63 protein-coding genes, 1 tRNA gene, 1 rRNA gene and 2 pseudogenes (1 of these 67 only partly in view) are annotated in these 56145 nt (G+C 48.3%); 37 read left to right on the top strand and 30 right to left on the bottom strand.

The window, feature by feature from the left end:
* A pseudogene (locus tag AAX04_RS01600) lies at nt 1-287 on the bottom strand (hypothetical protein); the annotation flags it as partial.
* A gap of 132 nt (nt 288-419) precedes the next feature.
* A complete protein-coding gene (locus AAX04_RS01605) occupies nt 420-854 on the bottom strand; it encodes a 50S ribosomal protein L14 (protein WP_066793111.1) in 435 nt (144 codons plus the stop codon).
* An 88-nt stretch (nt 855-942) separates the two neighbouring features.
* Between AAX04_RS01605 and AAX04_RS11780 the strand changes: the two genes are divergently transcribed.
* Both AAX04_RS11780 and AAX04_RS11595 read left to right on the top strand, forming a co-directional pair.
* Nucleotides 943-1086, top strand: a complete 144-nt coding sequence (locus AAX04_RS11780) for a hypothetical protein (protein ID WP_156519641.1) — start codon at nt 943-945, stop codon at nt 1084-1086.
* 228 nt (nt 1087-1314) lie between these two features.
* Nucleotides 1315-1580 (top strand): annotated as a pseudogene (locus tag AAX04_RS11595) (PaREP1 family protein).
* Between the two features lie 89 nt (nt 1581-1669).
* Here AAX04_RS11595 and AAX04_RS01615 read toward each other — a convergent pair.
* A complete protein-coding gene (locus tag AAX04_RS01615) occupies nt 1670-3148 on the bottom strand; it encodes an aromatic amino acid ammonia-lyase (protein ID WP_066793281.1) in 1479 nt (492 codons plus the stop codon).
* Nucleotides 3149-3229: 81 nt separating this feature from the next.
* Between AAX04_RS01615 and hutI the strand changes: the two genes are divergently transcribed.
* Nucleotides 3230-4438, top strand: a complete 1209-nt coding sequence (gene hutI, locus AAX04_RS01620) for an imidazolonepropionase (RefSeq protein WP_066793283.1) — start codon at nt 3230-3232, stop codon at nt 4436-4438.
* Between the two features lie 50 nt (nt 4439-4488).
* On the opposite strand, the gene AAX04_RS01625 is transcribed toward hutI, so the two are convergent.
* Together AAX04_RS01625 and AAX04_RS01630 are read right to left on the bottom strand one after the other, a co-directional pair.
* Entirely contained in the window at nt 4489-4851 is a 363-nt protein-coding gene (locus AAX04_RS01625) for a DUF6114 domain-containing protein (protein WP_066793119.1), read from the bottom strand.
* Between the two features lie 112 nt (nt 4852-4963).
* Nucleotides 4964-5296: a hypothetical protein gene (locus tag AAX04_RS01630; protein ID WP_066793121.1), complete on the bottom strand. Its 333-nt coding sequence runs from the start codon at nt 5294-5296 to the stop codon at nt 4964-4966.
* A gap of 109 nt (nt 5297-5405) precedes the next feature.
* Here AAX04_RS01630 and AAX04_RS01635 point away from each other — a divergent pair, with 109 nt between their 5' ends.
* The 6 genes from AAX04_RS01635 (at nt 5406) to AAX04_RS01660 (ending at nt 12028) form a co-directional block, all read left to right on the top strand.
* On the top strand, nt 5406-7259 hold the full coding sequence (locus AAX04_RS01635) for a hypothetical protein (RefSeq protein WP_066793123.1): 1854 nt from the start codon (nt 5406-5408) through the stop codon (nt 7257-7259).
* A 117-nt stretch (nt 7260-7376) separates the two neighbouring features.
* Nucleotides 7377-8573, top strand: a complete 1197-nt coding sequence (pstS, locus tag AAX04_RS01640; protein ID WP_066793128.1) for a phosphate ABC transporter substrate-binding protein PstS — start codon at nt 7377-7379, stop codon at nt 8571-8573.
* A gap of 4 nt (nt 8574-8577) precedes the next feature.
* Entirely contained in the window at nt 8578-9483 is a 906-nt protein-coding gene (pstC, locus tag AAX04_RS01645) for a phosphate ABC transporter permease subunit PstC (protein WP_066793130.1), read from the top strand.
* Complete coding sequence (locus AAX04_RS01650) at nt 9480-10319, top strand: PstA family ABC transporter permease (RefSeq protein ID WP_066793132.1); 840 nt, start codon at nt 9480-9482, stop codon at nt 10317-10319. Before pstC ends, AAX04_RS01650 begins: the two co-directional genes overlap by 4 nt.
* Nucleotides 10312-11079: a phosphate ABC transporter ATP-binding protein gene (locus tag AAX04_RS01655; RefSeq protein ID WP_238377759.1), complete on the top strand. Its 768-nt coding sequence runs from the start codon at nt 10312-10314 to the stop codon at nt 11077-11079. Before AAX04_RS01650 ends, AAX04_RS01655 begins: the two co-directional genes overlap by 8 nt.
* 730 nt (nt 11080-11809) lie before the next feature.
* Nucleotides 11810-12028 (top strand): AbrB/MazE/SpoVT family DNA-binding domain-containing protein, encoded by a 219-nt coding sequence (locus AAX04_RS01660; protein ID WP_066793134.1) that lies wholly within the window; start codon nt 11810-11812, stop codon nt 12026-12028.
* A 162-nt stretch (nt 12029-12190) separates the two neighbouring features.
* Here AAX04_RS01660 and AAX04_RS01665 read toward each other — a convergent pair whose 3' ends face one another.
* On the bottom strand, nt 12191-13174 hold the full coding sequence (locus AAX04_RS01665) for a transposase (RefSeq protein ID WP_202904406.1): 984 nt from the start codon (nt 13172-13174) through the stop codon (nt 12191-12193).
* A 126-nt stretch (nt 13175-13300) separates the two neighbouring features.
* Between AAX04_RS01665 and AAX04_RS01670 the strand changes: the two genes are divergently transcribed.
* The 7 genes from AAX04_RS01670 to AAX04_RS01700 all read left to right on the top strand — a co-directional run bounded on the left by AAX04_RS01670 (nt 13301) and on the right by AAX04_RS01700 (nt 18478).
* The gene (locus AAX04_RS01670) at nt 13301-13708 is read left to right on the top strand and encodes a PIN domain-containing protein (RefSeq protein WP_066793136.1); all 408 of its coding nucleotides are present in this window, start codon (nt 13301-13303) and stop codon (nt 13706-13708) included.
* A 50-nt stretch (nt 13709-13758) separates the two neighbouring features.
* Nucleotides 13759-14649, top strand: a complete 891-nt coding sequence (locus tag AAX04_RS01675) for an arginase family protein (RefSeq protein WP_066793138.1) — start codon at nt 13759-13761, stop codon at nt 14647-14649.
* Between the two features lie 595 nt (nt 14650-15244).
* The gene (locus AAX04_RS01680; protein WP_066793141.1) at nt 15245-15631 is read left to right on the top strand and encodes a HEPN domain-containing protein; all 387 of its coding nucleotides are present in this window, start codon (nt 15245-15247) and stop codon (nt 15629-15631) included.
* Nucleotides 15607-15963, top strand: a complete 357-nt coding sequence (locus tag AAX04_RS01685) for a nucleotidyltransferase domain-containing protein (RefSeq protein WP_066793143.1) — start codon at nt 15607-15609, stop codon at nt 15961-15963. The genes AAX04_RS01680 and AAX04_RS01685 overlap by 25 nt, the downstream gene beginning before the upstream one ends.
* A gap of 166 nt (nt 15964-16129) precedes the next feature.
* A complete protein-coding gene (locus tag AAX04_RS01690; protein WP_066793145.1) occupies nt 16130-16930 on the top strand; it encodes a carbon-nitrogen hydrolase family protein in 801 nt (266 codons plus the stop codon).
* An 87-nt stretch (nt 16931-17017) separates the two neighbouring features.
* A complete protein-coding gene (locus AAX04_RS12330) occupies nt 17018-17443 on the top strand; it encodes a transposase (protein ID WP_066793148.1) in 426 nt (141 codons plus the stop codon).
* 9 nt (nt 17444-17452) lie between these two features.
* Nucleotides 17453-18478, top strand: coding sequence for a zinc ribbon domain-containing protein (locus tag AAX04_RS01700; protein ID WP_066793150.1), 1026 nt, complete (start codon nt 17453-17455; stop codon nt 18476-18478).
* Between the two features lie 21 nt (nt 18479-18499).
* On the opposite strand, the gene AAX04_RS01705 is transcribed toward AAX04_RS01700, so the two are convergent.
* From AAX04_RS01705 to AAX04_RS01725, 6 genes are all read right to left on the bottom strand, one after another.
* Nucleotides 18500-19132 (bottom strand): hypothetical protein, encoded by a 633-nt coding sequence (locus tag AAX04_RS01705; protein ID WP_066793152.1) that lies wholly within the window; start codon nt 19130-19132, stop codon nt 18500-18502.
* Nucleotides 19133-19687, bottom strand: coding sequence for an AAA family ATPase (locus AAX04_RS01710; protein ID WP_066793154.1), 555 nt, complete (start codon nt 19685-19687; stop codon nt 19133-19135). It abuts the gene before it with no gap.
* 74 nt (nt 19688-19761) lie between these two features.
* Nucleotides 19762-20991, bottom strand: coding sequence for an acyl-CoA dehydrogenase family protein (locus AAX04_RS01715; RefSeq protein WP_066793287.1), 1230 nt, complete (start codon nt 20989-20991; stop codon nt 19762-19764).
* 166 nt (nt 20992-21157) lie between these two features.
* Nucleotides 21158-21505, bottom strand: a complete 348-nt coding sequence (locus AAX04_RS01720; protein WP_066793156.1) for a hypothetical protein — start codon at nt 21503-21505, stop codon at nt 21158-21160.
* 27 nt (nt 21506-21532) lie between these two features.
* Nucleotides 21533-21694 carry a hypothetical protein gene (locus AAX04_RS12270; RefSeq protein ID WP_202904407.1) on the bottom strand — a complete coding sequence of 54 codons (162 nt, stop codon included), beginning with the start codon at nt 21692-21694 and terminating at the stop codon, nt 21533-21535.
* Nucleotides 21695-21759: 65 nt separating this feature from the next.
* Nucleotides 21760-23619, bottom strand: a complete 1860-nt coding sequence (locus AAX04_RS01725) for a urocanate hydratase (protein WP_066793157.1) — start codon at nt 23617-23619, stop codon at nt 21760-21762.
* 127 nt (nt 23620-23746) lie between these two features.
* Here AAX04_RS01725 and AAX04_RS01730 point away from each other — a divergent pair, with 127 nt between their 5' ends.
* Both AAX04_RS01730 and speB read left to right on the top strand, forming a co-directional pair.
* Entirely contained in the window at nt 23747-25024 is a 1278-nt protein-coding gene (locus AAX04_RS01730; protein WP_238377760.1) for an MFS transporter, read from the top strand.
* 225 nt (nt 25025-25249) lie between these two features.
* Nucleotides 25250-26236, top strand: a complete 987-nt coding sequence (gene speB, locus AAX04_RS01735) for an agmatinase (protein ID WP_066793158.1) — start codon at nt 25250-25252, stop codon at nt 26234-26236.
* A gap of 7 nt (nt 26237-26243) precedes the next feature.
* Here speB and AAX04_RS11785 read toward each other — a convergent pair whose 3' ends face one another.
* Together AAX04_RS11785 and AAX04_RS01740 are read right to left on the bottom strand one after the other, a co-directional pair.
* The gene (locus AAX04_RS11785) at nt 26244-26414 is read right to left on the bottom strand and encodes a hypothetical protein (RefSeq protein ID WP_156519642.1); all 171 of its coding nucleotides are present in this window, start codon (nt 26412-26414) and stop codon (nt 26244-26246) included.
* A gap of 67 nt (nt 26415-26481) precedes the next feature.
* Nucleotides 26482-27894 (bottom strand): aspartate aminotransferase family protein, encoded by a 1413-nt coding sequence (locus AAX04_RS01740; protein WP_066793159.1) that lies wholly within the window; start codon nt 27892-27894, stop codon nt 26482-26484.
* Between the two features lie 144 nt (nt 27895-28038).
* On the opposite strand from AAX04_RS01740, the gene AAX04_RS01745 reads away from it, so the two are divergent.
* Nucleotides 28039-29046, top strand: coding sequence for a sodium:calcium antiporter (locus tag AAX04_RS01745; RefSeq protein WP_066793161.1), 1008 nt, complete (start codon nt 28039-28041; stop codon nt 29044-29046).
* On the opposite strand, the gene AAX04_RS01750 is transcribed toward AAX04_RS01745, so the two are convergent.
* Nucleotides 29033-29329: an acylphosphatase gene (locus AAX04_RS01750; protein ID WP_066793163.1), complete on the bottom strand. Its 297-nt coding sequence runs from the start codon at nt 29327-29329 to the stop codon at nt 29033-29035. The genes AAX04_RS01745 and AAX04_RS01750 overlap by 14 nt on opposite strands.
* Nucleotides 29330-29404: 75 nt before the next feature.
* Here AAX04_RS01750 and AAX04_RS01755 point away from each other — a divergent pair, with 75 nt between their 5' ends.
* Nucleotides 29405-29701, top strand: coding sequence for a hypothetical protein (locus tag AAX04_RS01755; protein ID WP_084761139.1), 297 nt, complete (start codon nt 29405-29407; stop codon nt 29699-29701).
* An 8-nt stretch (nt 29702-29709) separates the two neighbouring features.
* On the opposite strand, the gene AAX04_RS01760 is transcribed toward AAX04_RS01755, so the two are convergent.
* Nucleotides 29710-30000, bottom strand: coding sequence for a transcriptional regulator (locus AAX04_RS01760; protein WP_066793165.1), 291 nt, complete (start codon nt 29998-30000; stop codon nt 29710-29712).
* Nucleotides 30001-30085: 85 nt separating this feature from the next.
* Here AAX04_RS01760 and AAX04_RS01765 point away from each other — a divergent pair, with 85 nt between their 5' ends.
* Nucleotides 30086-30655 (top strand): XTP/dITP diphosphatase, encoded by a 570-nt coding sequence (locus tag AAX04_RS01765; RefSeq protein WP_066793167.1) that lies wholly within the window; start codon nt 30086-30088, stop codon nt 30653-30655.
* Here AAX04_RS01765 and AAX04_RS01770 read toward each other — a convergent pair.
* Both AAX04_RS01770 and AAX04_RS01775 read right to left on the bottom strand, forming a co-directional pair.
* A complete protein-coding gene (locus tag AAX04_RS01770; protein WP_066793169.1) occupies nt 30630-32057 on the bottom strand; it encodes a TldD/PmbA family protein in 1428 nt (475 codons plus the stop codon). The two genes, AAX04_RS01765 and AAX04_RS01770, sit on opposite strands and share 26 nt — an antisense overlap.
* A 183-nt stretch (nt 32058-32240) precedes the next feature.
* The gene (locus AAX04_RS01775) at nt 32241-33302 is read right to left on the bottom strand and encodes a sn-glycerol-1-phosphate dehydrogenase (RefSeq protein WP_238377761.1); all 1062 of its coding nucleotides are present in this window, start codon (nt 33300-33302) and stop codon (nt 32241-32243) included.
* Between the two features lie 102 nt (nt 33303-33404).
* Here AAX04_RS01775 and AAX04_RS01780 point away from each other — a divergent pair, with 102 nt between their 5' ends.
* On the top strand, nt 33405-34343 hold the full coding sequence (locus tag AAX04_RS01780) for a glycosyltransferase (RefSeq protein ID WP_066793175.1): 939 nt from the start codon (nt 33405-33407) through the stop codon (nt 34341-34343).
* 497 nt (nt 34344-34840) lie between these two features.
* Complete coding sequence (locus AAX04_RS01785) at nt 34841-35998, top strand: radical SAM protein (RefSeq protein ID WP_066793177.1); 1158 nt, start codon at nt 34841-34843, stop codon at nt 35996-35998.
* Here AAX04_RS01785 and AAX04_RS01790 read toward each other — a convergent pair.
* The 3 genes from AAX04_RS01790 to AAX04_RS01800 form a co-directional block, all read right to left on the bottom strand.
* A complete protein-coding gene (locus tag AAX04_RS01790; protein ID WP_066793179.1) occupies nt 35995-36255 on the bottom strand; it encodes a MazG nucleotide pyrophosphohydrolase domain-containing protein in 261 nt (86 codons plus the stop codon). The two genes, AAX04_RS01785 and AAX04_RS01790, sit on opposite strands and share 4 nt — an antisense overlap.
* An 89-nt stretch (nt 36256-36344) precedes the next feature.
* Nucleotides 36345-37433 carry a glycosyltransferase gene (locus AAX04_RS01795; protein ID WP_066793181.1) on the bottom strand — a complete coding sequence of 363 codons (1089 nt, stop codon included), beginning with the start codon at nt 37431-37433 and terminating at the stop codon, nt 36345-36347.
* Complete coding sequence (locus AAX04_RS01800) at nt 37427-37759, bottom strand: hypothetical protein (RefSeq protein ID WP_066793182.1); 333 nt, start codon at nt 37757-37759, stop codon at nt 37427-37429. Before AAX04_RS01800 ends, AAX04_RS01795 begins: the two co-directional genes overlap by 7 nt.
* Nucleotides 37760-37876: 117 nt before the next feature.
* Here AAX04_RS01800 and AAX04_RS01805 point away from each other — a divergent pair.
* Nucleotides 37877-37965: transfer RNA gene (locus AAX04_RS01805), tRNA-Ser, on the top strand.
* 149 nt (nt 37966-38114) lie between these two features.
* Here AAX04_RS01805 and AAX04_RS01810 read toward each other — a convergent pair.
* The 3 genes from AAX04_RS01810 to AAX04_RS01820 all read right to left on the bottom strand — a co-directional run bounded on the left by AAX04_RS01810 (nt 38115) and on the right by AAX04_RS01820 (nt 41931).
* Nucleotides 38115-39887, bottom strand: coding sequence for a hypothetical protein (locus tag AAX04_RS01810; protein WP_066793184.1), 1773 nt, complete (start codon nt 39885-39887; stop codon nt 38115-38117).
* 287 nt (nt 39888-40174) lie between these two features.
* Nucleotides 40175-41209 (bottom strand): MFS transporter, encoded by a 1035-nt coding sequence (locus AAX04_RS01815; protein ID WP_066793185.1) that lies wholly within the window; start codon nt 41207-41209, stop codon nt 40175-40177.
* 359 nt (nt 41210-41568) lie between these two features.
* A complete protein-coding gene (locus AAX04_RS01820) occupies nt 41569-41931 on the bottom strand; it encodes a DUF1874 domain-containing protein (RefSeq protein WP_066793187.1) in 363 nt (120 codons plus the stop codon).
* A 310-nt stretch (nt 41932-42241) separates the two neighbouring features.
* Between AAX04_RS01820 and AAX04_RS01825 the strand changes: the two genes are divergently transcribed.
* The 4 genes from AAX04_RS01825 to AAX04_RS11790 are packed head-to-tail and all read left to right on the top strand — an operon-like array spanning nt 42242 to nt 44050.
* Nucleotides 42242-43006: a succinate dehydrogenase iron-sulfur subunit gene (locus AAX04_RS01825; RefSeq protein WP_066793189.1), complete on the top strand. Its 765-nt coding sequence runs from the start codon at nt 42242-42244 to the stop codon at nt 43004-43006.
* Between the two features lie 5 nt (nt 43007-43011).
* Nucleotides 43012-43479, top strand: coding sequence for a succinate dehydrogenase (locus AAX04_RS01830; RefSeq protein WP_066793293.1), 468 nt, complete (start codon nt 43012-43014; stop codon nt 43477-43479).
* 5 nt (nt 43480-43484) lie between these two features.
* Nucleotides 43485-43835: a hypothetical protein gene (locus tag AAX04_RS01835; protein WP_066793295.1), complete on the top strand. Its 351-nt coding sequence runs from the start codon at nt 43485-43487 to the stop codon at nt 43833-43835.
* A gap of 56 nt (nt 43836-43891) precedes the next feature.
* The gene (locus AAX04_RS11790; protein WP_156519644.1) at nt 43892-44050 is read left to right on the top strand and encodes a hypothetical protein; all 159 of its coding nucleotides are present in this window, start codon (nt 43892-43894) and stop codon (nt 44048-44050) included.
* A gap of 12 nt (nt 44051-44062) precedes the next feature.
* On the opposite strand, the gene AAX04_RS01840 is transcribed toward AAX04_RS11790, so the two are convergent.
* Genes AAX04_RS01840 through AAX04_RS01850 form a run of 3 tightly spaced genes read right to left on the bottom strand, consistent with a single transcriptional unit; the run spans nt 44063 to nt 46869 of the window.
* Entirely contained in the window at nt 44063-44887 is an 825-nt protein-coding gene (locus AAX04_RS01840) for a hypothetical protein (RefSeq protein ID WP_066793191.1), read from the bottom strand.
* Nucleotides 44878-45825, bottom strand: a complete 948-nt coding sequence (locus AAX04_RS01845; RefSeq protein ID WP_066793193.1) for an isoaspartyl peptidase/L-asparaginase — start codon at nt 45823-45825, stop codon at nt 44878-44880. Before AAX04_RS01845 ends, AAX04_RS01840 begins: the two co-directional genes overlap by 10 nt.
* Nucleotides 45826-45855: 30 nt before the next feature.
* The gene (locus AAX04_RS01850) at nt 45856-46869 is read right to left on the bottom strand and encodes a hypothetical protein (RefSeq protein ID WP_066793195.1); all 1014 of its coding nucleotides are present in this window, start codon (nt 46867-46869) and stop codon (nt 45856-45858) included.
* A gap of 215 nt (nt 46870-47084) precedes the next feature.
* On the opposite strand from AAX04_RS01850, the gene AAX04_RS01855 reads away from it, so the two are divergent.
* Complete coding sequence (locus tag AAX04_RS01855; RefSeq protein WP_066793197.1) at nt 47085-47759, top strand: hypothetical protein; 675 nt, start codon at nt 47085-47087, stop codon at nt 47757-47759.
* Here AAX04_RS01855 and AAX04_RS11600 read toward each other — a convergent pair whose 3' ends face one another.
* Nucleotides 47760-47918: a 30S ribosomal protein S14 gene (locus AAX04_RS11600; RefSeq protein ID WP_084761140.1), complete on the bottom strand. Its 159-nt coding sequence runs from the start codon at nt 47916-47918 to the stop codon at nt 47760-47762.
* 164 nt (nt 47919-48082) lie between these two features.
* On the opposite strand from AAX04_RS11600, the gene rrf reads away from it, so the two are divergent.
* The 7 genes from rrf (at nt 48083) to AAX04_RS01890 (ending at nt 54357) form a co-directional block, all read left to right on the top strand.
* A 5S ribosomal RNA gene (gene rrf / locus AAX04_RS01860) occupies nt 48083-48203 on the top strand.
* A gap of 167 nt (nt 48204-48370) precedes the next feature.
* Complete coding sequence (gene sufC / locus AAX04_RS01865; protein WP_066793200.1) at nt 48371-49120, top strand: Fe-S cluster assembly ATPase SufC; 750 nt, start codon at nt 48371-48373, stop codon at nt 49118-49120.
* A gap of 5 nt (nt 49121-49125) precedes the next feature.
* Entirely contained in the window at nt 49126-50553 is a 1428-nt protein-coding gene (gene sufB / locus AAX04_RS01870) for a Fe-S cluster assembly protein SufB (protein WP_066793297.1), read from the top strand.
* 2 nt (nt 50554-50555) lie between these two features.
* Nucleotides 50556-51689 carry a SufD family Fe-S cluster assembly protein gene (locus AAX04_RS01875; protein WP_066793201.1) on the top strand — a complete coding sequence of 378 codons (1134 nt, stop codon included), beginning with the start codon at nt 50556-50558 and terminating at the stop codon, nt 51687-51689.
* A 61-nt stretch (nt 51690-51750) separates the two neighbouring features.
* On the top strand, nt 51751-52659 hold the full coding sequence (locus AAX04_RS01880) for a carbamate kinase (protein WP_066793202.1): 909 nt from the start codon (nt 51751-51753) through the stop codon (nt 52657-52659).
* 55 nt (nt 52660-52714) lie between these two features.
* Nucleotides 52715-53299 (top strand): 50S ribosomal protein L6, encoded by a 585-nt coding sequence (locus AAX04_RS01885; protein ID WP_066793204.1) that lies wholly within the window; start codon nt 52715-52717, stop codon nt 53297-53299.
* A gap of 44 nt (nt 53300-53343) precedes the next feature.
* Nucleotides 53344-54357, top strand: a complete 1014-nt coding sequence (locus AAX04_RS01890) for a PRC-barrel domain-containing protein (RefSeq protein WP_066793205.1) — start codon at nt 53344-53346, stop codon at nt 54355-54357.
* Nucleotides 54358-54383: 26 nt separating this feature from the next.
* On the opposite strand, the gene AAX04_RS01895 is transcribed toward AAX04_RS01890, so the two are convergent.
* The gene (locus AAX04_RS01895; RefSeq protein ID WP_156519646.1) at nt 54384-55094 is read right to left on the bottom strand and encodes a hypothetical protein; all 711 of its coding nucleotides are present in this window, start codon (nt 55092-55094) and stop codon (nt 54384-54386) included.
* Nucleotides 55095-55118: 24 nt separating this feature from the next.
* On the bottom strand, nt 55119-55493 hold the full coding sequence (locus AAX04_RS01900) for a hypothetical protein (protein WP_066793213.1): 375 nt from the start codon (nt 55491-55493) through the stop codon (nt 55119-55121).
* Between the two features lie 216 nt (nt 55494-55709).
* Here AAX04_RS01900 and AAX04_RS01905 point away from each other — a divergent pair, with 216 nt between their 5' ends.
* Nucleotides 55710-56145, top strand: the 5' portion of a protein-coding gene (locus AAX04_RS01905) for a hypothetical protein (RefSeq protein WP_066793215.1). 272 nt of this gene lie beyond the right edge of the window; 436 of the gene's 708 nt are visible here — the first part of the coding sequence; the start codon lies at nt 55710-55712; its stop codon lies beyond the right edge, outside the window.

Genomic DNA, 56145 nt, shown 5'->3' on the forward strand with positions numbered 1-56145 from the left:
TAGGGCTTGCTCACCAAGCTCCTCATTCCCCTTTTAACGAATGATTCCGCAACCTCAGAGGCTTGCCTAATCGCCTGGATTACTAAGTGAGCATGCAAGCCCGGATACTCCTGCCTATACTTACGGTAAAAAAGCCTTTGAAGCCGTGTTGCGCTCGTAACATTGTGCTTAACGGCATAAGCAACAACCTCACGAATAATGTTAAGGTACATGGTTTCAACTGAATAGAGCAACCTATTAAGCTCCTTAGCAACCTCCAACTCAACAGCCACAGACCTACGCAACAACAAAAGAAAGAAAAACACCCATCTTAAAAACCTTCACCCCAGAAGGGCGAGACTTGACAAGCCAAGGGAGGTCAGCGTTCAAATCCCTCACTCACCGAGTCAGGTCTCTGGCACTCATCACGGTTCATGAATTTAAATGATCATGGTTGCTATTGAGGCCACCTGGGGCCACCTCTGGGCAGCCTCCATGGCCACTGGGCCATGTATTTCAGTGCCCTTAACCTGCCCCTCCTCAGTGACTATGACCACTGCGTTATCCTCAAATGCAATCCACGTACCGTCCGGTCTCCTGAAGGGTCTCCTCTGCCTAACCACAATTGCCCTAAGTATCTGCTTCCTCATCTCAGGCTTACCCTCCTGAACACTGACAACGACCATATCACCCACGCTGGCCCCTGGTATCCTCCTATGCACACTCTTGGAGTAGTGCCCAACTATACCAATGACCCTAACCAACTTAGCCCCACTGTTATCTGCAACAGGAACCAGGCTATTCATGAATATGCCAGGCGTTAAGTGAAACCTCCACGGAACACCCACTGTACGTGGTCCACCCCTCTTAGCCATAATAGCCACGTGGCAAAGCCCTATTTAACCTTTACCCAACATCGATACCCACCCAGGCGCTTAAATTCTAGGCCAACCTAAATGAAATGTGCCAAGCGATATGAAGAATGTTGTGGAATTGGCCAGGAGGCTGATGGAAAGGGGCATTGACGTAGTGGATGTGCTACTCACCGCCTTAAGCAGGGAAGACCCAGAGGTTTTCATAATCATTTGTAGTGTTTATTTCTGTTAATGGTTAATCCTCAGATAAGTTTATAAAACTTAACCTTAGCGCCTTTATTAGTGCCCCTGGGTTTCCGAGATCCGTAGTGGCTGGGAACCCCCGGCGACGGGTGGGGAGCCGCTGCGGTGAGGGGGCCTGGGGCGACCGTCGAGAAGGAGACGGCGGGTAAACGAATACAACCCGCCGCCTCCAGAGAGACGGTGATTAGGGAGAGGATTAATATTTGCTGAAACTTACATGGCGGAGTGCCGTGAATACCTGGATAGGGGTGACCCAGTTCATGCATCGGAAAGGGCATACAAGGCCACTGAGGAGGTTATTAAGGCGCTGGCGGAGAAATTCAAGACAGTTGAGTACCAGGAGGCATTAAGGGAGGGTAGGTGGTATACTTACTTGCTGAGCAGGGCCACAAAACCTTGGCCTCTCAATTAGGTGATTGGGTATTGGATGGGTGGAATTCCGCATACGGCCTTCACGTTTGGGCCTTCATGAGGGTGAGTTAACCGTGGATTACGTTAAGGTGGGTGTTAGGAAAGTGGAAACGATGATTAATGAGGCAAGGGAGATAATCATTAATCAGTGATTAATTTTGTCATTGAGCTAATGATGCAAGTTCACTTAACCTACCCATGATGGAGCCTACGGCATCGTTGATGGTAGGCTTACCGGCAACTGCCTCATCAATTAACTTATACACTACCTTGGTTAACCCGCCGCATCCCCCACACTCACCCTTAACCTTAAGTACAGCGTGCGATACATAGGCCAGTAGCGCCACCAGCATTGATAGGGCTTGGTTAGCCTCATGAAGCTTGATGGCTGAGTTGGCGCTCATTGAGTTCACGTCCTCCTGCAGCCCGCTCGTGGGTATGTTGTGTACCGTTGATGGTGAGGCCAGTTCCCTCAACCTACCCGCAAGTGATGCGGCGGTGTACTGCGTGAGCATTAACCCAACCCTCCATGGCCCATCGGCCAGGTAGTTGCCTACATTGTTTATCTCCCTCCTCATTAACTGCATGATTAACCTCTCAATTAGGTTACCCAATACCGATAGGGCCACCCTGGCTAGGTCCACTGGTAGGGCTATGTACTGCCCGTGGAAGAAGCAGGTTGATGATGCACCACCCCCTAGGATAATTGGGTTATCACTCACGGAGTTCGCCTCATCGGTAACAGTCTCAACAGCCCAGTTAACTGAGTCAAGTACTGAACCAACCACCTGGGGTATGCACCTAATGGAGTACGGGTCCTGTAGCCTACCAGACAGGTTGACCAGGGAACTACCCTTAACCATGTTAACCACAGCACCAGCAACCCATCGTTCACCTGGGTGTAGCCTAGTCCTGTCAGTAACGGCGTTGAAGGGTGCCGTGGATGCCCCAGATGCCTCAAGGGCCAGTGCCATCGAGGCTATTGCCGCCTTAACCAGGGTTAGGGAATCCCACAACCCAAGTAGGGCCACCGCCGTACTGTAGCTGTTACCGTTTATCAGCGCCAGAGCCTCCTTGTAACTTAACCTTAATTCAGGTATTCCAGCCTCCCTCAAAGCCTCATGTGCCTCAACCGCCACACCCCTAAACCTAACCATCCCCCTACCAAGCATTGCCAGCGCTATGTGGGCTAGCGGCGCAAGGTCACCACTAGCCCCCACTGAACCAAACCTAGGCACAATGGGCACCACCCCCCTGTTCAACAGCTGGATGAGCGTATCCACCACCACTTCCCTAACACCACTGAACCCCCTTGATAGTTGGTGAGCCCTAACCGCCATGGTGCCCCTAACCCAGTCATCGGGAGCATAGTCCCCAACACCGGCGGCGTGGTCCATGAGGAGCTCTATTGATTTACTGGCAACTTCATCAGCCCCCACGGTCACGTTGTAAAGCTCCCCAAGCCCAGTGTTAACGCCATACATGCTGATACCCTTGGCAACAAGCCCCTCCAACACTGCCCTGGAATCCATCATTAATCCGAGGGCCTCCTCGCTTAGGGCAACCTCCTCGTTAAGCCTAGCCACCCTCACAACGTCGCTAATGCTCAGTTTCACCTCCCCACCCAGCCTAACAACCATACGCCTAGGTACCCTTGGGTTATTAATGCATTGCCACAACACCTTTAAACACCTGCGCATTAACATGACGTGAAGGCGCAGTTGGTAATAGGGCCGATTGGCCAATTGGTTACCGCGAAGTCAATGCCCTGGAGGCCAGGTGATGAGGCACTGGTTCTTGAGGACGCCGGGCTAGTGATCAACAATGGCGTAATTACTGACCTTGGGCCCTGGGAAGTGGTGAGGAGTAGGTACAATGCCAGCCAGGTGATGAATGCGGATGGCCTACTAGTCACGGCCGGGTTAATAGACCCGCACACCCACCTCCTATTCGCCGGCTCCCGTGAGGATGAATTTGAGTTGAAGGTTATGGGCGCAACCTATGAGGATATACTTAAGGGTGGTGGCGGCATATACAGGACCATTAACGACACGATTAGGGCCGGTGACAGTGAATTAATCAGCATTGGCCTAGGTAGGCTTAACAGGGCGTTGAGCCACGGGACCACTACCATTGAGGTTAAGAGCGGTTACGGCTTAACCATGGAGCAGGAGGTTAGGCTACTTAGGTTGATTAATGAATTAGGGAGACTAAGCAAAGTCGACGTCATACCCACGTTCCTAGCCCACGTACCACCGAGAAGTGGGCGGAGGGATGAATACGTTAGAGGTGTGGCCAACTCAATCAACGGCCTTAGGGGCTTGGCCAAGTTCGTGGATGTATTCTGTGATGAGGGGGCGTTCACCGTGGATGAAACCAGGGTAGTGCTGAAATCAGCCGTTGAGACTGGATTTGGGGTTAGGATCCACGCAGATGAGTTAGCCTACATTGGGTGTAGTGACTTAGTCAGGGACTTCAACTTCTCATCAATGGACCACCTGCTAAACACCCCTGAGAGCAACATTAAGGCTATGGCTAATAAGGGTGTTACGGCAACCCTACTACCCATAACCATACTAACCAATAGGACCAGTAAAAGGCCGCCCATCAATGCGCTCAGGGGTAACCGGGTGCCAATCGCCATAGGCACTGACTTCAGCCCCAACACCTGGTCGTTAAGCCTGCAATTAGCCATGGAACTGTCAACGCATATGCTTGGCCTAACACCCATGGAGGCCTTAATGGCGGCGACCGTTAATGCAGCCTATAGCCTAGGCCTAAGGGATAGGGGCTTGTTAATGCCGGGTTACCTAGCTGACGTGGTTATTTGGAATATACCCAACTACAGGTGGTTAACCTACGAGTTGGGTATGAATAAGGCTAAGGCCGTTATTAAAAGAGGTGAGGTCGTTGTACAGTATGGTGACTAGGTAGACGTTAGCCGTGCCTCCACATCATTCAGCTGAGGGGTGGATTTTGATTAGGGTCTCCAGGTTAACGATAGTATGGAGCCGACCAGGAGCAGTAGGAAACCCACAATGAAACCTCCTAGGATGGCTGTGAAGAAGCTGACTATCGCCAGAATTAGCAACAACGCCCCTATTACGTGGGCCTCACCCTCGCTTACCGTTGAACCCAGCCTTATTGATAATGCCACTGATAAGACGCCCACTATGAGGCCAATTATGGATAACACAACGAAGGGTATGCCCAATAGGCCGATGAACGGTATTAGGCTGAAGACTGATGTGAATATGAACTCGACTATGGCGCTAATTAGAATAATTATACTACCTATTAGCGAAAACACATAAGCCGCCCTGGGTGTTTTAATTTGAGCCATGGATACTTACCTAAGTTCCGTTTTAAATATTTTTCAGCCCCACGATCCACCAATTAAGGCAATTGATCCATTACAACGTACCTAAAGTCTCGCCCTTAAAGGCGGGGAGGGGTCATTTTATGCTTACCGCTGACTGTAGGTATAGGACGTTGTAGAGGTTCTTCCGCCTAACCACGGCGAATGTAAATATGTGGTCCACCTGGCCATCATTGGCCACAGCCCTGACGTACTTTACATCATCTGGGTTACTGGTTTCAACACCATCAAGGTTTAGGAGCCTAACCTCAACCACGTTTAGGCCAAGCCCACTTAACTGACCCCTAACACAGTCACCTATAGCCTCGAAGGTTAATCCCTCACAGGACCCACTCATGAATGTCTCCATTACCTTACCGTGGAGCTGCTGAACCCTCCTCCTAAAGCCTTCATCAATATCCACGCCCATTAATAATCCCCAGATTAACAGGCTTAAATAACTTAACTTAATAATATTGGTAGTTTAAGGTTAAGTGAACGTTAAGACTTTAAAAATAAAGATTACGTGGCAACGGGGGATGTTTATGGGTAAGCTTGAGGATGCGATTAACTCAGCGTCACCCTGGCTAATCATAGTTACATCACCTATCCTAACCTCAATTCAGTTAAGTAGGGGGTATTGGCCGGTTGACTTAACCCTCTGGTTAATGATGATTGGGATAACCGTTCAATTCCTAAGGATGCTAAGTAGCAAGTGGGGCATTGGGGCATTAACGGCAACCATCGGGTTAGCCTTAACGTGGCTGGGTAGGGTTGGCTTAGTGTTCAACTACTTTATAATAACTAACGGCCTATATCAGCTAATAGGCGCCGGGAGCTGGGGTCCAGCCCCAGGTTCACTGATCCTCGCTTCCATAATGACTACCGGCTTTGAGCTTTATGGAGTGGGGCTAGTGGCCATGGCTTACATTGACCATGGCGGCGTAGCCATAGGGGACGTACTGATGGGCTTTATTGACGCCGCAGGGGCCTTCATGGTTAAGTACAGTTACCTGTTCGCTTTCCTAATACCATTCATAGTCCGCATGATTCCAGAGCTGGTTTCGTGGCCGTGGTTCGTTGGCTATGATACACCTGAATACACCGCAACCCTAATGGATTATTTGATTAAGCCAACCTTCTTCACCTACACTAGGTGGTACGGGGGGCCTAATGCACTTCCACCACTCCTCTTCCTCCTGCTTTACCCAGTAGCCCACCTGGTTAACCCCTGGCTGATATTCAAGTTCAATAATGCAGTCCTCTTGGGCTTACTGGGGGTTTCCATGAACTTCATGCTTAGGAGGATGAGGGTTAACCAGGGTGATGCCTTAATCGCCTCCTTAATCTTCACCCTATACCCAACAATGTTCACCCTATCCTGGGAGTTCGCAATGCTGATGCTTGGCCTCGTGATGCTGCTCTTAACCATGGCCATCATGCACCTGCACATTGAATCCCACAAGAGGTATTGGCTACCCTTACTAGCCTTAACAGTCCTATCGGCGTTAGCCCACCAGGTCTCGGCAACCTTAACGGCATTAATCTTCATATCCTACTTCGCAGTTAAGGATAGGGACCCCAGGTGGCTTGGATTAGCACTAATAGGGGTTGCTGCAGATGCCTTCTACACAAACTTCACCATGCTCACGGTAACCCACACCCAAGTTGGCTTATCGGTATCCAGTAGCCTAGTCTACTCAAGTGGTATCCCACCATACCAGGCCATTGAGGGTTACCTGATTCAACTTGTGGTCGCCTACTGGCCACTCCTAATACTGGTCAGCCACAATTGGAGGAGGGGTAACTTCATACTGTATACCCTACTCCTCTGGCTCCTAGTAATACTACTCCCCTCAGGCCTAATGCCATCAAGCAGTTTCATTTCCTGGTGGATCTGGGCCTTAACCTTACCAATAGCCCTAGCCCCATTGGCAACTAGGCCTAGGGCGCTTTCAGCGGCTTTGTTAGCTGTGTTGGTTCTCCTCGACATAGCCTGGTCATGGTCATCAATAGTGAATTACGTAATACCCTCAATAGGGCCCGAGGTCATTACGGTCCAGGGCCCATTCTCAAGGGCTTGCGTAACACCACTCGAGGAGGGGTTCGCCTATGAGGCTGGGGTTTACGTTGCACACCATTTGAATGGTACGTACGTAACCGATTACTGCCTATACACATTCATACACCTAGCCGATAGGTTCGGTAGAGGCGTGGTGGTTAGCGATAACCCATTGGACACGGCTCTAAGCCTAAACGGCACAGTCTACCTAGTCACCACCCAGTACCTAAGCAACTACACCATGGTGGCCAGGTTCGGTGAGGGCGTAGTCATACTACCCTACAATAGGGGTGTAGCTTACCCAGTCTACATATTCAAGGTTAAGGGTTAAGACGAAGTAGAATGATGTATTATATGCAATTGAGTATACTTTCTCTATATATCAATATATAATGTTCCTATTTTACTAACATAACGCACTTATAGGGTAAGGTTGAATGCCTAAGCGATGGGTAGCCTAACCAGTAAACCGGTAATACTAGGGGTAGTGATAGTAATAGTGATTGCAGTAGCAGTAGTAGCATCATACTCATTGATGTTTAAGAACTCTGGCCAAAGTAAAGCCACCACTACCACTAGTAAAGTCGTCACCACTACTAGTCTTATGGTGAGTGCTACCATTAGGGCTGGTGGCTCTACATGGATATATCCTCAGATGGAGGTATGGATACGTAACTTCACATCGATTTACCCCAGCATTTCAATTACCTATGATAGTGTTGGTAGTGGGACAGGTGTAACTAGGCTGCTGCAGGGTGTTTACGATATAGGGGCCTCTGATGTACCTATGCCAACGCAGCTTTATGAAAATGCCACGAAGATTTACGGCAAGGTGGTTACTATACCTGACTCTATAGGTGCCGAGGCATTCATATACAATATACCCGGCTTTAAGGGCACTTTAAACCTCACAGCGGATATAATAGCCGGTATTTACACGGGGAAGATACAGTATTGGGATGATCCAAACATAACGGCGATAAACCCCGGTTTCCATTTCCCGCACGAGAGGATAATAGCTGTCCACAGGAGTGATGGGAGTGGAACCACCTTCACGTTAACCTTATGGCTCCAGAAATCCTCAGAGGTTTGGAGGAGTAGTGGTGTGGGTTATGGTTACGTGGTTAACTGGCCAGTGGACCAGTTAGGTACTGGGCTTGGTGGTAAGGGTAACGAAGGCGTTACTGCTTATGTTAAGCAGAACCCGTGGTCTATAGGTTACGTGGAGCTTAACTACGCCATAGTTAATAATCTAAGTGTTGCTGCTGTTCGGAACCCAGCCACGGGGGAGTTCGTGATCCCAAGTCCCAGCAGTACGCTCAACGCGCTCAACGCAGTGAACTTAGCTCAGTTACCCAGTGTGCTCGATAATTGGTACCCGTATGCCGGCATATTCATGAATATAAAGGCACAAGGCGCATACCCGATAGTCGGCGGTTCCTACCTGCATGCGCCAGCTAATTACACTGACTGCAATAAGGCTATTGCCGTATATCTATTCCTTAAATATATACTAACCCAGGGGCAGCATGAGCTGCTTACGGGTTACGTACCATTACCTAGCGCAGTGGCGCAGAAGCTAGTTGATGAACTTGGCAATGACATGACGTGTAACGGTAAGCCGGTGGCTAACTTAATTGGGTGAGAGTATGAAGACAGAGTTTGTGGTTAAAATCAGGGGCTGGCCTTTTTCATCACTAGGTGTCATTATTGTGGTTGCATTGGTAGGTGCCATGCTAGGGGCCCTAGTGTACTATTCACTACCTGCACTCACCAAGGAGGGCTTATTAATCTACACGACGAATAGGTGGGATCCAAATGCAGGCTCCTTCGGCGGCCTAGCGGCCATCTATGGGACATTCGTGGTTTCCCTAGTTGCCGTGACCATGTCCATGCCACTTGCAGTGGGCTCAGCAATATTCATAAATGAATTTACTCCAGGTAGGTTAAGGGGGCTTTTAATAGCCATTAACGATATGATGGCTGGCTTCCCAACAGTAATCTACGGCTTCTGGGGGCTTTATGTGCTTGGACCTACGCTTAACCCAACGTTGTTCACATGGCTTCACAGTAACCTAGGCTTCATACCACTCTTCTCCACAAGACCCATTGGCGGCTCTTATCTGCTCGCAGCCACAGTCCTAGCCGTGATGATAACCCCCTTCGCCTCATCACTGGTTAGGGAGGTTTATGCCCAAGTGCCCAGCGTCATGGTTGAGGGTATTTACGCCCTGGGGCTTACGAAGCTGGATGCTGTCAAGATAAAGCTATCCTACATAGCTAAGTCCCTACTTGGCGCATTAAGCCTAGCCCTTGGTAGGGGGATTGGTGAAACCGTGGCTGTAGCATTAACCGTGGGTGGAGTTCTTAAAGTGTCCCAAAGCCTACTGTCACCCGGCATAACAATACCATCCCTGATAGCTAACCAGTTTGGAAGCGCCTATACCCAGATTGAGCAATCCGCCATGCTATCCCTGGCGCTGCTGCTCTTCGCAATAGGGCTTACCTTCATCATTGCGTCTAAGTTAGTCTTGCTGAGGGGTGGTGCCAGGTGAAGGGCCAAGAAGCATTAATCTTATCCTTGACACTGGCAGCAACCGCGCTGGTTTTTGCACCATTCTTCTGGATACTAGGGGCCGTAGCCTATAATGGCGCATTAGTGCTAGCTAAGGCTGGGTTAGGTTTCCTTCTCAAGAGGCCGCCACTACCGGGCACTAATAGCCTAGGTGGCATAGGCACAGTCATAGAGGGTAGCCTACTAATAGTTGGTATGGCAATGGCCATCGCCACACCCCTCTCCCTACTGACAGCCCTCCACATAACTCTGCATGAGGATTCACCTATCGCTAAGTTGGGTAGGGCGCTGATGGATATTATGGTTGAGTTCCCGACGATAGTGATTGGAATATCTGTATTCCTAATCTTTGGGCTGGCACTGGGCCTTGGATTAAGCGCCCTCACGGCCTCAATAGCCTTAGCCGTGATAATGATACCGTACACCACGATACAGGCTGTGGAGGCTATGAAAATACCCAAGGAGGTGGTCTATGAGGCTGCAGTGGCCCTTGGCTTAAGGGAGGGCCATGTGGCTAAGATCATACTTACGGAAGGTAAGGGTGGGGTAATTACAGGTGTCTTAATTGGAATGGCTAAGATCTTTGGGGAGACCGCCCCACTTCTCTTCACCACCGCCACATCCTTCGACATACTCGCCAACAGCCCACTATCCCCAGTCTCCGCCGTGCCGGTGCTCATATTTGTCTACGCCTTCAGCCCCTATACCAATTGGCAGGAGGTTGCATGGGGAGCATCGCTAGTTCTCTCCTTAATCGTACTCGGCATTTACATTGCCGTTAGGTTATCGTTAAGCAAGGGTGGTTTACGTGAGTGACTCCAAGCCCATCGTAATCAGGGTGGAGAGACTTAATGTATGGCTTGGGAGGGTGCATGTACTTAAGGATGTTAGTGGATTAGCCATACCTAGGAACAGTGTCTTCGCTATAATGGGCCCCTCCGGCTCTGGGAAGACAACACTACTTAAGACGTTTAATAGGATAATAGAGCTGAACAGGGATGCCAGGGTTGAGGGTAAGGTGACACTTGATGGTGAAGACATATTCTCAATGGACCCTGTGGTGCTTAGGAGGAGGGTTGGTATGGTTTTTCAGCAGCCTAACCCATTCCCACACATGAGCATTTACGATAACATAGCCTACGCATTGAGGGCAAACGGCATCGTTAAGGATAAGGCAAGGCTAAGGGAGATTGTTAGGTCTGTGCTTGAGCAGGTGCACCTATGGGATGAGGTGAACAGTAGGTTAAATTCACCAGCCGGTAAACTATCTGGTGGTCAACAGCAGAGGTTAGTCATAGCCAGGGCATTGGCGTTAAAACCAGAGGTCCTCCTAATGGATGAACCAACATCAATGGTGGACGTCGTTAATGCGAGAAAGATAGAGCAGTTAATTACTGAGCTACGTAGAAGCATAACAATAGTACTGGTCACTCATAACCCACAGCAGGCCATGAGGATCTCAGACTACGTGGCTTTCCTCTACGACGGCAGGTTAATTGAGTGGGGGCCTACTAAGATCGTGTTCTCAACACCGTCCAATAAGCTAACGGAGATGTACGTAATGGGCAGAGTTTAGGATGATTACAAATTAAATGAACTAGCTAGAGAATAAGAGCCGATCCTGCTAATTACAGAAGGTTTTTATACCATATGGTGAGAGAACATGCATAAGTAGGATTGTGTAGACTATACGTACTTAAGGAGCCTGTTAAAGTAAACGGGAGGATTAGTAGGCTATTACCCCTGGGTGGTTAACCTTGGCGGTGAGGGTAAGGTTAAGGCTAAAGACGAGGAAGGGGAAGGAAGAGCTAACGGTGGCGTTAGTAAATAGCGTCTTCGAGAGCGATAGGCTTCTTGAGTTTTTCTTGAGTTTGTCGTTACTTTTCGGTAGTTTTGATTACTTCTCGTTATTTGTTAATTATATGGTTTTTCAACTGCAATGGAGGCTTGGTCTCTGGGGAAGCACTCATTGGGATAGTTCTTATTTTTAGTACTCCAGTACTCCCTAACACACTCTAGGTCTCAGCGACCGAGGATGATGCTGAAGCGGAGCCCTTGTCCTCAAACGCAATAATCTCTGGGCCGAAAGGGAGACTTTAACCAACGATTACCTGGCTGGCCTACTGGGAATAGCCGTTAAGGGGATTTCAGGGAAGGATTATAGCTGCTACGTTCAGATAGGAACAGTAAGATTAAGAGAGGAGTTATATGCCACAGTATTGGTGAACATAATTCGCAGTGGTAATGACTAGGAAACTATAGATTACGAGTGAAGACTTATTAAGGAACCAAGCATACCACAGTTTATGAAGAATTTAATTAAGGTTACCAGAAATTACCGAATTACGATACCTGCCTATGTTAGGGAGAAGCTAGGGATTAAGATTGGCGATTTAGTTAGTATTGAAGTTAGGGGCGACGAGATCGTTATCAGGAAGGTCGTTCAGGAGATACCAAAGATTAAGTTAGGCAGGGAATTAAACATTGATGATATTAATAAACTGATTGAAGAGAGCTGTTTTTGATTTTCGTGGTTATTTGTGGTGTTTATTTTTGTTGGTGGGTGAGTCCTTTTAGGGCTATTGAGTAGGCTGATGCTGTGTGTTTGTCTAGCCTGTACTTTCTCATTAGTTCGTCGTGTTCTGTTGAGTTTGTTGTACCTTTTGGATTCACGTAACCGAGCCTAATTATAGTGGTGCCTTCATGGTTATTTTCTCGATGATTGTGCTTCTAAATATTGAGACCTTGTGATTGTAATTCTCATGCCTCCTATCGCCACCCCTAACCCACATTAGCCTCAGCCTACCGAGAACATCCGGGTTTTCTAGGAATAATGTTTTAACGCCGTGGTGGTAGGCGTAATTAAGCATCTCGTGAACCCTCATGCCAATTATGCTCCAAGCCCTGTGCTTGGGAAAGCCTCGTGCAGTCACCTCACTGAACCAGAATGTTTTGTTATCAATGAGTTCGCTGTCTTCATCAATGATTGCTAGGTTAATCCTATCGGTGTTAACATCGACGCCACCAAATAGTTTACCACCATTGCGTTTATGCCTAGCCATGCGCTCATGATAAACATCCATCGGTATTGTTACTTGAACCTCACCGTGAACCCACAGTTGACTACCCCTAACACCGTAGTCCCTAACCACAACCCTACCCATGTACCCAACACGCTTGGTGGTGATTGCACCTAGGAGCTTCTCATAATTCTTGGGTATTGTGGGCTTTATAACAACCCTACCAACCGACCCATCAAACCTAACCGTAGTCACGTGAAACTCATAATTGGGCTTTAGGGTGATGCTTTTGGCAGGGTACTCCAATTCGCTTTGTTGAAACATGAGCCAATCACCCAATTCAACACCCCTAAAGTCAACGCCCAACGTCCTGCAAGACTCGTAGATGCCCATTACGAGAGTCACGGCACCGTCAGCATACCTACGATTCGGGATAATTCCATAGGCCACTTCCCTAAACATGTTCTTCCAACCAATCTTGCTCCCAGGCAGTAGATTTTGCTGCCTCGCTAAGGATAAGACCCTATGTGTAGCTATTTTGAACAACCAAGCAGTTGATAATAACTCCTTAGCCGTATCCCCATTAACATCAAACGGCAACCTAATAGTTATGAAACCCACAAGGGGAATCCCAATTAAGTTTAAACCCATCCCCAACACCCTAACCGTACCCCTGGCGACCGTTGGGGAGCCACTGCGGTGAGCGGCCCCAGGGAGACCGTCGAGAAGGAGACGGTGGGAATAACCCACCGCCTCCAGAGAGACGGCTAATGAACAATGCAAGAGTTGGTAATTGACACAAATGTATTGATATTTTACGTGATTGAGGACTCAAAGGAGCATGCTAAGGCCGATAAGGTGTTGAATAGCCTCAGTAAATGGTACGTTCCCACCATTGTTATTTATGAGTTAGCGTGGTTCTTTAGATCAATTAACATACCAGCTGAGAAGGTTGCAGAAATAATTACTAGCATTGTTAAATATGGGAAGACCACAATTGTTTGCGAAGGTGATGCCATTGAATGGGCGCTACATACTATGTTAAGGATGAATTTAGGGCTTGGGAGCTTTAATGATATGGTTATCCTGGGTATCGCCCATAGGTTAGGTAAACCTCTGCTCACTTTCGATGAGAGACTAAGGAGGAGGGCAGGGAGACTTGGCATTAAGGTGCTTGATGTTTAGTTGTTAAGTAAATTAATAACTTTTTAATAACACAGTGGTAATGCCTAGTCATGCCCTTCGTGAGGGAGTCCATGTATAAGTTCATTAAGGATCCTGGGGATGTTAGGGTTGGTGAGGTGATTAGGAGGGGCTGGGTTAGAGGTGATGTGGGTATCCTCGGTGTCCCCTGGGATGGGGCAGTGGGCACTAGGCCGGGTTCCAGGTTGGCTCCAACCAGGGTTAGGTCATGGCTGTACACCTCACCCATGATACATGATGGGTTGAGTATTGTTGACCTTGGTGATGTTGATGTGGTTGTCGGTGATCATAGGGAGACTTGGCGTAGGGTTGAGGAGACTGTGGCTGAGGCCCTGGGCCTGGTTAGGGAGCTTCTTGTTATTGGTGGTGACAGTACCACCTCATATGCTGCCTTTAGGGGCTTGAGGAGGACTGTTAACGGTGGGTTAGCCTACATACTACTTGACGCGCACCCAGACGTTAGGGTGGTTAGTGAGGGCTTGACGAGTGGGCAGGTGGTTAGGTGGATTAGGGAGGTTGACCCAGGGGTGTTCATAGCCATCGTGGGTGTTAGGCCGCATTCAAATGCACCATACCTACTTGATGAAGCTAAGAAGCTGGGTATTCAAGTATACACAATGGACTACATTGATTTGCATGGAGTGGAGAACGTGATCAATGAGTTGGTGGAGGGTGCCAGGGATAGGGTCACTCACGTTAGCGTTAACCTGGATGCCGTTGACCCAGCCTTCGCCCCAGGCGTCAACAGCCCATCCCCAGGTGGATTCACGTCCAGGGAGGTGATTAGGCTAGTCCGTGAAATGACTAAGAGGCTTAGGCCAAGGGTCTTCGATGTGGTTGAGGTAACGCCACCCTTCGACATCAACGACATGACAAGCATGCTAGCGTCAACACTACTGCTAAGCGCAATGTGGCATGGTTAAATAACCTACAATCTCATCCTTAATCTTGTCCCTCACCTTCTCCACATCCCAACTTAAAACATCATGTACGTGAATGCCCTCTCTCACCAGCATCCTCATACCGACCTTCTCTAAGACTCTTAAAGACCTCACATACCTTTAATGTAGGTTACGGTATTAGCATTGATGCGCTATACTCATTGAAGGATATGTTCAAGGATATCCACTCTTAAGCGCGTACAGCCAATTAACGTTGTTGAATGGTATGGTTAAGGTTGCTGAGCGGCTCATGGCAACATAGGCAAAATGTCATTTGGCGTTAGCGTAAACATCGATGAAAGTACCCATGATTTTATGCTAGTGCTGTTGACTAAGTAAACCTTAACCAAAAGACCAGGAGTCATACTAGGCAATGGCCAAGATGCATAGTGATTAACCTTACTAGGAAAATCAACATGACTAGTAAACAATAAACAATATTGCCACAGTTAATTAATTCCCTTACCCTGTAAATGATCATTAAAACTTCATTAACTCAACTAGGTGTTAAAGTGGATATAAACACTGGTTGGCTGTGGGTGGGTATTTAAGCTGGGTGGTTTAGGATTTAGAGAAGATGACTGAGCGCGATAAGTGGCTCATGCAGGCGGTTAGGGATCTGGAGACGGCTAGGAATTCCCTGAACTCAGGTGATTATTACGCCAGTGCATTTTGGGCTCAGCAGGCCGTCGAGAAGGCATTGAAAGCATTACTATTATCCTGGGGTAGGTCGTACAGGGGGCATGATCTGGTGGAGATGGGTTACCTGGTTAGGGATGAACTTGGCCTTGATGTATCGCCAATAATTGATGATTTAAGGGCATTAACAGCGCATTACACTACAAGTAGGTATCCTGATGCAGCCAATGCAGTACCGTACGAAATCTACACTAGGGCTGATGCCGAGGAGGCCCTTGAGAGGGCTAGTAGGGTGATTGAATGGGTAAGGCGAAATCTGCGTTAGAGAGCCAGGTGAGGATGCTGAGGAGGGCTTTAGAATTCGTAGGTAAGGTTAAGAGCAGGATTAACTTAATTGATGTGTACGTGGTTGGTTCAAGGGCTAGGGGTGATTACAGGGACGATAGCGATATAGACCTCGTAATCATAAGCAATGACGTAGAGGGGCTAAACCACCTAAGGAGGAGGGAGCTACTGACAGACCTCCTTGAACCAGGCATCGAGTTCTTCATATACACAGAGAGGGAGTGGAACGAAGCACCAACAACCTGGATCAAACAGCTAAAGAAAGAGGCGAGGAGGCTAGACGACCTACTTACTGAATACGGCATACATTAATCTAGGTGTTTTGTGTACTTCTTAACCATTGTTTTACTGATCAACCCATGGCAAAATTTTGCCCTGATCAACCCCGAATAAAGTATTGATACTTCATTCATCCACATCAATCACGCTGGATTTTAATTACAGTATTTAACTGGATGTTCTTTAGGGCGGGGTTGGCATGCTTGGCGTGGGTGAGGTGTTTAGGGTTGGTGTTGCCCAGGTCAGGAGGTTTAGTGGCTATGTTGAGGGCATTGATTGGTTAAGGGGTTTGGTTAGGGGTTTGTCTGTTGATTTGGTCGTTCTCCCTGAGAATTGGGTGGGTACTAGGGTTTTGAGTCGTGTGGAGTTTGACGAGTATATCGGCTTACTTAGGGAGGTATCTAGTGAGGTTAGTGCCCTAATTATTGGTGGTAGTGTGTATGTTGATTTTGGTAATAGGGTAGTCAGTGTGTGCCCGATTGTTGGTGGTGATGGTTTGGTTAATTACTCGGAGAAGATAATGCCATCTAAGGCCACTCACGAAAGGGGGCGAGTAGGTAATGGTAAAAGACTTGGGGTTGTCGAACTTGGTGGTTGGAGGGTTGGGTGCGTGATATGCGTTGACGCTATGTACCCGGAGATTACCAGGGTCCTTGCGTTGAATTACGTAGACATCATAGCGAACCCAGGCAGTATAAGTGTTGATAGGGTACAGCTGTGGAGGAGCCTCGGCCTGGTTAGGGCGTTTGAGAACTCCGCCTATTTCGTAGCGTCCCTAGGGACTGGGTATAAGTACCCAGACGGTCGCGATGTCCTCGGCGGCAGCTTTATTGCGTCACCTAATGGTGAATACGTACTCACTGTAGACCTGGGTGTTGAGGGGTTATTCAACGCGGTCTTGAATCGCCAGGATATTGACTATGCAAGGGCCAGGAGGGGTTACCTGGATGATTTAGCGAGTAATTACTTCAGGAATGTTAGGATCGTAGTGACTAAATGAACTACAAGCCTCGCCCTTTAGGGTGGGTTGCCCTGCTGTGTGGGGCTCAGTATCAGGTTTATAAAACCCTGCCTTGCTGGGGACCTGGTGCCTGGGTTGGTGCCTTTTTCCTCCTTGGATGAGCCGGTGGGTCGATTACCCACCCTTTTCGCCAACCCAGGCACTCCCTCTTCTCGTAAGAAGGAGGATGGAGGCAAGAGGACTGTTAGGCTGAGGCTACTGCCTAATGGTGCCCAAGAAAGGAGGTTGCGGAGAATAGCTGATGCCACTGCTAAGTTATGGAATGAGTTGAACTACGCTAGGTTGGTGCAGTTTAGGGAAACGGGTAGGGTGGACTTCAGGGACACGAAGCACGAGTTCTACCACAGGTATAAGGGTGTGTTGGGTGTGAATGCTGGTCAGGTGGTTAACCTAAACAACAATGCTTGGAAATCATACTTCGAGTTGCTTAAGTTATATAGGCAGGGCAGACTACCGAAGTTTTACAGAAAGCCATCACCACCAGGCTTCTGAAAGGACAAGGTGCTTGGGAAGAGGGAGCTAAGGATTCTGGTTAGGAACGATAGGTATTACATTAAGCCAATCAACAATGGCGAGGGCTATTTGGTGCTTAAGGATTGGGGTTTAAGAGTAAAGTACGCTGGGAGAATCAAGTGGAGTGGTAAACAAGGCACGTTGGTGATTAAGCTTGAGGATGGTAGGTGGTTCGCCTATGTGCCGATTACCGTTGGCGAGAAGCCAGCGAGGAGTAACCCAAAAGGTTACGTGATGGGTGCCTACGAGAAGATACGGATAGAGAATCCTAAGGGCAATAACAAGGCTTTCATAGACATTGGTTTGAATAATTTATTCGCAGTGGCGTTTAACCACAGTGACACTGCGATTTTAATCAAAGGCTCAACAATAAAGGCTGAGTACTACTGGTGGAAGAGGGAAATAGGCACCTACCAGGCGATTAGGGATTGGTTGAGGAACCACGGATTCGAGTCATGGCGTAAATACCACGCATTCTACCTACATGCGGTTTACAAGCAACACGAGAGGCTAAGGCACTACTACAGGACGGCGATTAGGTTCCTGGCGAAGACCTTGTGGCAGATGGGCATTGACGAGGTATTCATTGGCTACCCATACATGGTCAGTCAGAACGACGGTAATGAGTATAACACCAATGTTTGGTGGTATGCGAAAATCATTAAGTGGCTGGGTGAAGTTCTTGAGGAGTACGGCATTAAGCTCAATGTGGTCAATGAGTATGGGACGAGCAAACAATGCTCAATATGTAACATGGAGCATGAAAACGGGAGAGTCAAGAGAGGACTCTATGTATGTGAAACCACGGGCATAAAAATCAACGCAGACATAAACGCAGCAAGAAATATAGCAAAGAAAGCAGGCTATGAAGCACCAATACCAAGGAAAATACTCAGCTACATCGTAACAACGAATGGTGCGAAACCAATAACCCCCAAGGAGGGGGCAACACCCGAGACCCCCAAGGTTAAACCCGCCCAAAAAGGGCGGGAAGGGGTCATTAAATATAAATAATAATAACTAATAATGTTTTATTCACTCCTTAACGTGGTTGATTATATCGAGAGCCTCCTCAGGCGTCACATTAATCTTGCCTGATTTAACCATGGCCTTTATCACCCAGTAATATGCCGGGATTTGGTAGGCGAAGTACTTGCCGATCCAGGGCTCACTGGGCATCTCGGACAAGGCCTCAAGTCCAGGTAGCCCTAGGTAGATCATGGTGTTCTCCCTAAGGGGGTTGAAGAACCCCTCCACTGCGTCGGGTTGACCGGTGAATTCGCCGAGACCGTAACTACTGGCCGCGGCTTTTCCCTTCTCGATCAATCTTGCTAGCACATCATTGATACCGCTAAGCCCCTGTTCCTCCTGGTATGTCCTAAACGTGTCTATGACCCTTATTATAGCCTGCCTTTCAATCCATCGCCTATAGTCCCAGCCATACCCTACCAGGGTTTCGAACTCCCTCATATTACCGCCAAGCAGGTTCCATAATAACTCAGAATTCACGTCCTTGGCCCCTGTCAATTCGGCGACCTCGTTAATAACCTCCACGAATGCTTGCCTAGGCAGGTTCCAGAGGAGGTAAACCCTCATTCCACCCTTACCACCTAACCTCCTTACCACGTTTACAGCCGCCTGATCACTGACGGTGAATAAGGCCTTCACTCAAACGTCGTGCTCCCTTATTATGTCTGGAATCTTGTTTGCCACTGCCTCAAGCATTTCGTATCCTCCGTACTTCCTCAAAAACCTGTCTATATCGTCATAAACAACGATAACCCTCTTATCCCTAAGGCTATGGTTCCTTAACGCCCTAGCAAGTACTGTGACTGGCTTTATTAATTTGATACCTAGGGTGATGGGGTCCATACTAACATTAACGTTGGCTGCATCCTCCAGTTCACGTAATATATCAATACCTAAACCTGGTACCCTTACCTGGGTCTCCCTTATGGTTTCCTCCTCAAAGGTGTAACGCACAAACACGAGGTCATTAAAGCCCTCAACCTCCTTCACCTCTTCCTCGAGAACCTTTGCAAGTGTTGACTTACCTGCACCACGTGGCCCGTAAATAAGCGAGACTCCGCGATACTTTATCACATTGGTGAAAAACCCCTCAATTTCGCGATTTCTATCCCTGAAGTGAATCATGAGCCCTATGGCCTCCAGCGGCACCTTGACCTTGTGAATGCTCTCAATGAGTTTATTAATATTATACATTGTGATGTAATAAGCTGTGACGAGGCATTTAAGATTTTTCTTAAATGGCTATGGTGGATTTGCGATGGTTGGGGTTAAGTAATTGCCTTAGCCGCCTCAGGGTTGACTAAGCCCTTCTTAGATAGGACCCTTAACAATTGCCTAAAAGCCGTTAGTCTCTGGATGTTGTTTGCACCCTCGTAGATCTCCGTTATCTTAACATCCCTAAGGAACCTCTCTATCCCTGTTTCATGGATTACGCCAATTCCCCCGTGTACATCTATGGCCTTTGATACCACCCTCTCCGCAACCTCGGTGGAGTAGAACTTAGCCAGGCTGGCCACGTACTTAAACTCCTCCCTACCCTGATCAGCCAGGTAAGCAGCTAGGTACGTCAAATACCTGGCTGTGATTAAGTCAGCCATCATTTCAACCAGGGTGAATTGAATTGCCTCGAAGTTGGCTATGTACTGCCCGAAGGCAGTCCTTTGGAGTGAGTACTGGAAGGCCCTTTCAAAGGCCGCCTGGGCCATGCCGAGGGCCTGGGCTGCTATGCCAACCCTAGTCCTGTCGTAGGTCTCCATGGCCACCACGAAGCCCATGTTCAATTCACCCACCCTATTCTCATCAGGGACCTCAACGTTGTCTAGAATGACCTCCATTGCGTGGCTGCCCCTAAGCCCCCTCTTCTCAAACCTTGCCCCAATCCTCAACCCGGGTGTATCCCTCTCAACTATGAAGGCTGTTAACCCATACCATCGCCTACCCGTAGGTGGCTCAGCCGTCCTGGCGAAGACGATCATGTATTTGGCGATGTCGGCATTGCTTATGAGTATCTTCCTACCACTGATGATCCACCTATCACCCCTCTTAACGGCCCTAGTCTGTATACCGGCCACATCAGAGCCGCAACATGGCTCAGTCATGGCATGCGCCCCAAAGGCCTCACCCTTAGCTATGGGTGGTAGGTACCTCCTCCTCTGCTCATCCGTGCCGAAGAGCATTACCGGTATTGAGAAGGCGTCGTTGGTAGTCCTAATGACGGCTATGGATGGTGCCACCCTGCCAAGCTCCTCCATGAGTATCACCGTTGAAACCACATCACCACCCTGCCCACCATAAGCCTCCGGGATCCCAATCCCCCAAAGCCCCTGCTCACCAATCCTCCTCAGTAGGTCCATGGGCACCTCATCCTTATCATCAATCTCAAGGACGTGTGGTGCAACCTCCCTCTCAAGGAACTCCCTAATCACCCTCCTAAGCATTTCATGCTCAGACTTGAATATCAATTGGTAATCCTGCAGGCTATCCAACGGGAACACCATGCATAACCCCACTGCACGTGCAATGAACCCCCTTTTAAATTTTAAACAAGTAGCATAGAAATACTCGTAATTAGTATTGGCGCAATAAGGTAATGACATTAGGTATTTTTAGGATTATAAAGACTAAACGTATTAAGTCCATTAACTAAAGACCCACTAACTATACTTAAGGTGGATTACAGGAATCCCTAACCAACCTACCCAACTCATCCCTCAGGCACCAAAGACCCTCATCAGCACTTATTATCACAACACCCAACGCCGTTAAGGCTTTATTGCTAAGTAGTACGTACTCCATTGCATCGGATATTATGGGCATTAACTTCACGGGCACTATACTTCTATCATTAACCATAACCTCCGCTTCAATGTAACCCCTTAACCTATATATTGGTGCCACGCCAGATGCCGTCCTCACGGCGTATATGTTGGCATTTTTAGGTAGCCATAATTCAAGGCGTTTAGCTAGGTCCATGGGTAGCATTATATCTGCGCCAAGTCCCTCAAAGCCCATGTTCGCCATGGCGCAGGTATCTACTTACTACTTCCGCTCCTTATCCTTATTTTTAACCAAACCGTCATTTTGCAAACCCCTATTTATTTGCCTCATGTACTCCTCATAAGTTCCTAGGTATGCTATGTATTTTATGTACCCCACGAAGCCCTTAACCTCCAGTTTCGGTAACTCCCTTTCCCCACTCATTTGCCGGTTCAAAAATATGTACTGTTACTTAACTTATAAACCTGTTGCCCTCTACCTTCACCCCACTACGTATTGAAGGGGGTTCTGTAGTTCCTCTTCCTCTCCACATACTCCTGCAGATCCCTCTTAACCCTGTCGTACGTGAACCTGCTAATCCTACCCTCCTTATACGCCTCCTCAATAACCCTCGCACTCTTCTCCTCAAGCCTATCAATTATCGGTATCCTAATGCCCTTCTCCCTAGCCACCATTAGGGACTTGGGGTAACCGGCGTGGGCATGCCTAACAACACCACTACCTGGATCCACCGTAAACACCCTAAGCGCCTTCTCCTCAGCCAACTCCGTGCCATCGACAACCATGCCGAAGCCGGCGTGTATTGCATACCCAATGCCCACGCCACCACCGTGGTGGAAGCAGGTCCAGGTTGCCCCAGCCGCCGTGTTCAGTGCGTAGTTGAGTATTGGCCAGTCGCCCACTGCATCTGAGCCGTCCAGCATGCCCTCAGTCTCCCTGAATGGTGAGGCCACTGAGCCGCTGTCCAGGTGATCCCTGCCAAACCATATTGGCCCACTTAAGTCACCCCTCCTAACCATTTCACTAACCACCTTGCCGAACAAGGCCCTCTCACCATAACCCAGGTAGACAACCCTAGCTGGCAACCCCTGGAATTTGACGTACTGGTGGGCATTCTTAATCCACCTAACCAACCTGGCGTTCCTCTCGAACAGCGTCAGCAGGACTTCGTCAAGCTTATATATGTCGTTGGGATCCCCAACTAGGCTGGTCCACCTGAAGGGCCCACGCCCCTCCTCGAACAGCGGCCTCATGTACTCCATCTGCCCAGGTATCTTGAAGGCATCCTCCACGCCGGCATCATAGGCCTGCTTCCTTAGGTTATTCCCGTACTCGAAGGTCACTGCACCATGCCTCTGTAGCTCAAGCATTAACTGGACGTGCTTCTTCATACTCTCCCTAGCCATGGCAATGTACTTATTCGGGTCACTCCTCCTCAACTGCTCAGCCTGCTCCACCGTTAACCCCTGGGGCACGTAGGACAATGGATCGTGGGCTGGGGTTTGGTCAGTGAGAACGTCCGGCACTATGTTATCCCTAACCAGCCTCTCCAGCAGATCCACAGCATTAGCCAGCACGCCAATGCTTGTGGCTTGCCTCCTCTCCTTGGCGTCGAGGGCCATGTCAATGGCCTTATCAATGCTGTCAGTCCAAGTGTCCAGGTAACCGGTGTCAATCATCCTCTGTATCATCCTCCTATCAACATCCGCAATCAGGGCAACCCCACCAAGCATCTTAATGGCCAGGGGCTGGGCACCACCCATGTTACCGAGCCCGGCGCTAACAACCAACCTACCCTCCAGGGAACCGCTGAAGTGCCTATCAGCAGCCGCCCCAATGGTCTCGTAGGTGCCTTGGAGAATGCCCTGGGTCCCAATATAGGCCCAGCAGCCAGCAGTCATCTGGTGGAAGCTTATTAGGCCCTTGGCCTCAAGCTCCCAGAAAACCTTCCAGTCAGCCCACTTGGGGACGAGCATGGCGTTGCTCATCAGCACCCTCGGTGCATGCCTACCAAGCCTCCAAATGGCCACAGGCTCGCCGCTCTGTATAATTAATGTATCCTCACTATCCATTGTTAATAAGGCATCGACAATAGCCTCGAAGTCATCCCAGTTTCGGGCGGCCTTACCTGTACCACCGTACACTATCAGGTTCTTCGGGTCCTTAGCCACCATGGGGTCCAGGACATGGAAAAGCATCCTAAGGGGCCCCTCCAACTGCCAATCCCTACTATGGACATGGAGCTCAGGGCCCTTAATGGCCTTAACAGTCCTCGTCTCAGGGTCATAGTAGCCCGCCGATATTAACTCCTCAATGGGCCTACCCCTATACCTCTGTGGAACAGACATGCGGCACTAGCTAGCACTTGGTTTAAAAAGCATTACCATATATCACATTTAATAAATTAAGCAGATGCTTAACGGTGCATATTTATAAAACGGTAAAACTTATAAATAATTCATGTGAAACTATATAGTGGGTAATGAAACTGAGGTTGTGGGCGTGTTCAACTGGCGCAATGTGATAGGTTCAATGCTCGGCTGGGGTATGGATGCATATGACTTTGTAGCCTACGACTTCACGGCCCCCATAATTAAGGACATATTCTTCGCTCAACTTGGTTCATTGGGGTCTATGCTGGCTACGTTAGCGGCCTTCAGCTTATCACTGGTGGTTAGGCCAATTGGCGGCATATACTTCGGTAATTTATCTGATAAAATCGGTAGGCGTTATGTACTTTACATAACAATGCTTGGGGCTGGCATATCAAGCTTCCTAATGGGTTTCCTACCAACCTACGCACAGGCCGGGTTAGCGGCTATAGTACTACTACTCCTGCTGAGGTTTGCAGTGGGCTTCTTCCTGGGTGGTGAGTACTCGTCGAGCGGTGTCATGAGCGTGGAGAGCGTGACAAAGTGGAGAGGGTTAGCCAGTGGCATTATGCAGGCTGGGTTCGACATAGGGATATTCGGCGTCACCTTCACGTACACGGTGGTTGCCACTTACCTACCTAATGCCATGTACACAATTGGCTGGAGGATCGTCTTCTGGAGTGGCATAGTGACCACAATACTTGCCTTCGTGTTCAGGAGGAGATTCCTCACGGAATCCCCTGAGTGGGAGGCTTCAGAGAAGGTTAAGAGCCCATATAGGGTCTTGTTTGCAAGGTATTGGCTACCGATGTTAACTATACTGTTGGCCACAATGGGATTCCTGTACGAGTACTACGTAATGCTTGAACTATCCCCATTCGTACTGCAGAATATCCTAGGCTACTCAGCAGCCCTAGCAGGCCTAATATTAACAGTCCTATCAGCCAGTGACGCGATTGGTAGTGTGTTTGGTGGTGTTTTGGTGGATTGGTTGAGGAGCTCTAGGAATGCGCTACTCACGGTTTCAATAATACTACTGGCCTTAATATACCCAACCATGTACTGGATCCTAATCGGCGGCAATGGTTGGGCAGTCCTGCTATGGGACTTCCTAGCCGTACTGCCAGTTGGAGTTATGCAGGTCTACATAAGGGACCTACTACCTGCGAGTGTTAGGTCCACGGGGGCTGGGTTAGGTTATAACGGTGGGACTTGGTTAGCAGCCTGGGCCGCCATAATAGCCACCTTAATGGCTGGGGCGGCTACAAAGCCTCAACCATGGTTACCGTCAATAACCATAAATACGGCAATAGGAGCAATACTGATGATTATAAGCTTTGCATTATCTACAATAGCCGCTAAGCAATCCAAGGACCAATAACGGCGCATTTTTCAAGGTCACATTAAATTCAAAAACATCGATAGTTTTTCAAGTACGAGGAAGCAGCCCTATTCCCTGGCACCACTAGGAAAATGAGAATTTCATCATTAACTAGGATACTAATGGGAGGAAATAAAGAGGAAATAAAACGGACATTTCTCAGCACTTAAACACCCCCGTGAACTGGGTGGTAAAACTTAATTTAACGAAACCTAAGTAAGGTCCATGAGTTGGACTCTCAGTAGTGGCCCTGGTACCCCTGTGGATGCGCTTAAGTCCCCCAGGTTCTCGCAGCTGATCACGTTTGCGAGGTTACCGTTTATTAGGGATTTAAGGAGCGGTAATGTATTAGGCGCCTTCATTGGTGTACCATTTGATGGGGGTGCAACATTCTACACCGGTGCCAGGCTTGGCCCACAATTCATTAGGGCTGAGTCTAGGTTGCTGAGGCCTTATAACATGGACCTGGATGTTTATCCATTCAAGGTACTTAGGGCTGTGGATTACGGGGATGTTGATGTTGTGCCAACCAGCATCATTAAAACCCTCGACAGGATTGAGGAAGTGGTTAGAGGTGTTGTTGAGCAGGGTGCAACCCCATTCATAGCTGGTGGGGACCATAGTATAACCCTTGGCATCTTGAGGGCTATTGGAAAGAGGATTAAGCCACTTGTGCTTCACTTCGACAGCCACTTTGACTATTGGGATGAGTACTGGGGGGAGAAGTATACCCACGGTACCTGGGTTAGGAGGTCCATTGAGGAAGGTTTGATCAGCGGTATTGTGCAGGTTGGCATTAGGGGCCCTCAATACGATAAGTCTGACCTTGACTACGCAAAGGAATCCCCAGTGCCAATTAAGGTCATAACCATGAGCGAGATTAGCGAGAGGGGTATTAGCTGGTTGATTAATGAGTTGAGGGGGTTATTAAGTGGCGAAGTCTACGTAACCTTTGATATAGACTCCGTTGACCCAGCATACGCGCCTGGAACCGGAACCAGGGAGGCTGGTGGATTCACGAGTAGGGAAGCTTTGACTGTGATTAGATCACTAGTATCAATGAACCTTAGGTTAATCGGCTTTGACCTAGTTGAGGTCTCACCACCACTTGACCCAACAGGGGTTACCAGCCTACTAGCGGCTAATATAATATACCAGGCGATGTCTGTGAAGGCCAAGCAGTTGGTGAATGAGGGCTTAGGTCAACGGTGACCATGATTCAAGAAACAACCCAGGGATGTACACCTATCTTACCGTCTCTCTGGAGGTGGCAGAGGTTTGTTGTCTCCACTGGCTGCTTCTCGGCGGTCTCCCTAGCCCGCTCACCGCAGTGGCTCCCCACTAGTTGCCTAGGGTTCCCAGCCTCTGCGGATCGGAAACCTAGGGTCACTGATAAGAGCGTTGAGGTTAAGTTTTTGAATTTAACAGAGGATTTAGGCATTAAATGAAAATAAGTATTACAAGTGATTAAGAAGACCGAAATAGCCCATAGACCCCTTAATAACCTCCTCAAATATCCTTAAACCATCATCCAAGTGCCTCCTCGTTAAAACGAGTGGTGCCATAAACCTAAGCACATTACCGAAGTGCCCGCACGTATGCATTAATACGCCGTTCTCAAATAGCATCCTCCTAACATAACCAGCAAGCTTTGCACCAGGGTCCTTGGTTGACTTATCCCTGACAAGCTCAACACCTATCATGAAGCCTAGGCCCCTGACGTTACCAATCACCGGGTACCTGTCTGCCATGTCCTCGAAGGTCCTCCTCGCGTATTCACCCAACTGAAGTGTCCTATCCAGTAGGTTCCTCGACTGTATGTACTCGATGGTTGCTGCTCCAGCGGCGAGAGCAAGTGGATTAGCCCTATAGGTGCCTAGGTGAAACATCTCCGGCAGTTTCTCGTCGTAGTCAGCCCTATAGGCCACCACTGACATGGGTATTCCGCCACCGATTGCCTTTGACATGCACATGATGTCTGGTGTAATCCCAAAGTGCTCCACTGCCCACCACTTACCGGTTCTACCAACGCCGGTCTGAACCTCATCCACAATTAACAGTACGCCATGTCTATCGGCGATATCCCTAAGGCCCTTGAGGAAGCCCCTTGGTGGAACTATGTAACCACCCTCACCCTGCACAGGCTCAACGATTATAGCACCCACCTGGCCAATGCCTGAGTATGGGTCACTGAGCAGGTGCTCAATGTAATTAAGGATGGCATTACCACAGTCCTCGGCATCCTTAGCTGGTAATGGACACCTGTACGGGTATGGGTATGGGACCCTGGCAATATTAACCATAGGCACACCGGCGTAGACCTGCAACTCAGTCTTAGCCGTAGCCGTAACAATACCCTGGTGGATTCCATGATACGCCCCCTCAAAGGCCATGATCATCGGCTTTCCACTAACCCACCTGGCTAGGGCCACGGCGGTCTCGCAGGCATCAGCCCCAGTAACCCCAAAGATGACCTTAGCCCTACCCTTAAGCCCCTCAGGCAGTATTGAGTGGAGGTTCCTTAGGAACCTAACCCTAACCTCACTGGGTACCTCACTCATCCAATGCCAATACCGGCCCAGCTGCTCCAAGACTGATTGCACCACATACGGGTTATTGTGGCCTACGTTTAAAACCGCTATACCAGCAACCCAATCAATGTAGTAATTACCATCAACGTCCCTGATCGTTGCACCACGGGCAGAATCGATTGCGAACCTAAAGGCTTTAGGGTAAACAACGCTACTGGTCTCAAATTCCCCCTGGGCATTTAACAATTCCAGGGATTTAGGGCCAGGGGGTTTAACAATGATCCTGGGGGCCTCAGGGAAACTCAAACCCTCAAGCTCTTCCTCAACGCTGATAGCCATGCTTAACTTAATCTACTTAGTGGTTATTAAACATACCTCTATTTATCTCTACAACAATAGGTGGACGCGTTACGCATCTAGTAATTCAATTACCAGGTATCTAGGGATATGTTTAAATTTGCCTTAAGCCTAGCATAGTCGACAATGAGCGTAGCTAACTTGGTCATGTACATAGCCACTGGAGTTGCCTTAACCTTCGCCGGCGGCTTGTTCTTCACCAATGCACTTGAGTACCTTGGGGGGAGGTTAAGATTAGGCGAGTCCTTCGTGGGTGCCGTGGTGTCACCCATATTCACCTCAATGCCCGAGTTGATAATATTCATCATAGCCCTCTACCTCTATGGTGGTGAGGCTGGGCAGGACATAGGCATTGGCACTGTTATGGGTGAACCATTCATGATATCGACAATAGTGTTTCCGGTGATATTCCTCTTCGCCGTTATAGGCAGGTTAACCGGGGCTAGGGATGACCTTGTGCTTGAGGTTAACAGGGAGTTGATTATACCGTACCTAATCTTCACGGCGCTATTCCCAACGATACTGCTACCTGCCTTAATAGGTAACGTAATGGTTAGGTGGGTTGTGGCGCTACTCCTCATATTAACCTACCTAGTCTACGTTAAGTTGATGCACTCTTCACAGGGATTAGTAATTGAAGCCTACGAGGAGCCGTACCTAGGTGTCGCCACTGGTTGGCTTAATAGGGGTATTGAATTATCAGTGGTTCAACTCATCCTAGGCATAGTAATATTAATCTATGGTTCAAGACTCATGGTTCACGGCATAGGTGAGGCATCAAGGGCGTTCTCAATTGACGCCATAGTGTTATCAATACTAATCATACCCATTGCCACAGTCCTGCCTGAATCAATAACGGCAATAATATGGGTGCTTAAGAACAGGGATACCATGGCCGTGGCGGCGCTGGTTGGGGAGAAGGTACTGTACTCAACGTTGTACCCAGCCATGGGCCTACTGCTAACCCACTGGAGACTAACCGTAGGCGCCTTAGCCAGCGTAGCCATTGTTGAGGCTATTTCAGTAATCATAATCTACCACGTAGTCAAGAGGAGACTAACCCCTGATGTAGCTATCCTTGGGTTAGCTGGCTATTTGGCTTATGTGCTTCTGGTTGTGCTTAGTCATACTTAATAGTGAAGCCCACGGTGTCCAATTCACCACTGTACTCGCTCACCTCAACATCCTCAACAACAGCCGCAGGCGGCCCCCTCCTGGCCAGTTCAATGAGTTCATTAACCCTATCCCTAGGCCCCTCCACTACTATCTCAACGCTCTCACCGTCGGGTAGATTCCTCACGTAGCCCCTTAGGCCAAGCCTGGAGGCATGCCGCCTAATGAAGAATCTGAACCCAACCCCCTGCACAACACCCCTCACTAGAATCCTCAGCCTCACTGCGTCGGAGGAGTCGTGCATTAATTAACCAAGCCGCACATACCCCTTTTAAGCAGTGCGCGAAGGTGTTAAAAGGCTGCCGACGATCTATAACCTGTGATGGTTGAGGTTGTTAATGAGGTTAATGGGAGGAGGGTTAGGGTTAACGCTGTGGTTAATGGTTCAATGCACACGGTCCTACCCAGGGGTATCGCTGTTGAGCTTGGGTTAGGCACCGTCGGCGTTGCCGATGTGGGTACCTGCTGCTCCATTGCTAAGGTAAATTACGGTTACGCATCCCTAGCCGTTAACGGTATGTTAATACACACCAGGGTCCTAATAACCGACGACGTGGATAAAGTGGTTATTGGGATTATTGACCTTGAGAAGCTTTTAAGTGATGTAGGTAATTGAATGAGCCACTACTGCTGCCCCTCCTTACCGCTCCCCTGACTCTTGGACTCCTCCTCAAGCTTCTGCAACTCCTGCTGTATCTCCTTCTCAATCTCCTCAATGGGCTTCGGTGGTGGTGTGGTTGCCAGTGCATACCCAACCCAGGCCAGTATGCCGAACACCGCGGCCACGGCAACAAAGCCGGTTAACTGGAGGACTATGCGCCACCATGGGGTTGCGAAGACCAGCCAACCGTACACCACTATAACCACCACTCCAACCACCATTAGAGCAACGCCCACTGCAGTATCCCTACGCATTAGCCAACTATGCGGCAGTGCTTATTAAGTATTACTGTACCCTTAACGTTAATTAAACCATACCGCCCAGCCACTGCTGATAGGCATGGTCATGTTGAGGTTCATGACCGGGAATAGGAATAAGGTTAGGGAGGCTGAACTAGCCCTATCCCAATACGGCATAGGCATTGTGATGGAGACTGGCCTAAGGAAGGTTGAGATTCAGAGTGATAGCCTTGAGGAGATAGTCACCTACGCCCTTAGGTTAAACTGTGTGGACTGGCTTGTGGTGGAGGATGATGGCTTGTTCATAGATTCCCTAAACGGCTTCCCAGGCCCATACTCCGAGTACGTCTACAGGACAATTGGGTTGAGGGGTGTGCTTAAGCTGATGCAGGGTGTGGTTAACAGGGGGGCTTACTTCAAGTCTGTGGTGGGACTGTGCCTAGGGGGTGGGGTTAAGTTATTTACAGGTGTTGTTAGGGGTGTGTTGAGTGAGGAGCCTAGGGGGAGTGGGGGTTTCGGCTACGACCCGATATTCATACCCGAGGGTTATGGGGAGACCTTCGCGGAGATGGGTGTTGAACTTAAGGCTAAGCTATCCCACAGGTCCATGGCCTTTAAAAGGCTTGCATCCTACGTTACCAGTCTCACTGGCCCAGGACAGGGGGCTTAACCAGGAGGTTCTTAGCCCTAAAGGTCACTCCACCGAACCAGACGGGCACACCCTGCATTGGATTACCCTTACCGCAGGTCCCGGCGTTGAAGCTTAGGTCATTTGCAACAGCATCCACGCTGCTCCAAAGGGTCCTTGTGGTTAATTCGACGTAGGGCATTAGGACCATTTCACCCAACTCACCGTTAACTATCCTATAGGCCTCCAGGCCACCGTACCTCCCAAACCACCTCCTGTCGTCAATGTTCCACTCCTGGTATGAGACGAAGTAGAGACCGTTCCTAGTCTCCCTAATCAACTCCTCGGGCTTCCAGTCACCTGGGGCTAGGTACGTGTTAGCCATCCTCGGTATGGGTTCCCTATTGAATTCACTCGCCCTGGCAGCCGCATTACTGCTCCTACCAATGTAGGAAGCGTACTCCCTATTCATTAGAAACTCGTTAACCACACCCTTGTTCACAAGCACCCTCGGCCTAGCCCTAACCCCCTCCTCATCAACCAGGTAGTAGCCGTAGCTGTGCGGTATCGTTGGGTCGTCTATTATCGTTACGTGTTCGCTTCCAATCCTCAGGTTACCCAGGTCATTAACCTTCATGTAGGATTCCCCAGCCTCAGCCCCCTCCCTACCCATTATCCTATCCAACTCGCTTGGGTGTCCAACGGACTCGTGGACGAATATGCCTGCCAACTCCGGTGAGAACACTACGTCAAGCCTCTCCTCACTCTTAATGGGCCTGGCTGTGTCAAGTATCTTAACCAGGGTTTCGGCATTCCTCTTCAAGTCTTCATCAATACGCAGGTTCTTAGTTAACTCCCACCCACCACTGCCGCCGTATTGTTCACTCCTCTGTTGACTGAGGCCCCTACTTGGGTCGTGGGCCATCATTACTGAGAATAGTTCAAGCCTAGGCACCCTGCTCTCCACCAGCGCACCCTCACTGTTCACAATGGTCTTCCTAGTCTCCATCATGTCCATGCTTAGCATTCTAACGCCTATCCTCTTATCAATGTTAATGTCCTTGTCAAGGTCCATTAGGTACTTAACAGCCTCCTCAGCCTGTACATCACTGAGCCTAACCCCCTCAACAACCTCATACCTAAGTGAGGTTAATTCACTGGGTGCTAGTGAAACTCTCCTCCCAACCAACGCCGAAGCCGCCCTGGCAGCCTTAAACGCTGTTTCAGCTAACTCCACGCTTGGCGTAGGCCCTGAGGCGAAGCCCCATGCACCATTGTAAAGGACCCTTACGGAGAACCCCTCCGTGGAGTCTGTTGAAACCCTCTCCAGTGAACCATTCCTAACCCTGATAACCCTCTCGGAATCAACCTGATACCTAGCCTCTGCATATGAGGCGCCTAGGCTTAGGGCCCTGTCAACGAGCCTCCTCAACTCATCCTCCATAACACTAAACCAGCCACACCCTTTATAAGTATCCCATTCTCGGCATTTTTGTCAAGGGGTCATACCACTAGGCCTTGTTTACAAATCCCTTACAAAAGCAAGGAGAACATTAACATCAGTGTACCAACCCTACATAGTGGGGTAACCTGCCCTAAAAGGGTGAGCCCCTTTCATTAAGCTGGGTTACGCTATGACGCCAGTTTGCTCCAAAGCCGTTTCAGCGGCCTCCCTTGTTAACCCATCTGAGCCCAGTATCGTGTACCTGTCAGGCCTAATCTTATGCGCATTCATCAGGGCCTCGATTACCAACTCCCTGTCGTAACCAAGTTCCCTGAAGCTTGTGGGGAGGCCCAGCTTCCTCATTATCTTAATAACCCTCCTCCAATTAGCCCCATACAGGTAGAGCATGACCACTGAGCTTAAGGCAACTTGCATGCCGTGCATAGCCTGCTTAATGCCATGCCTCCTGGCTATTAGGTCGAGGGAGTGGCTGAAGAGGTGCTCCGACCCACTGCATGGCCTGGTGCTCCCGGCTATGGCCATGGCCACACCGCAGCCTAGCAGGGCCTTAACCACTACCCTAGCCCCCTCCTCACCGTGCCTATTGAGCTTATTAATATTGTTCATTATTATCATGTGGCTTGAGAGCGCCAGCATGGCAGCTGACTCGCTGTAATCCTCCCCCCTAATCCTATGGGCAAGCTTCCAATCCATGAGAGCAACCCTCTTACCCAGCAGCTCACCAATACCCGACATCAGGAAGACCCTAGGCGCCTCGGCCACTATACTGGTGTCCACTATTATGGCTAGGGGGGTTTTCTTAACCTTCCCGAGGCCCATCTTATTCAAGTCATCCTGCATGAGGAATGATACGTAGGGTGACGCTATACCATCATGGCTGGCCACGGTGGGTATTGATATTAAGTGCTTGTTAAGCCTATGGGCAATCACCTTACTCAGGTCAATAACCCTACCACCTCCGACACCTGCTATGAAGTCCACGTCCGTGAAGGCCGCCATACCATTAACTATATCCACCAGGTCAAGCTCATCATCGCTCATTATCTGGCAGTCTATGCACTGCTCACTTACCTTAGTGGCAATGTGCCTACTGTGGATGTGCCCGGTTATGATGAGCCCCCTCCTTAACCCAAGCGCGGTTAGCACATCACCAACTCTACCGATGGCCCCCGGTCCAAACACGACCTGCCTAGGCACCTCAAAAAGCTCAAGACCCTTAACCACGGTTAAGCACCCAGCGCACCCCTCTATATTATTTTGTTGTCTCGTTTCCTGCATTTGAGTTAAGCTTTAAGATTTACCGCAATTCTTGGTACACAGGTAACCGTGGTTGTGCTGTCCATTATAACCAGGAACGGTGCCCGTAAGGGGCTGGTGTTTAGGAGGATGCTTGAGGCAACACTTCAAGTGCCGTACAGCTCCATGGTACTGGTTGATGACAGTGATGACGATTCAACAAGTAGAGTTGTTAAGGAGTTCGCCGATGCGCATGGTAAGGAGCTACTGGCCACTAGGTCTAGGCTCTACGGTTACGTTAAGGCAACTAGGGCCACGGGTAGGCAAACGGCGATTGACATCTTCCTGGAGAACTTCAGTGACAACGTCCTTATTCAACTGGACGACGATGTTATACTTAGGGATGGGTGGTGGAACGAAGCCAACGGCGCCCTCAATGACCCTTCGATTGGTATGTTCTACGGCGCAACATACGACGTTAACGACCTGAATGAAGCAGGTAACGTGCAGATGGATGGGGCTAGGCTTAAGGCCCTTTTAATGTCATTCCTGGAGAGGGGTAGGACTAATGACATAGCCCTCAGGAGGAGCGCCCTAGCTGGCATTAGGGGTAGTTTCGGTATAATACCACCTGAGCTGCACCTATACGAGGACGCATGGCTAATGAGGGCCATGATGTGCCTAGGTTGGGGGATAATCATAGGCTTTACGGGGGCCATACAGCACGACCCAGTTAAGCTAAGCCAAGCTGAAGCCGGTGTAGTTAACGCGGATGTTGACCTACACTACACCAGGGTGGCGTCAAAATACGGTATAATAAGGTCGGTGGATTTGCTCGATGACATTCTTAAGTTACCCGCAACCCTAGCCGCACTACCAATCCTAACCTACAGGAGGACTAGGAAACTAGGCCCAGTGAAGGGGTTAAAGGTAGCGCTAGCTGAAACCCATGTTAAACTACTCTACAGGTACGTTAAGGTGAAGGGAGCCTTAACAGGGTCATGCAACAAACTAAAGTACAAACACTAACCCACTAAGCAACAACAATAATTAACAGTTACACGCCTTAATAACTACCAATGCATCATTGATAGCACCCACGGCACCAGATAACTGCGCCCATTGAATTCCGGAGCAATGGAGTAGTAATAATCTTTTTTAAGGTTAACACTATTGAAACCGATATTAATGGCATCTCCTTTTATTGGCGGCTTAGAGTACGTGTCCATTAAAAATTGGGTTGGTAGAGTCGTGGTAATATTAATACTGGTAGTACATGTGCTGCATGTGGCATGTAATTAACCGGCTTTGTGGTTTGTGGGACTGGGTGTTGAGTTAGATTTTTGGACTGACAGAGTCACGATAATATTAATATTATCACCACTCTACCACTCCAAAACCCAATGATCCCCTAAGGATAGACACCATTATTCACCTACATCTTTAATTATAACCCTCATGGCTGGGTAATATGGGTGTTGAGTTAGTTTTAAATACTTAAGGCGTCTGAGTTACGGCGGCCATGCATGATACCTGTCAGTGTCATGGTTACTGGGGCTGGTACCGTGTCGATTAAGATTAAGGGCAGGTTCAGCGTGGATAGGCCTAGCGACTTCTCAAGCCCAATTAGGCCGGTGATTTCCTGGAATATAACAAGGAGGTGCAATTTAAGGTGCCTCCACTGTTACATAGACGCCGGTAGCCCTGATAAGGGTGAGTTAACCACGGGGGAGGCCCTTAACCTGATTGACCAGTTCAGCCAGATTGGTGTACCACTTATACTGTTCACAGGTGGCGAACCCCTAATGAGGGGTGACTTGTTTGAATTAGCCAGTTACGCCAGGGGGAGGGGTATTAAGATTGCACTATCCACCAACGGCACACTGATAACTAGGGAAGCGGCATCTAAGCTTGCCGATTCAGGTTTCTCATACATCGGGGTCTCGTTGGATTCAATAAACAGTGAGTTTCACGATGAGTTTAGGGGTGTTAAGGGCGCCTTCGCCATGGCTATCGCCGGCATTAGGAACGCACTTGATGCTGGGTTGGACGTGGGGTTGAGGTTCACCTTAACCTCCAGGAACATTGATGAGGTGCCATCCTACATAGAATTTGCCCTGTCATTGGGGGTTAGGAGGATAACGTTCTACCACCTATCAGCCTCAGGGAGGGCTAGGAACCTTAACAGGGATTGGTGGTACAGCCCAGGCCAATACACCAGGTTCATGGACAACCTAATCAAGTATGCCAGGGAGTATGCCGGTAAGCTGGAAATCGAGACTACCCTAGGCCCATTCGACGGCATTTACATCGCCCTAAGCCTAGCTAAGGGTAGCAGTGAATTGGAGAATTACCTCAAGTTCGTTGAATCCACGGGCGGCTGCGGTAGGAGGATAATTTCAATATACCCCAATGGCGATGTCTATCCATGCCAATTCATAGACTTCGTGAAGCTGGGTAACGTAAGGGAGAGGAGCCTAATCGAAATACTTAGTGAATCAAACCTAGACTTATTCATAAACACTGAGAAGTACCTAAGAGGACCCCAGTGCTCGAACTGCCAATTCAAGAGGTACTGTAAGGGTGGTGATAGGGCTAGGGCATACTACCTGGGTGGTGATCTATACGGTGATGACCCATTATGTCCAATACCACACATACTCAATGGGTTTAAGCAAGCCTAGGGTGGTGGCCCATTCACAACGTACTTGCGTTTGAAGGCCTCCTCAACATCAATGTTAAGTAGATTAGCCACTGATAGGAGCCACGCGAATACGTCGGCAAGCTCCTCCATCCTTGACTTTTCATCACCCTTAAGTATCGAGTCCGCCAATTCCCCAACCTCCTCAACAAGCCAGGTGAAGGTTGGGTAAAGCCCCCTCCTACTATCCCTCTCGAAGTAAGCCCTCCTAATCAACTCCTGAGCCTCCCTAATCTCCATGATGGGGATGCGGCATGCACCTATTTAAAGTAAACCTACTTACCCTCAATTACGGCAATTTAGCCACCCCTTAATATTGGCTAAACCAATCACATACCCTTGTTAACCTTTTCCCAAATCAACTCCTTGTTCCACAGGTTCCTCACCATGGCGTACATCAGCAGGAATTGCTGAATCACCCATGCCCTAAAGGGTACCCACACCAGCAGCACCACACCGAGGGCTATTAGGGCGTATGCTAATAGGCTACCTGACGCAGCCAGGAGGAGTGTACCAATTGGCAATAGCCATGGGTTCACCAGGTGTATGTAAGCCTCCGTGTAGTATATTGACCTATACCTCCTTGGCTTCGGTAACCTGGCCGACTTCAGGAAGCTCTGCACCAGGTGTTGGGCCCTCCTAACCCTCCATTTACCGTAACCGGCGCTGGGAATGTACTCCACGCATACGACGTCGTCGGGTACTATGGCCCTGTAGCCCATTGAAGCCACCCTAACACCTGTGTAGGAATCATCTGCGCCTATGTCTACAGGGAAGCCACCCATACTCCTCAGCAGGCTACCCTTAATGGCCAGTAGCTCCCCGTGGAAGACCACCGTGGAGTACACCTTGCTCTCCCCAATCCTAAGCACGTTGTAGAGGCTCCTATAGGCGTCCTCAACTGAACCACCACCCTTAGGTACCTTAATGCATGAAACCAACCCAACCTCGCCACTGCTCAGCCACCTGACTGCGTTAGGCAGTGAATCCCTAAGCCACATTGAATCTGCATCAGTGGTCACTATCACGTCACCGTTAGCCACCTTAAGCGCCTCATTTAACGCACGCCCCTTGCCACTCCTTGGGCTACTTAGGTAAACCAGGTTAACGCTACTATGGCTCCTCAACCACTCCTTAACCTTAACCGGTGTGTCGTCGGTGCTTGAGTCAGAGATCACTATCTGAATCTTGCTGATTGGGTAGTCTTGATCAATAACGTTGTTAAGCTTGTCCACTATAATACCCCCCTCATTGTACGTCGGTATTATCACGGACACGGAGGGTAACCCCCCAGCATCAACGGGGCTTATGGGCCACTGACCCTTAGCCTTACTAAGAATGATAACGTAGTACAACACTGGTGTAGTGACGTGAAGCAGGATCAGCAGGAGCCCAATGTAGAGGAGTTGATTCAGCATAAGCCTGATGTAAATGAGTATATGGAATAGGCGGTGATAGTCATCATTATCATGGCTATAAGCATAAGCAGTAACGACACTGAGTCAACCCTATTCAACTTAATAACCCTATATGCCGAGTACACTAACATACCTGAGGCTATGGCTGATATCGTAACCGAGTAACCGTAGGTTGGGCCGCACGTGGATCTAACTATGGATACGCTTACACCAGTTGGTGCAATGAGATTCCAAAGCCCATATATAAATATGACAGCAATTGCCGTGAGGACTATTGCCAACGCCAACCCCTCCTTAATAACATTAAGCTCCGACCCCCGGGACACAGGATACGTGGATATGCCGGTTTAAAAACATTATCATCCAGAACCCCGAAACCACCGGCAACCATTATGCAAGGTAAATTTTTAAAATCACAGCACCCACTCACACAAGCCGGTTAAGCCGGGGTGGCCGAGCCTGGTCCAAGGCGCGGGCCTTGAGAGCCCGTCCCCGCAAGGGGGCCCGGGTTCAAATCCCGGCCCCGGCGCCATGTTTATGTGGGTGGTTGCTCCGCTGTTGGGTTGGGAACCCTTACTAGTAGGCCTGAATCCTCTTCGCAACTTGGTTGGAGGGCTGGTGTAGGTGGGAGAAGGGGAAGAGGGTGTTTGTTTTGATCGTGGTTTTATGGTTGGGTTGCCGTCACCGGCCTGAACAGCCTATTGGCTCGAGCGTGCTCCATGATGAGACTCCGGTTACGTATTGTGATGCGCTTGGGCTTATGGAGTATGTCCATGATGTTGATGATGGGACTAGGCCCGTGCTTGAGCCTGTTGGCTCTGCGGTGAGCTGCCAAATACCATCAACCCAAACATACTCATAGGTGTAATTGTAATAGTCACACCCAACAGAATTCTCTCCATAAAACACAACCTGCGAACTAGTCAAAACCTCAGCACTTATGTCGATTGGTAGGTAGGCGGTCTGCTGGGAACTTGAGAAGTTCGGCATAATCCAAGCTGCTGGCGATATGTCCTCAAAATCATTGTGATAGTCATCATTCGGCGTGCTAGCGTTATTGAGATTAAACGTCCAGGTGACGTTACCATCATTAGCATAAAAAGCCCGCGTTGATGGGCCGTAATAAAGGCCTATCCCCTCACTTGAGCCACTGGGTAAGGTAACCTCAAAACCAACAAATCCCCCTGGCTCTTCCCCTATTTCAACACCTACAAATACGGATATGGAGTAGCTAGTCGTTGAGGATGTTGGTTGGGGTTGTAGACAATCCCCGCCCGTACAAGCTGGACTTGCAATGAGTGAGTTTGCTGATAAAAATGATTCGTTGTAGTACTTGTAACTGGTGTAGTAATCGAACGTGCCTGTCTCAGTCAGAACCTCACCACCATTGTTGGTCATGGTTGATGTTGGGTCATAACCAACATAACCATAGACATAGAGAGGCACGTAGGGATATGGTCCAGGGGGACTTCCAACTTGGTTGCTTATCACTAGGCATGTGTCGTAGTAGAATGTGCCATTACCATCACTGTAGCCCGCAAAACCATACCATGGATAGCTTGATGAGCCCATCATTGGGAGTAGCCATATGAAGTAATAGTTGCCCGACTCATAAATGCCTGAGCTTAACTCTGCGGCTTTGGAGTAGTTTGAGTATATGGAATAGCACACGTCGGGGGTATCCTGCGATGGGGAGGATGATTGTAGGTTTGCCTTAATCATGCTGAGGCTTAATTCAGCACCATTCACTTGACCTAGGCTTACCGGCAAATGCCTCAATGCCATGTACGTAATCACTGCCCTTAGTATGTCCCTCGGCATTGCTGGCCCTATGACTAGGTAGTACGGCCCACCAAATGCCATTGCTAGGGCTTCCTTGCTGTTGATTGGTATTATTGGGTAGGCTACCAGGTAGTCGCTTGGTTTGCCATTCACGTAGAGTGTGCCGTATTTTTTAGCCCACGTGTAGGCTAGCAGATACTCCATTGCCATTAAGTCGCTTGAATTGCCGTATAGCATGATTAAGTCACCCTTAGCCACTAGGCCAGTTAACAAGGCAATCACTGGGCTTGTTAAGTTAAGCTTGACCCTGCCATTGACTACGCCAATGACAACGCTAGGCTTAATCACAGAGTAGCCTATGAGTATCGTTGAGTTACCGGGTAAGGAAGGCAATTGACTCAGGTTAACCGGCTTAATAAGCGACTGAGGAACACCAACACCAACAAGCCTTTGGGTTAGTGACTGAGGACCAACAACATATATCGGCATATTCAGGCTAACGTTAACCGGCAAGCCCACCGGCGCTGGAGCATTAAAACCAACCCCCACCGGTGTGCTTGACTTATTGATCACGTGCATTGTGGTGAGTATTGAAACAGCCACCACGGCTACAACCAAGGAAACCAACAAGGCAACCCAAACAAACCTCCAACCACCCCCAACCATAACCACAAAAACAACCCACCACCTAATATTTTTTCGCTAAACACACCACCCATAACTGACAATCACTAAGACAACTAACAACCCCCAGCAAACCAACTCCACAGATTCAAACCCCAACCCCAGCGCCAGCAATGAAAACTAGTCATTGCTCTCTTCCTTTTTTAATCAGTATACATGGTCATTAAAAACACTTAACCACACCCTACCACGTCCATAGGTACGCCTAAAAGCATTCTAACATGACCTTCACAATATACCTTCTCCTCATTAAATCCATTTATGGACTTATCTTCTTATCTAGCTTTATTTTTGTATAACTTATAAATAGTAACATCATAACTTAGCTTAATTGCACCGCTCATTACAAGGGGTAAGTAGAGTAATCTAAGCGAGAATATGAAGCCAACTAATACTGGACCCGGTAAACTACTTATATTTCTAAAGATGTTAGTTACTGCAAATACTTTCACCCTCTCTTCATCATTAAAAATTTGAGAGATGAACGCTTGCCTGGTAGGTACATCCATTTGCGAGAAGCTTTGCCTCAAAAATAGGAATACGACCGCCCAGTACAGTGAGTTCATAAATGGTATAAGAATCAGGAATATATTAGATGTTATATGTGTGAAAACCATGGTATGCAAATTACCGATCCGTTCAGCTATTAGTGGGGCTATGATTAACGAAATTGCGGTAATGATACTGGATATGCCAAACACTATACCTAAACTCGACGCTGATGCATGAAATCTTAGGTAAAACCAAAGCGTCAATAATGACTGCGTAATTAAACTTCCCCCAAATGCATCCAGAGCAAAGAGCACTGAAAGATTTCTCACATCTTGATGCAGCAAGAGACCTGGCAGATTTTTACTCATCCCATTGTGACCTACCTCAATATTCATTATCTTCCTATAAACTAAAATGAGAAGCATCGACATGATTATGTAAAGTATAAATACGAGCTTAGCCATGATAATAGTATCACTCGTAATAAAGTGAGAGAGTAATGGTATAGAGAAGGAACCTAATGACGAAAAGGAATAACCAAGTAAGTTATATACCCCTAGTACTCTACCTGGATTTCTAGCGAGCTTAGGGATTATCCCAACCTCCACTGATTGAAATGGGCCAGTTTCCGTCCCGATGACCCCCTTCCCGTCCCAGTGGGACGGGTTTTTCACTGCTGGGGTCTTGGGCGTTACCCCCTCCATGGGGGTTAATGGCTTCGTCCTCGGGGTGGTGAAAACAGTGGGGTATCGCCCCACCGGCTCATCTGTGAGGGAAGTAAACCCCCTCTCGGGGGCACCACCCCGAGTACAAAACACTAACGAAGTCTGGATTAATAAATGTATCGCTAAATCCCCACATAGTGAGGTGACCCCGCCCTAAAGGGCGAGGTTTGCCGTTAACTATCAGTATGCTAATGAGGCTAAACGTGAAAATCCTCATACTCTTTGCTAAAAGTATAAGATAAAGGGTATTACTCATCCAGTAGACTTCGGTATATTTTTCACTTTTAAAACTTTAGAACTTAAGTGACTTAGAATTCGTTATAAGGCTGCATCAAATCCCATTTTAATTGAGAAGATTATAGCGAGAGAAGGCATTATGGATTTATGATTTTGTTTGAAGGCATGGTTTTTAACTAAGTTTAAGCTGGCATGAGAACACGGCTGTTTTAGTTTTAGCATGGGTATGGGTCAATTAAGAGCCTATGCAACTTAATAACCCCCTTGTTAATCAGTTTCTGCAACTCCTCTGGGTTACTTAGTTGATTGCTGTTTAACTGCGCATTTATGTGTATTAGTATACCCATGCTTATCTCATCAACATTTAATGTACTATTGCTGTTAACCTGCACCTCAACACCAAGTATCGCGCTAAGCACCTTCGCGGCATCCTGTCTCTCAACATAACTAATTATGTTCTTACCCTGCACCATGCCCTTAGCCTCATCAACACTTATCGGGTTTAGCCTTATTATCCCACCACACGGTAGCATACATGAGCCTAGGTCACTGAGCAGATACACGGTGCCTTCAGGCATGGTTAGCTCCCGGTAACGCATTGGTTAAATAACCTATGCACCATCAACTATTACTTTTGTCGAAAATTTATTAATTAATGCGTTACAGAATCCATGATGAATCCGTTGTGGTTAACGTACCATAACCTTAGTCCGCTAAGATTTTTATACTAAATTTACCATTAATACGACTACACATGTTAAGTAGATTTTTAATCTAAGTAATGTAGCTTTACCCATAGATACAGATATTATATAATATTACGTATATCACATTAATGCTGGGGAAATTTTTAAATTTAAGGCTACGTGAGGCCGCTGGACCAACTGTATGTCCTCAGTTAAGGCTGGCCTTAAGATTGAGGTTAAGAGGGGGACCTTTACCTTTAGGGTTAAGCGTTATGACCCAAAAACCGGTGATTACAGGTGGAGCGAGTATAAGGTTGAGGTCACCAATAGGCAGACCGTGCTTGATGCATTACTCAAAATCAAAAGTACCCAAGATGCCACCTTGGCTGTTAGGTACAGTTGTAGAATGGGTATATGCGGCTCCTGCGCAATGGTCATTAACGGTGTCCCACGTCTGGCCTGCGAAACAAAGCCGTTTGAACTGGGCACCGATGTGATAACCGTTGAGCCCCTTAGTAACCTTAAGCCGATTAAGGACCTGGTAGTTGATATGGATGAATTCTTCGAGAAGCATAAGTCGGTTAAGCCGTGGTTGATTAGGAGGGATGAGGGTGAGCAGTTTGAGAAACTGGACTCGTACTATGTTCAGACCGAGGAGCAGTTGATTAATTACCTTGAATTCGCCTACTGCATAAAGTGTGGCGCCTGCTACTCAGCATGCCCAATGGTCTTCCTAAACAAGAATTACCTGGGCCCACAGGCATTAGCCGCCGCCTATAGGTGGAGCGCCGATAATAGGGATGAGGGGTATGTCCTTAGGCTTAAGGTTATTGACTCCGATAACGGCGTGTGGTCATGCCACTACAGCGGTACCTGTAGCAAAGTGTGCCCGAAGGGGGTTGACCCAGCATTAGCAATTAACCTACTCAAGAAATCGTTATTAACCGGTAAGCCACCGGCAAGGTGACCAGCATGACTGAGAAACTGGCCACTAAGAGGAACCCACCCAAATGGTCCCTCTGGTTACGTGGACTGGATGAGTGGCTTCTAATATTCCAGAAGGTCAGTGGGGCCATTTTAGCCATATACCTAATAGGGCACACGTTAGTTATATCAACGGCGTTAGGCTTCGGCCACCCAAGTCAATTAACCTGGGAAAGGGTAATTGGGCTCATTGAGGGTCCCAAGGTGGTTGGGGTTGCCCACGTCGGTACGATAATAGAATACTTAATAGCCTTACTGGTAGCTATTCATGGGGCTAATGGCATTAGGCTAATCCTAATGCAGTACTTCGGTCTTGGCTTACCTAAGCCTGAAAGGCACACGTACCCTATGATACCTTCACCCAGGAAGAGCCCTCAATTGGTGTATAAATACCTTGTAATAGCCGTGGTTATAGTCTTCATAATACTTGCCTCGTACGTGGCCTTCGTGGGGTGATGGGCATGGTGGCTAAGTCAACGCTTATGAAGTGGCACTACATAACGGGGCTAATACTGGTGGTTGTGCTTGGGATACACCTAGCCTTCAGGTGGCCCAGTTACGAGGCATCCATACAGTGGAGCGGCCCCCATGGGGTCTATGAACAACTGCTTAACATAGGCTACATGGCCGCCATATTCATACTGCTCTACGCCGCCACCTACCATGCAATGAACGGTCTAAGGACCCTACTCCTGGAGCTCCATCAAGGTAGGTATTGGAACACCGCCGTTGACGTCGTTATTATAGCGCTGGGCATCTTCATAGTCATAGTGGGCACGGTTGCCTTAGTGGGGGCCCTGCAGGTAATATGATTAAGTCTCCTCCTCATTTCAACAAAATTAATTTACCACCTGGTTTCAGCCGATTCATGGTACCTACACTACTTAAGGTACCCATGTTCATTAAGGTGGCGGTGGCATTGATAGTGCTGTTAGCCCCTATAGTAATCATGGATTACAGGGATGCATTGGCTAAGTGGTGGGTTAGGTTTAGGCAGCGTCGAGGTAACCACAGGTCTAGGGCTTAACCGGTTTTCAGGTTACCTATGCCTCAGGTATTCCTTGATTAGGATGTTCCTCTCAGCCACGGTCCTGCTTGCAAGGGGTAGTGGGTTAATGTGTGGCCACTTGTATATGATGATGCCTAGGATCTCGCTTTCATCATAGTTAATCGTGAAGTAGCCAACGGGCTTAACATCACCCCTATTTAACATGGCCTTAGCCACCTCCTTATTCACGTCGTCGCTGATGAAGGGGTGCATTAGTATTGATCTGTCGAAGCCGTATTGAAGGTACCTTGCGGAGGTCGTGAAACCCCTATGTTCAGTCCTCCTAATGTCCAGGAAGTGGTGGGCGATCAGTTCATCGCCAGTCACTATCACCAGGTCCACCTGTTCATCAAACCTAACCCCACTAAGCCCCCATAGCCTAAAGATGGCTTCATTGAACACCCCGCTCACGTACTTACCGTAAACCTTTATCAACTCCACGTAACCGCTCATAACGTCACCATACTCCGCATATGTGAAGGGGGAGAAGCCCAGCAGCCTCATACCCATGGGTTCAGCCTCCTCAGTAACCACCTCACCGCAGAGTTCCCTAACCCACGGGGTCCAGTTGAAGAACTCCTGTAGGTAGAGCCCATCACCAAGTCTCAACCCAACCCCACTCTCCTCTAGCCTACCAACTATTTCATCACCAATGACGAGTACTGAGCCGTCTAGGGTGACGTAAGCTGATTTAACTAAACCACCCTCATCATCCACTATGCCGAGTGTCAGCCACCTACACAGTATGCTCCTCAACTCCTCGGGTAACCTAGCCATGTATCTATGGTACTGTATTGTGGCATTATTCAGGGCCATGGGTCATTCCCATGAAATGCAACCCTAATTACCCTACCACCCCTTCCCCAGGCCCTTGCCATTGCGTTCGTGTTGAAGCTTGAGGCTACGTTACCCCTGGCGTCTATGCCTATCACCCCCACTGTTCCATTGCCGTACCTACCCGTTACCCCATCAACAACTCGCCTTAATGCCTCCGCTACTTCAACGCCATTCTCAACCAGGAAGGCTGCCCTAATGCAAACCATGCTTCTTATGATGACTTCACCAAGCCCTGATGCTGAAAAGGCTCCAACACCGTTCTGGGCCCAATACCCAGCCCCAGGTATTGGTGAATCCCCAACCCTCCCATCAAACTTCAGCCATACACCACCCGTTGATGTACCGGCGGCCAAGTTACCATCCCTATCCATGGCCACCGCACCCACAGTATCTCCAATGCCCAATTCACCCGCCAATTTAATAACCCTGTTGAAGTAGCCCTTACCATTGGCGTAATCCTTAAGGACATCCTCAAACCTCCTCAGCTTAACCTCATTGTAAAATCTACTTGACCTGGTGAACAACCCCCACATCCTCGCCAACTCGGTTGCTCCCTCCCCGGCAATCATCACGTGGTCGGTCTTCTCCATAACCATCCTGGCCAGTTTAATTGGGTTGGCCACATTCCTAACCGCAGCCACAGCACCAATCCTCATCGACGAACCATCCATTAATCCGGCGTCAACCTCAACATTACCACTTATGGTTAAGACCGAACCCCTACCTGCATTAAAGATCCCGGAATCCTCCATACTTGACACCGCTGCCACAACAGCATCCAATGCACCCCCTGTTGATAACGCCTTAAGGCCATCACTAACCGCATCCTCAAGCTCCCTGGTGTACCTAAGCCTCTCCTCATCGTTACTGAATCTATAGGCGCCGGCCCCACCGTGAACCACTATTAGTGGCTCCACTTACGCCTGGGCATGTTTAACTTTAATAAGTTAACTGGCTTGCGGTATTTGATAAACAGGCTCCTTAATTACCCTAACCAGTAGTATTAACATCAGTGACGTTAACCCAGTGATCAAGTACCCTAGTCTAAAGCCTAGGGCTAAGCCAACGGGTATCTCTAGGATTGAGGATATGCCGTAGGCCAAGGCTAACGTGGGCATGTAAAGCAACGGGCTCGTCACTAGGCCAAGCAGTTGAAGCATTAAAGTGTAGATCAGCATTGATGACACAGCCAACATTAAGATGACGTACTGGTTATTGAATAGGTAGGTTAACACTGATGATGCCGACATGAGTAGAGCGGAGACTATAAATGACCTACGCACACCCCACCTATTCACCATGAGGTATGCTGGGACTATGGACAGTGGGACCGATAGTGCATACAGGGGGCCAAGCCAGTATTTGGATAGGAGGATTACCGAGGATATCATGTAGGGTAGCGAGAATGATAGTAAGGTAACGGCTACCAATACCCCCTGGTTGGTTAGGGCATACCTTAATTTAAGGCTCCTGGGTTTAAAGTAAACAGGGGTTAACGATATGTAGAAGGATAATCCCAGCATGGTGATCGTCATTGCTACGAATACAGCTACATTGTTTAACACCGATGATAATGCACCAGTCATAACACCTAGGCCAAATAAACCCGAGTAGATGTACATTATGTACTTAACTAAGCCACTACCGCTTAAAATCACCCCCATTAACCCTATTAAAGCCGTGAAGTAGAGACCCATCCCTAAGCCAAGTAGTGAGTTGCCTATGTAGGAGTTGCTCAATGCATGTATGTAACTACCCACGGCGCCTATGGTTAAGGCTATTGAAAGTGTGTTACTGGCGCCAACCCTTGATATAAGTAGTAGCCCTATTAGTTGTGATATGGAGAACAGCACCATGAACAGTACACCGGCGGCGTCGTTACTTAGCCTTAGTGAGGCTAGGAAAAGCACGTATCCGAACAGGGCAACACCACCATAAACACCATACCTTAAAGTACCCACCATGTTGTTTAACACAGAGGTTATTAATATACTTTATGCGGTGGCGAATTCGCAGAGGCATCTATTAGATTTCGTACCTTAACGTACTTCATAATACATTTACTTAACTAAGTTCAACCAAAAGCAAGCAACCACCCTACACCCGCTCATGATGTTTAATGTTAGGGTCAATTTAGATGGTAATGCTTAAATAAGGGTAAGGTTAATGTGTATGCATGAGACCGCTGCTGATTGCCGTAATAGTAGTCGTGGTGATTGCCGCTGGAGTTGCAGCATACCTACTCCCTTCAATACTCCCAACGGCTAAGCCACCAAGTCCAATGGTTATGTTGAGTAGGTGGAGTGAGGCTACATATACGGCTAACTACACTATGATATATGGGGGTAACATAAACGTATTCGGCATAGTAGGTGTCTCATCAACAATTGTTGGCTCTAGTATCACCTGGTCCCAGGGTACATTAAACAGGGTTCTCATACAACTAAGCCTAAGTAACTCAACGTACCTCCTACTAGCCATAAAGAACTTAGGCGGTGGCATGTACCACTTATGCACCGCCCTATCCAGTGGGGTAACCTTAAGCTATTGCCAAAACGTGAATCAATCACAGGTACCGTTGCTGGGTGCCCTGTCGCCATCATCAATGGTCTTTAAATCTAAGGTAACCGTAAATGGTATTTTAAGCTACTGCTACATGTCATTGGTCAGCAGTGGCGTTCAATCATACAACGTAACCCTCTGCATTGCACCAAATGGGGTCTTAACCATGGCCAATATAACTAAGCATACCCCAACGGGTTACTACAACATAATGCTGACCCTTAACAACTTCAGTATTAATCAGTTTTTGAGCAATAGATTTAATGAAATTGCTGGAGCAGCTAGCTGACTAGTAGTATTTTTTGAATCCTAGTTGTGGTGCTACTTCTCTGAAGCATCTTCTGCATAGCATTAGTCCGTATCTCCTTATCACGGCCTCATGAGTACCACACCTAACACACCTCAAACTCCCCCTCCCAAACCTCCTAACAACAACACCACGACCCACAAAACCACAAAACAAAACCAAATAAAAACATTACTACTAATCATCCCAGTGTACAGGCCTGGAACGCCCCATGATTGTTAAGCCCTCTTTAAATCCCGCTTCATAAGGAGTGAGTGGTCATTAGTAATGCTTAAAAAGCCCTATGCTGTCGATAGGTTGCCCCATAACCCGGCCATAGGTGGGGTGGACCCACCCAGACTCACCAGAACCTGGAAGTGAAACGCCCCACCGCGGTGCCAAGTACTACGGTCCGTGAGGCCGTGGGAAAGGCCCGTGCTGGGGATGGGGCACCTTATTAGCATCATTTAAAAACTGCCTTCACTTAGATCCTGGCTCAAGGCCCAGCCCTTGGTTATTGTACTAAGTAAATATGAATTTTTATGTAGGTTATTTGTGACTCCCACGAAAAGTTTTAAATAGGTGTCACGTGGAGGTTTATTGAGGTAGCTAATATGGCTGAACTTAGAATCGAAGACCTGGCTGTTTCAGTCGATGGAAAGTTAATAATAAACGGTGTTTCATTTGGCGTTAGGAGTGGGGAGGTTCTAGCCTTAATGGGGCCCAACGGCAGCGGGAAGACAACCCTATTCATGACCATTGCAGGTCACCCAAGGTATAACGTTGTTAGGGGTAAGGTTATGCTTGATGGTGAGGATATCGTTAAGCTCCCACCTGAAGAGAGGTTTCTGAGGGGCCTAATGGTTGCATTCCAAACACCAACCGTAGTACCTGAGGTTAGGTTATCAACGTTAATAACGGCAATGATTAATAAGATCAATGGGAGGAAGTTAACGGACCCAGCGCCACCCAGCCTGGTTAACAGCTTAATGAAGGGTATTCAGGAGGTTGGGTTAACACCAGCCCACCTAAGCAGGGGCATTAACCATGGCTTCAGTGGTGGTGAGATGAAGAGAAGTGAGATACTTCAACTACTGATGGTTAAACCCAAGGTAGCCCTGATTGATGAACCAGACTCGGGGCTTGACGTGGATGGTGTGTTCGCCGTGGGGAAGGCGCTACTTAGCCTAGCCAACTCGGGGACGGCCATAGTGCTCACGACGCATAGCGCAAAGATACTACACGTGGTTAAGCCAACCAGGGTGTTGGTGTTGAATAGAGGTAGAATTGCCGCTGAGGGTGGTATGGAGCTTGTGGAGGAGATTGAAAAGGTTGGGTATGAAAACTTCCTTAAGGCTAGGTGATGGGCATGAGGCATGACTTATACAACCTAATTGAGGATGGCATAACCCCCGAGGAGGTTCTTAGCAAAAATACTCCAGTTAGGAGGAGTGTTGAAATTAAGGGTGAGGTGACGAAGGATGTTGTTGAGGAGTTGAGTAAGATTAAGCGTGAACCGGACTGGATGATGAGATTAAGACTAAGGAGTCTTGAACTATTCAACAAACTCCCAACCCCAAACTGGCTGCCAAACTGGGTCCTGGATAACATTAACCTGGAGGATTACATATCATACGCAAGGCCTGACGTCAATAGGTCCAGTAACTGGGATGAGATACCACCCGAGGTGAGGCAGTACTACGAGGCATTGAACATACCTGAAATAGAGGCCAGGGCCTTAATGGGGCTTGGCGCTCAATTAGACTCGGAGATCATATACATCAACATTAGGAAGCAGTTAGCTGAGAAGGGTGTTGTGGTCCTACCCATGGAGGAGGCCGTCCAAAAGTACCCAGACTTAGTTAAGCAGTACTTCATGAGGGTTTTCCCACCTGAGCACAAATTCGCGGCACTACATGGGGCACTCTGGAGTGGCGGTGTCTTCGTCTACGTACCACCAGGCGTCAGGATTGAGGCGCCCATTGAGGGCTTCTTCCTAATAAGCAATGCAGGTGAGGGGCAGTTTGAACACACCCTCGTTGTGGCTGATAAAGGCAGCTACATACATTACATTGAGGGTTGCTCAGCGCCTAGGTTAAGTAAGTACAGCTTCCATGACGGCATGGTTGAGATTTACGCGCATGAGGGGGCGAAGGTGAAGTTCACCACAGTCCAGAATTGGAGCAGGAACGTCATAAACTTCAACAATAAGAGGGCCATAGCTGAGAGGAATGCTGAGGTTGAGTGGGTTGAGGCAAGCATAGGCAGTGTGGCAAGCTTCGTATACCCATCAACCATACTGAAGGGTGAGGGTGCGAAGACTGAGATAACAGGCATAACCATAGCCAATGGTAAGGGGCATGTTAAGGAGAATGGGGCTAAGGTAATCCATGACGCACCGAACACCAGTTCCAAGGTGGTGAACAAGTCAATATCTGCCAATGGAGGGACAGCCGTGTATAAGGGCGTTGTCTACGTTAGGAGGGGTGCTAGGTTTGCTAGGTCTCATGTTACTTGTGATTCTCTTGTTCTTGATGGTGATTCCAAGGCCTACACAATACCCCATGACCAGGTCTTTGACGATACGGCAGTGGTAACTCATGAAGCCTACACGGGTAGGATAAGTGAGGATAAGATAAACTACCTAAGAACAAGAGGACTAACAGAGGAAGAAGCAAAAAGCCTAATAGTACTGGGCTTTATAAGCGATGTCACGGAGGGCCTACCCTTTGAGTACGCCATGGTCCTCAACAGGGTTATCATGCTTGAGTTCAGCAAGTACGGTAAGGTGGCTTAAGTATGCTAATACCCAGCGAACTGAGGATTAAGGCTAGGGAACTGGCCAATAAGATACCCTACCAGTTAATCAAAGACTCACCGACGGTTAAGTATTACACCCAGTGGAACCTCTTCGACAGATGCATTGAGACTGGGGGTAACACCTTAGGTAAGCTACCCCAGTCTAATGATTACGATGTTGTTATTCACAATGGTGAGTTGATTAAAGGGGTTGAGTTACTCGGGGATCAGGTCAACATTGGCATTGATCCCTCGGAGTCTAGGATAATAGCCAGGCACTTGGTTAATCTAAGGGAAGTCTACCCAATTGTAATTAAGGGTGATGTGGAGGATGAGGTTAAGGTGTTGTTAAGTTATGGTGGTGAGCAGAATGAGCTTAACTCAAACCACGTCATAATAAACGTGAGTGATTATGCCGTGGTTAACCTAGCCCTCAGCATAGTTGGTAATGGTGGATGTGGGACTAACGTGGTTGAAGTTAACGTTGGTGATGGCGCAACCCTTAACTTACTAACGTATTCAACTAATATTAATCCATCCTTCAGTCTAATCAGGGTAACTGAGGGAAGTGGGGCCAGTGTTAATGCATATACAATAGTTGTTAACGGTGAGATGACGCACCATAGGGAGGATTACATTCTACAGGGCCAGGGGGCCTCGATTAATTCCAACTCCCTTGAGTTTGGTTCAGGGAACTCCAGGGTGGACTACATGATCAATATCATGCATGTTGGCGAGCATACCATGAGCAACTCCACCACGAGGGCCATAGCCCTAGACTCAGCCACGGTGGTGCACAGGGGGTTTGGTAGGATTACTGATAGGGGGAGGTGGTCGTCGACGAGCATAGAGGGGAAGGTTTTCATAGGCTCAAGCAACGCTGTTGGTATGTCAGTACCGATAATAATGGTGGACACTGGTGATGTAAATGGGGCAAGGCACTCAGCAACAGACGCATCAATCGACGAGGATCAGGAATTATACTTAAGGATGAGGGGGTTAAGCAGGGAGGAGGCAATTGGGCTGGTGGTGTACGACATGGTTACCGGCTTCTTGGACTCAATAAGCGCTAGCTTTAAGGGCAGTGTCAGCCAAATCCGTGAATCACTGATGAGTCTCATTAGAGGTAGATAAACTATTTACCATTATTTTCAACACTTGGAAATATATAAATAGCCGTGGGTGAGGGTTAACTATGCTACTGGTCCTAGCCCTTGGTGGCAATGCCTTCGCCAAGGCTGGTTCAAGAGTTGGCTCACCTGGGGATCAGCTGGAGGCCGTTGAGCGGGCAGCCGTGGATGTCGTGGATTTGGTGCAAATGGGCTACAGGGTCGTGGTAACCCACGGCAATGGGCCACAGGTTGGGTTAATAGCCGAGAGAATAGGTGACTCACTAAGCCTCGATATGGCTGTTGCAGCCACTGAGGGCTGGATGGGTTACCTACTTGCCAATGCCATTGATAATGAGGCTAAGCGAAGGGGATTAGACCTCAGGACCATAGCCCTATTAACCAGGGTTATTGTTAACCAAGGCGATGAATCATTTAGGAACCCAACTAAGTTCATCGGACCCATGTACAGTGGCGAGGATGCAGCTAGGTTAAGCAAGGTTAAGGGTTGGGTATTTAAGATGGATCCAAGAGGTGGGTGGAGGAGGGTTGTTCCATCACCAGAGCCTGTTAAGATAATTGAGGGTGATGTGATTAGGAAATTGGTTAACGATGGCTATGTCGTGGTGGCTGTTGGTGGTGGTGGAGTGCCGGTTATTGATGGTAGGGGTGTTGAGGCTGTTATAGACAAGGACCTCGCCTCCCAGTTATTAGCCAACAGTATTAACGCTGAGGAATTACTCATACTGAGCGATGTAGATTACATATACCTGGATTACGGTAAGCCGAACCAAAGGCCATTAATGAGGGTTACTGTAAATGAACTAAGCAGGCACTATGAGAATGGGCAATTCCCAGAGGGCAACATGGGGCCGAAGGTTAAGGCGGTGATCAGGTTCATTAATAACGGCGGTAGGAGGGCATATGTGGGTAAGCTGGGTGACGCAACCAAGATTATCAGTGGGTTAACGGGGACTACGGTATTACCTGGTTAGCATTATATTTAGTAGGTGGCATTAAGCTTATTAAGGCCTAGGGGCAGCCTACCCAATGGCTAAGGTACCATATGTGTCCAATGTCGTGGAGGTACCTGAGGGGGTTAGCATTAATGTTGAGGGTGGGAATTTGAACTACAGGGTAACGGTCAAGGGGCCGCTGGGTTCGTTAACCAAGGAGTTTAAGGGGTTACCCATAACAATTAGCGTTAGGGATGGTGAAGTGCTGGTGGAGGGTTACATGCTTAATAGGAAGTGGCGTTCCACTGTTTACACAGTGACTGGGCACATTAGGAACATGATAACTGGTGTGACTAGGGGCTGGAGGTATAAGCTTAAGGTCGTTTATGCCCATTTCCCAATAAGCGTTAAGGTTCAGGGCGGCAGCATCGTTATTGAGAACTTCCTGGGTAGGAGGTCTAAGATAACGCTTCAAATACCCCAAGGCGTTAAGGTCCAGGTGGCTAAGGATGACGTGATAGTTGAGGGTATTGATAAGGACCTTGTTAGCCAATTCGCAGCAAGCATAGAACTAGCCACAACCCTCAGGGGTAAGCAGAGACCAAGCCCGCATGGCAGGGAGTCGGCGCCAGGCATACTGGACGGCATCTACGTTTACGCCACGGAAAATATTAAGTAACCGTTGAGGAAAATATTTAACTACACCTTTAATCAGCAGCAATTGTGCAGAGTGGCCAAGGGCAATCACTAGTGTTGGGTAGGCAGGTCTACACGGAGAACGGTTGGTTGATAGGCTATGTTTACAGCATTTACACTGCCCAGGATGGGAAGGTTTACGTCCTAGTTAGGTCCAGTGTGATACAGGAGTCGATACCGATGGACCTGGTTAAGGCAATTGGGGACATAATAATTGTGAGCAACTCTATCTATCCAAGGGACCCCGTGCCACTGACGCCGGGTGTTACGGTTAGGAAGTATGCTTACACGATAAGCGGTAAGTCGCTTGGCATGGTTTATGATGAGTATAATTACGAGAACGTCACGTACCTGAGGATAATAGGCCCAACGGGCTACGTGGCTGTCCCTATGGATAAGGTTTACGCCGTGGGTGACGTCGTCATTATTAACCAGGTTGATGTTCAACCAATACCGTTAAGCCAAGCCTACGCATACCAGGCCCAACAAAACCCAGCCCCAGTTCCACAGCCCATTCAACCAGTCCAACCCACCCCAGTTAACGTTAGTGAACAGTCGCCACTGGATAAGATAGCTAACTACTACCTTTACGGCTTTTTCACCGGTATTGTTGCCCTAATAGCCTTCGTAACGGCGTCGCTAGTCCTCACCGTGCCCACTAAAACCGCAGGCAACATACCGCTCATGTACATCCTCAACATAATACCCATAATAATAGTAACGGTAGCCTCAATAGGCTTGGCTGGTTACTCCTACATGATTAAGCAGAGTATTATGCGTAGGGAGTTTAAGTACGCCCTAAGGGATAGTGTAGTACTTATGGCTGCCCTAGCGGCCGTGACGGCCTTCATGGCTACGTTCTTCATACCTGCGTTAGGCGCCTTATGGCTGATGGTTGGTGGAATTAACCTACTCTATGCCTCACCTCCGGTGCTGGTTACGATAATTGTATATGCCGTTATGATCGTTGTGATTTACATAGGTTACGTAAATCTTAAATCATACGCTGCTAAATTCAAAGCCGGGCTACGACCCTTATAGTATTAAGGAGAGGTGCATAATAGTACTCATATAATCGGCGTAATTACTCCGTGAATAAACAACAGGTTTATTATTAGGTTCCCCGCCATTAGGTATACTAGGTAAGATATTGCCAATATGAATACGTATGGATAGTTATACTGCATCCAAATCCATGAATCCCTTGGTAAACCTGCTACATAGGCTTCAGCATTACTCCCAGCCCTAAGGTATGAGGAGTCTGGGCTTGAGTATGCTAATGGGTTCCTTAGAACTGACTCCACGCTAACGCACCTGAGCAGCATGATCCGGGTAATACTGGGGTCTGCGCACCTGCTTTGGTTCTTAATGTTAGAGTATATGTTAATTAGCATGAGCATTATGGTGGGTATTATTGAGTTTATGAGCACTGATATTATGGGTAGGTTTAATAGTATTAGCACTGGGCTTGAGGGAACCATCGCGGGCGTGCCAAGTGATATGAGAAGTATTGCTATCGAATCCGCATCACCCATGAACTTACCCATGTATATTAACCCAGCCATAGCTGCACCAAAGGCGGCATTAACAATGTATGTTAATTCACTAATGGGGCTACTTACACTGAGGTATATTGCTATGGGTATCGATATTATTGCAGGTATCCAGTATGTGTCATTAACCAACCTAACCTTATAATCCTTAACACCAGCTAGCATTAGGGATATGAGCATAAGTGAATATGACGTTAAGCGTAGGATTAGGCTAAGGTTAACCATAACGTTGCCAGTCACCTCACCAGCTCATTGTTGCCTTGGTGCCCTTACCGTGGCTATTGAATTATCGGCTATACCAAGCCTCCTCAACTCATCCGTGTTGCACCAGACCTCACCCTTAGGGACTTTATCATTCACAACCGCATCCATGACATACCTCCTCTCCCTTGAACCACCACCAACAAGTACAAGTTCAACCTTACCCATTATCCCTAATTCAGAGGCAACCTGTGGGTTAAGCATTGCCTTACCCTCCTCAACCTCATCACTCCTCCTAACCCTAAGCCTCCTCTCCTTAACCTCCTTCTTCCCCTCCTTAACGTAGGTGTCCGGCCTTAGGAAGGATGGTATGAGGAGCTTAGGCTTCTCCTCAGGCTTCCTCTCACCTTCCCCTTGACTCATATAATCGTAACTAAACCCTAAATTTAAATACTTTACAGTGGACGAAGGCCTCGCCTTCAGGGCTGGAGGAAGGCCAAGCAGTGGATGAGCACAGCTCTAACGTTCTGGTGAAGCGTATAAAGGTGTTTAGGACCATCACGTGGATACCTGGTTATTTTAACGTATTACTATTTAAGTTTTCGATTTTGCTTTAAAAGATGGAGAGGTGGCTTACCAGTGAAGATGACTCTCCAGAGAAGTATACCATTCCCACGCATAGGGGTGGATAAGCTAATAGGTTACTTAACCTATATTAAGGATAATGGCCCCGTTGAAGTTGGTGAACTGAAGGAGGCTGGCCTTGACTTCGGTAAAGGTAGGGGTGACATTACTAGGTTCTTTGAGAAGCTCGGCCTAGTCGCTGTGCAGGGTAACTTGGTATCATTAACGGGGGAGGGGGAGAAGCTTGTTGATAGGGTTAGGGAGTATGGGATTAGGGTTCTTCATGAGTACTTGTTCAACGAGCTACCTCAATATAGGCTGCTTGTGAGCGTGCTCAGGGAGTTGGGGAGCGCCAGTGAGAATGAGTTACTCAGTAACCTAAATAAGAGACTGGCCGATGAGTTCCCTGCGGCGTGGGTTAATAGAGTTGCCTTAAGGTCAATGTTGGGCA

This window comes from Caldivirga sp. MU80 (genome assembly GCF_001663375.1).
GTDB lineage: Archaea > Thermoproteota > Thermoprotei > Thermoproteales > Thermocladiaceae > Caldivirga.

Excerpts from the sequence above, each read along its gene's own strand:
- AAX04_RS01840 (WP_066793191.1), bottom strand. The coding sequence starts at position 44,887 with ATGGCCCTGAATAATGCCACAATACAGTACCATAGATACATGGCTAGG.
- AAX04_RS11790 (WP_156519644.1), top strand. The coding sequence starts at position 43,892 with ATGGTACCTACACTACTTAAGGTACCCATGTTCATTAAGGTGGCGGTG.
- AAX04_RS01900 (WP_066793213.1), bottom strand. The coding sequence starts at position 55,493 with ATGAGTCAAGGGGAAGGTGAGAGGAAGCCTGAGGAGAAGCCTAAGCTC.
- AAX04_RS01895 (WP_156519646.1), bottom strand. The coding sequence starts at position 55,094 with ATGGTTAACCTTAGCCTAATCCTACGCTTAACGTCATATTCACTTATG.
- AAX04_RS01720 (WP_066793156.1), bottom strand. The coding sequence starts at position 21,505 with ATGGGCTTTGAGGGACTTGGCGCAGATATAATGCTACCCATGGACCTA.
- AAX04_RS12270 (WP_202904407.1), bottom strand. The coding sequence starts at position 21,694 with ATGAGTGGGGAAAGGGAGTTACCGAAACTGGAGGTTAAGGGCTTCGTG.
- sufC (WP_066793200.1), top strand. The coding sequence starts at position 48,371 with ATGGCTGAACTTAGAATCGAAGACCTGGCTGTTTCAGTCGATGGAAAG.
- AAX04_RS01770 (WP_066793169.1), bottom strand. The coding sequence starts at position 32,057 with ATGGAGGATGAGTTGAGGAGGCTCGTTGACAGGGCCCTAAGCCTAGGC.
- AAX04_RS01635 (WP_066793123.1), top strand. The coding sequence starts at position 5,406 with ATGTTTATGGGTAAGCTTGAGGATGCGATTAACTCAGCGTCACCCTGG.
- AAX04_RS01740 (WP_066793159.1), bottom strand. The coding sequence starts at position 27,894 with ATGGCTATCAGCGTTGAGGAAGAGCTTGAGGGTTTGAGTTTCCCTGAG.
- AAX04_RS01745 (WP_066793161.1), top strand. The coding sequence starts at position 28,039 with ATGAGCGTAGCTAACTTGGTCATGTACATAGCCACTGGAGTTGCCTTA.
- AAX04_RS01690 (WP_066793145.1), top strand. The coding sequence starts at position 16,130 with ATGCTTGGCGTGGGTGAGGTGTTTAGGGTTGGTGTTGCCCAGGTCAGG.
- AAX04_RS01670 (WP_066793136.1), top strand. The coding sequence starts at position 13,301 with ATGCAAGAGTTGGTAATTGACACAAATGTATTGATATTTTACGTGATT.
- AAX04_RS01675 (WP_066793138.1), top strand. The coding sequence starts at position 13,759 with ATGCCCTTCGTGAGGGAGTCCATGTATAAGTTCATTAAGGATCCTGGG.
- speB (WP_066793158.1), top strand. The coding sequence starts at position 25,250 with ATGAGTTGGACTCTCAGTAGTGGCCCTGGTACCCCTGTGGATGCGCTT.
- AAX04_RS01765 (WP_066793167.1), top strand. The coding sequence starts at position 30,086 with ATGGTCATGTTGAGGTTCATGACCGGGAATAGGAATAAGGTTAGGGAG.
- AAX04_RS01875 (WP_066793201.1), top strand. The coding sequence starts at position 50,556 with ATGCTAATACCCAGCGAACTGAGGATTAAGGCTAGGGAACTGGCCAAT.
- AAX04_RS01835 (WP_066793295.1), top strand. The coding sequence starts at position 43,485 with ATGGTGGCTAAGTCAACGCTTATGAAGTGGCACTACATAACGGGGCTA.
- AAX04_RS01630 (WP_066793121.1), bottom strand. The coding sequence starts at position 5,296 with ATGGGCGTGGATATTGATGAAGGCTTTAGGAGGAGGGTTCAGCAGCTC.
- AAX04_RS01625 (WP_066793119.1), bottom strand. The coding sequence starts at position 4,851 with ATGGCTCAAATTAAAACACCCAGGGCGGCTTATGTGTTTTCGCTAATA.
- AAX04_RS01790 (WP_066793179.1), bottom strand. The coding sequence starts at position 36,255 with ATGGAGATTAGGGAGGCTCAGGAGTTGATTAGGAGGGCTTACTTCGAG.
- AAX04_RS01760 (WP_066793165.1), bottom strand. The coding sequence starts at position 30,000 with ATGCGTAGGGATACTGCAGTGGGCGTTGCTCTAATGGTGGTTGGAGTG.
- AAX04_RS01660 (WP_066793134.1), top strand. The coding sequence starts at position 11,810 with ATGAAGAATTTAATTAAGGTTACCAGAAATTACCGAATTACGATACCT.
- pstS (WP_066793128.1), top strand. The coding sequence starts at position 7,377 with ATGGGTAGCCTAACCAGTAAACCGGTAATACTAGGGGTAGTGATAGTA.
- AAX04_RS01820 (WP_066793187.1), bottom strand. The coding sequence starts at position 41,931 with ATGCCTGAAGGCACCGTGTATCTGCTCAGTGACCTAGGCTCATGTATG.
- AAX04_RS01605 (WP_066793111.1), bottom strand. The coding sequence starts at position 854 with ATGGCTAAGAGGGGTGGACCACGTACAGTGGGTGTTCCGTGGAGGTTT.
- AAX04_RS01685 (WP_066793143.1), top strand. The coding sequence starts at position 15,607 with ATGGGTAAGGCGAAATCTGCGTTAGAGAGCCAGGTGAGGATGCTGAGG.
- AAX04_RS01880 (WP_066793202.1), top strand. The coding sequence starts at position 51,751 with ATGCTACTGGTCCTAGCCCTTGGTGGCAATGCCTTCGCCAAGGCTGGT.
- AAX04_RS01855 (WP_066793197.1), top strand. The coding sequence starts at position 47,085 with ATGAGACCGCTGCTGATTGCCGTAATAGTAGTCGTGGTGATTGCCGCT.
- AAX04_RS01715 (WP_066793287.1), bottom strand. The coding sequence starts at position 20,991 with ATGGTGTTCCCGTTGGATAGCCTGCAGGATTACCAATTGATATTCAAG.
- pstC (WP_066793130.1), top strand. The coding sequence starts at position 8,578 with ATGAAGACAGAGTTTGTGGTTAAAATCAGGGGCTGGCCTTTTTCATCA.
- AAX04_RS01750 (WP_066793163.1), bottom strand. The coding sequence starts at position 29,329 with ATGCACGACTCCTCCGACGCAGTGAGGCTGAGGATTCTAGTGAGGGGT.
- AAX04_RS01795 (WP_066793181.1), bottom strand. The coding sequence starts at position 37,433 with ATGCTGAATCAACTCCTCTACATTGGGCTCCTGCTGATCCTGCTTCAC.
- AAX04_RS01665 (WP_202904406.1), bottom strand. The coding sequence starts at position 13,174 with ATGGGTTTAAACTTAATTGGGATTCCCCTTGTGGGTTTCATAACTATT.
- AAX04_RS01825 (WP_066793189.1), top strand. The coding sequence starts at position 42,242 with ATGTCCTCAGTTAAGGCTGGCCTTAAGATTGAGGTTAAGAGGGGGACC.
- AAX04_RS01710 (WP_066793154.1), bottom strand. The coding sequence starts at position 19,687 with ATGTATAATATTAATAAACTCATTGAGAGCATTCACAAGGTCAAGGTG.
- AAX04_RS01785 (WP_066793177.1), top strand. The coding sequence starts at position 34,841 with ATGATACCTGTCAGTGTCATGGTTACTGGGGCTGGTACCGTGTCGATT.
- AAX04_RS01615 (WP_066793281.1), bottom strand. The coding sequence starts at position 3,148 with ATGGTTGTTAGGCTGGGTGGGGAGGTGAAACTGAGCATTAGCGACGTT.
- AAX04_RS01830 (WP_066793293.1), top strand. The coding sequence starts at position 43,012 with ATGACTGAGAAACTGGCCACTAAGAGGAACCCACCCAAATGGTCCCTC.
- sufB (WP_066793297.1), top strand. The coding sequence starts at position 49,126 with ATGAGGCATGACTTATACAACCTAATTGAGGATGGCATAACCCCCGAG.
- AAX04_RS01680 (WP_066793141.1), top strand. The coding sequence starts at position 15,245 with ATGACTGAGCGCGATAAGTGGCTCATGCAGGCGGTTAGGGATCTGGAG.
- AAX04_RS01885 (WP_066793204.1), top strand. The coding sequence starts at position 52,715 with ATGGCTAAGGTACCATATGTGTCCAATGTCGTGGAGGTACCTGAGGGG.
- AAX04_RS01725 (WP_066793157.1), bottom strand. The coding sequence starts at position 23,619 with ATGTCTGTTCCACAGAGGTATAGGGGTAGGCCCATTGAGGAGTTAATA.